The sequence below is a fragment of the Parabacteroides sp. CAG:2 genome (assembly GCF_000436315.1).
GTDB classification, from domain to species: domain Bacteria; phylum Bacteroidota; class Bacteroidia; order Bacteroidales; family Tannerellaceae; genus Parabacteroides; species Parabacteroides distasonis.
This window is the reverse complement of sequence record NZ_FR885321.1, coordinates 242,724-283,505: the sequence shown is the minus strand read 5'-3', so window position 1 is coordinate 283,505 and position 40,782 is coordinate 242,724. Positions and strand designations below refer to the sequence as shown.

The window sequence follows — 40,782 nt, the reverse complement described above, 5'->3', positions numbered from 1 at the left end:
GAACTCTTTTGTCGCTTTCGTTTTGCGAACGTGGATGCAAAGATAAGTGTTTTTCTTTTAAACTTCCAAATTATTTCAGAACTTTTTTCAAGAAAAATTTGTTTCATTATTTCGGTATCGCCGTTCTCTCTCGAATGCGGGTGCAAAAGTAACGCTATAAAACATAACCTCCAAACATTTTCGGCATTATTTTTCAAGTTTTTTCTCATGGCTCAACAATCCTTACGTTTAATGTACGCACACGATAAAGGCACATATATTTATCTGTACTGATGTTGACAATATCTGGATGGGCATGGAAATAGGTTTCAAGTTTCAAGGTTTCACGAACCCCTTTTCCTCACACACGCACAAGTACATATAATACAGTTCCTCATGATCGCTCCGTCCGCCTCGGGTAAAAACATCATGTCGTGGCTACGCAAGTTCTTCGAGGCTATCCATCCCGCATAACAAACATAAAGGGATTTATTTGAAACCTATATAATGTACGTATCGTGTGTGTGAAGAAAAAGGTTTCATGAAACCTTGAAACTTGAAACCTGCCTATAGTCATTTTTTAATTCGATACACGCATAAGCAAAGAAGAGCCATACGATAGACTTAATTCCTTCAAGCCAATGACTTAAATCAAAGAACGCAAAGAGCTAAGTCATCAAGCGCAAAGACTCAACTTCTCATCCCCCAAGTTCCAAGTCCTTTATGCACCTTAATCCACAACTAATTAAAAAATCTGATAACAGAACACGAATGTCCGCTCTCATCAGTCCGACACATTGAAGCGTATTCCCACAGGATCATCATATTGTTTTTGCAGCTTATAAAGCTCGTCTCGCATGCGTTTCATCACTGCCTCGTAACTGGGCTTACCGTAAAGGTTATTCATCTCGTGGGGATCTTCTTGGAGGTCGTAAAGCTCCCATACGTCGATGTCGTTGTAGAAATGGATCAATTTATAACGATCGTCACGTACGCCGTAATGACGCTTCACGGAATGCTCGGCGGGATACTCGTAGTAATGATAGTAAAGGGAGTTACGCCAGTTCTCCGGCCGCTCGCCTTTCAGCAAGGGAAGCAAGGACTCGCCTTGGATGTCGGCTGGGATGGGGGCTCCGGCCAGTTCCAAAAAAGTGGGGGCGTAATCAATATTCTGCACGAGCTGCGGGATATCACCCTTCTTGCCACCCGGCAGACGCATCAGCAACGGGGTGCGGAAGGATTCCTCATACATGAAGCGCTTGTCGAACCAGCCATGCTCGCCCATGTAGAAGCCTTGGTCGGAGGTGTAGACGATCAACGTGTTATCCAGCAAATCGTTCTTCTCCAGATAATCGAGCACGATACCGATGTTCCGATCCACGGAATGGATCACCCGAAGGTAATCGTGCATATAACGCTGGTATTTCCACTCGGCCAGCTCCTTACCCGTGCGTTTCTTCGCCTTGAAGTCTTGGATGATCGGATCGTAATAGGCGTCCCAAGCGGCTTTCTGGTCCGGATTCATGCGGTTATAAAGCTCACGGCCGTACTTCTCCAGATCGGCGTTGGAGGAATGGATCTCGTTCTCCTTATCGGCCATTTTCAAGTCGTATACGATATCCATATCCTTGATGATGCTCATCTCCTGCTCCGAGGCGGCGATGCGGCCGGCGTAATCGTCGTAGAAGTTCTCGGGCAGCGGGAAGGTCACATCATCGTAAAGACGCAGGTCGCAGGTATCGGGCATCCAAGTACGGTGCGGGGCCTTATGGTGCAGCAGGAGGCAGAAAGGCTTGCTCTTGTCTCGTTTATTGTCCAGCCAATCAAGAGCCAGATCGGTCGTGATGTTCGTGGCGTACCCTTCGATCTGACGCTTCTCGCCGTTATCGATGAAGATGGGGTTATAGTAATCGCCTTGGCCTACGAGGATGTTCCAGTAATCGAAACCGGTGGGATCGGAGGTGAGGTGCCATTTACCGATCATGGCGGTTTGGTAGCCAGCTTTACGCAATAGCTTCGGGAAGGTCTGCTGCGAGCCGTCGAAGGTATGGGCGTTATCGATGAAGCCGTTCTTGTGGCTGTGCTTGCCGGTCAGCATGCAGGCACGGCTGGGGCCACTGATGGAGTTGGCTACGAAGCTATTGGTGAAACGTACGCCCTCGTTTGCGATGCGGTCGATGTTGGGGGTTTGGATGTATCGCTTGTCGTAGGCACTGATGGTTTGGAAGGAGTGATCGTCCGTCATGATATAAAGGATATTCATGGGCTTGGCGGGCTGCCCGGACGTATTCTCTTTTTGGCTACAGGAGGTGGAGGCTATCGCCGCCAGACCTGTCAGAATGAATAGTTTATTTGTTTTCATGTATTCCGCTTAGATTTATGTTGTTTTGATTGATTTTGCCTAAATACACTCAGCTACAGACTTGTAGAGACAGGGCATGTCCCGTCTCTACAATTGGTGATATTAACCTTGGTGGTATTAGCCGAGGAGGTCTTTCAGCTTGCCTTCGGATTGCAGCTTCACGATCAACTCGCCAAACAGAGTATTCGTCCAAGCGAACCACGAGCGGGTGTAATCGGAAGGATTGTCCTTATGGAAAGACTCGTGCATGAAGCCCGTGCCTCCGTCCGTATCACGAAGCGTCTCTATGCAATACCGGATCTCCTTCTCGTCGTTGGAAGTCGTAGCACGCATGATCAAGCTCATCGGCCAGATATAGTTGAAACCGATATGCGGACCGCCGATGCCCTCGCCGGCCTTTCCCTTGAAGAAGTAAGGATTGGAAGGACTCAGCACCAAGCGGCGGGTATTCTGGTAAACCGGGTCGTTCACGTCCACGCAACCCAAGAACGGCAAAGCCAGCAAACTCGGTACGTTAGCGTCGTCCATGAATACCTGTCCACCATAACCATCCACCTCGAAGGCGTATACCTTACCGAATTCCGGATGCTCCACGATAGCGTATTTCTTCACGGCCTCCTCTACCTCACCCGCCAACGCCTCGCAACGGCCGGCCAAGTCCGTGTTATTTCTTACGACACGAAGAATCTCAGCCACCTGACGAAGCGAGGTGATAGCGAACAAGTTCGATGGTACCAAGAAGCCGAACAGCGTAGCGTCGTCGGAAGGACGGAAAGAAGAGACGATTAGGCCCACCGGGTTCACTGGGCTACCCCAACCATCGTTCAAGAGGGTATCGCCTTGGCGGTCCGTCACACGGGAGAAACGGTACGGCCCGAGGCTATCCTTGCGCTGTTGCTCACGGAAGGTACGGTAAACGGCCTCCATTGCCTGCTCCCATTTGCTGTCGAATACGGAGGTATCGCCAATCTCTTTCCAATAATGATACGCCAAGCGGATCGGGTAGCAAAGCGAGTCGATCTCCCATTTACGCTCGTGAAGCTCTTTCTTCATCTCCGTGCGGTCGCTCTCCCACTCGCTCCCGGTAGGGCCTTCGTTGAAGCCGTTAGCGTAGGGATCGATCAGGATGCAGGCGGTCTGGCGATTGATAGCTCCGACCAGCATTTGCCGCAAGTCCTTATCCTTCTTCGCCAAGGTGACGAAGGGGTAAACCTGCGCCGAGGAGTCACGCAACCACATGGCGTGAATATCTCCGGTGATCACGAACGTATCCGGCTTGCCGTCTACCATCTTGAACTCACAGGTCGTGTCCAAGGTATTCGGGTAGCAGTTCTCGAACATCCAAGCCAGCTTCGGGTCCTTGATACGGGCCTTGGAAGCCTTCAGTTGCTCCTCTACCGCCTTGGAGGTAAACTTACGGGCCTCGGGAGCCGGGCGCTTGCTGGCGTAATCGCCGGTCACCTTAGAGGCGATCGTGCTAAAACTCTTTTTATTGTCGGGCGTACTCACGGCGGAGTATACCTTCTCGCCAACCAACAGGCCGGCCAAGGAAATAGATCCTGTTTTCAGGAAATTACGTCTTGTAGTCATTTATATAGTTTTTATGGTATTATATTCCAGTGGCAAAGTTAAGAAAAAAAATAAAGGCTCCCAATCCTTTTCGGACCGGAGCCTTCGCCAACTCAATAATTCCTTAAATTAGCCTAAATACGATTTTAGAAGCTTGCTACGAGTTCCTTGTCTTAATCTTCTGATTGCTTTTTCCTTGATCTGGCGGACACGCTCTCTAGTGAGGCCAAATTTGTCGCCAATCTCTTCCAATGTCATTTCCTGACAGCCAATACCGAAAAACATCTTGATTATCTCACATTCTCTTTCGGTCAGTGTAGCAAGCGCTCTATCAATTTCCTTAGCCAATGACTCGTTCATTAACGACCGGTCCGCAATAGGAGCGTCATCGTTCACAAGCACATCCAAAAGGCTGTTGTCTTCGCCTTCCACGAACGGGGCATCCACGGAAATATGACGTCCGGACACCTTCAAGGTATCGGAAATCTTATCCACCGGGATATCCAACTCATCAGCAAGTTCCTCTGGAGACGGTCTGCGCTCGTTTTCCTGCTCGAACTTGGAGAAGGCCTTGCTGATCTTGTTCAGCGAGCCTACTTGGTTCAACGGAAGACGCACGATTCTTGACTGCTCTGCCAAAGCTTGCAGAATAGATTGGCGAATCCACCATACAGCATAGGAAATAAACTTGAAACCTCTCGTCTCATCGAATTTCTCGGCAGCCTTGATCAAGCCTAAGTTACCCTCATTAATAAGGTCGGGCAAACTCAAACCTTGGTTCTGATATTGCTTAGCCACAGAAACGACGAAACGGAGATTCGCACGGGTCAATTTCTCTAACGCCCTACGGTCTCCTCTTTTGATAGCCTGTGCCAATTCCACTTCCTCTTCTACCGTGATAAGATCTTCTCGACCAATCTCTTGAAGATATTTATCCAGCGAAGCGCTTTCGCGGTTGGTAATGGACTTTGTGATCTTTAATTGTCTCATTCAATTTGTTTAATTGAGAATACGGGGTGCAAAGATAACCATTTTTGTTGAAAGAATTGGCTGGATGCACCCCACATCCAGCCAATTAAAAACCTTTAACAATCTTTTCACACCTATAAGACTACAGTCCTTGTTTATCTTATTCGGCAAGATCTATCGCATAGTACTTCGTACGTCCGTTCGGGTAGAAGCCTTTAATGAAGAGGCCTTGATCTTCCGTACGTCCTTGAAGTATGCTTTCCACAATCTTTTCCAAGTCTTCCGGAGCAGAGATCTTCTGGTTGTTTACAATCATGATAATGAAGCCTTTCTTTATACCGGCGTCTTTCAGTTTGCCGCTGGTCAGACCGGTGACCTCGATACCATAACTTACACCTAACTTACGTTTCTGCTCGTCGTTCAAAGCCTTGAACGCTGCGCCCATAACCTCTGCGCTGTCGCCACCCTTCACGACCTTGGTGCTACCTTGCGCATTACGGAGTTCTACCGTGAATTTCTTCGTGCTACCGTTGCGGTTGATCGTCAACTCTACCTTGTCGCCCGGACGGTATTTGCTGATCTGCTCTTGCAAAGCGCTAGACGATTTGATCTTCACGCCGTTCACAGCTACAATCACGTCACCCTTCTCGATTCCGGCTTCCTTAGCGGAGCTGCGCTCGGCGAAACCACCTACGTAAGCGCCCTCGAATACTTTCACTTTCTCTTTCTCAGCGTCGGGCACGTATTGCGGGTCTTGTATCAATACGCCTAATACAGCACGCTGCACGGTTCCAAATTGCTTCAAGTCGTTAGCCACCTTACCGGCGATGCTGATAGGCACGGCGAAAGAGTATCCGGCGAAGTTACCGGTCTCGGAGTAGATAGCGGTATTGATACCGACTAACTCGCCTTTCGTGTTCACTAGCGCCCCACCACTGTTACCCGGGTTCACGGCGGCGTCTGTCTGTATAAACGACTCGATCTTGCTACGATCCTTGCCACCGGCGCCGATGTTACCACGGCTCTTAGCGCTCACGATACCTGCCGTAACGGTAGAGGTCAAGTTAAACGGGTTACCTACCGCCAACACCCACTCACCTACTTTCAACTTCTCAGAATCACCAAAGGGGATCGTAGGTAAGTCGGTTGCCTCGATCTTGATCAAGGCGATATCTGTTGTCGGATCAGCCCCTATAATCTTTGCCGGGAATTTCCGGTTATCGTTCAAGGTAACCTCCAGCTCATCTGCTCCGTCGATCACGTGGTTGTTCGTGATGATATAACCATCCGTAGAGATAATGACACCCGAGCCGGCGCCCACACGAGGTTGCTGTTGCGGACGTTGGAACCCTCCACGGCCACCGAAGCCGAAGAAATACTCGAACGGGTCCATATACTGCTGACCGCCGTCCCCGTTAGAGGCTTGCGCATTAGCCGTGGCCTTGATATGGACAACCCCGTGGATGGCGCTCTCGGCGGCCGTAGTGAAATCGATATTCTCGGCGGCCACGGTTCCATAATTCGTCAATCGGTACGGTTGCTTGAAGGTATTCTCAACTCCGGAGGCCAACTCCGCCGGACGTTGATTCTTATTCATCAGGTAAGTACTCGTTCCGATCGCGGCACCAGAACTAATGGCTGCTATCAGAGCAACACCAAGCACATTCTTCCAGATATTTTTCATACTTTTCTTATTTAATTAAACACTTAAATTTAACAGTTTCTTTACGGCAAAGAAAACTCAAAAATTGTGCGGATATTCCATTTCCATCGTATTTTTTATCACTTTTAACGAGGCATCACAGAGGCTTAACCGCACTTAACAGTACTGTGTATTGCAAAGTACCTTTTTAACAATTAAACAGCAGACGAATTGACAGTTGACATGCGATAACTGACAGTCGACAATTGATAAATGACAGTCGGTTACTGGCAATCTAGAATCCCTGTTCGTATAAAAAAACACCTAGGAGACAGAATATGTTTACGGCTGAAAAAGAAAATGTTATCCTATCTCTCCGATGCGTCTCCAAAATAATTGTCAACCGCCGACCGTCAACTGTCAACTAAAATACCTATCTTTGTCCTATCGCAGTCTGCCGGTCTGTCGCTCACCTTCGGGTGTGAGGAAAGTCCGGGCAACACAGAGCACCATACTTCTTAACGGGAAGCTGTCCGTGAGGGTAGAGTAACGTAACAGAGAATAACCGCCGGACTCGTCCGGTAAGGGTGAAAAGGTGAGGTAAGAGCTCACCGGGTCCCGTAGCGATACGGGATGCCGTACGTCTTATGGGTTGTAAGGTCATGTATACCGGCGCATGTAGGATGGCTCGTCCGATGCCGGGGGGTAGACCGCTAAAGCTTACCGGCGACGGTAAGACAAGATAAATGGCAGGCGCCTCTTTCCAAAGAGGTACAGGACCCGGCTTATAGGCAGACTGCTTTTTTTATTTGCCAATTAAATCATGTGCCGATATGCCCAAAAACAAGCCACGGGAAGAAAAGAAACCTATTGGAGAACGGATCAGCGCATTATTAGCACGAACCATCCGTTTCGTTACCTACGACATTTGGCGGATTACCGAGAATGAAGTTAGTGGGCTGAAGGAGATTTATATCAATATCATCAAGACGGTCATACTCGCCGTGCGGGGTTTCCAGAGCGAGAACCTGCAAACCAAGGCGTCGGCGCTTACCTACAGCACCTTGTTATCTATCGTACCTTTGCTGGCCGTATTATTAGGTATAGCTAAGGGCTTCGGTTTCCAAGGGACGGTACGGCAGGAGTTGTTCGATTATTTCCCCGGGCACGAGATGGAGCTGAACAAGGCGTTCGAGTTCGTGGAGAGCTATCTGGCGCAGGCGCAGGGGGGAGTGATCATCGGGGTCGGTTTGATTTTATTGTTTTATACGGTGATCAACTTGATCTCGTCCGTGGAGGATACGTTCAACGACATCTGGCAGATCCAGAAATCCCGTCCGTGGTACCGGAAGATATCCGATTATCTGGCCTTATTCCTCGTGCTGCCGGTGCTGATGACGGCATCCAGCGGTTTGTCCATCTTCATGTCTACCTTGCAGAACTCGTTCTTGGGGCAATACTTGTTTTTTACGCCACTCGTAGAGCTGTTCTTGCATATAGCGCCTTATATTATCACGACATTGGCTTTCACGGGGCTGTACGTCTCCCTGCCGAATACGAAAGTAAGGTTCGTGAACGGGTTGGTGGCAGGCTTTATCGCTGGTTGCGCCTTCCAGTTGTTCCAATTTATTTATATCAGTGGGCAGATTTGGGTGAGCAAGTACAACGCTATTTACGGTAGTTTTGCCGCACTGCCTTTGTTGTTGCTTTGGTTGCAGCTTTCTTGGTTGATTTGCTTGTTTGGCGCAGAGCTGTCGTACGCCTCCCAGAACGTGAAGAAATTCAGCTTTGAGAGGGACAGCAAAAGTATCAGCCGCCGGTACAAGGATTTCTTGACCTTGCTGATCGCCTCGCTGATCGTCAAACGGTTCGTGAAAGGCGAGAAACCCTATACGGCCGACGAGCTATCCGACGCTTACCGCATCCCTATCCGCATAACGACACAGATCTTATACCTGCTCACGGAGTTGAACATCATCATCGAGGTGAACTACGGGAATGACGACCGTGTGGCATACTACCAGCCGGCGATCGATGTCAATAAGATCACGGTCAGCTACCTGCTGACCCGCATGGACGAGTATGGCTCCGAGAACTTTAAGATTGACACGAGCAAGCTTTTCAGCAAGGAATGGAAAGCCCTGCTGAAGACACGTGAGGATATGATAAAGGCAAACGACAATATCCTGCTGAAAGACCTATAGGGAATTGAAAATTGAGAATTGAGAATTGAGAATTAATACAGGAAATAGGGATTTGACGAGTGGGGCGGTATGGAAGGTGATCCTGCGTTTCGCTTTCCCTTTGCTGATCGGCAATCTGCTGCAACAACTCTATAACGTGACCGACAGCGTCATCGTCGGGCAGTTTCTGGGGAAAGAGTCGCTGGCGGCGGTATCGGCTTCCTTCTTCATCTATTACTTTATTATCTCGCTGGTGATCGGTATCGGGAGCGGTACGTCGGTGGTGATCTCACAGTTTTTCGGGGCGAAGGAGTTTGATAAGGTGCAGAAGGCCTTCTCCTCTTTCTTTATCTTCATGTTGGTCGCAGGGGTATTGCTGTCCATAGCGGGAATTATTTTTGCCGAGCCGATGTTCAGGCTGACGAACACACCGGAGGACGTGATCCCGCAGGCGGTCGCTTATTTTAGGATTTATGTAGGGGGTACGTTCTTGTTTGTCACTTTCAATAGCATTATCTCCATATTGCGGGGTGTCGGGGAGTCCGTGCGCCCCATGCTGTTTATCCTGCTTACCACGATTTTGAATATAGCCTTGGATTTACTCTTCATTGTCGTTTTCAAATGGGGGATCGAAGGGGCGGCACGGGCTACGGTGATCGCCCAAGGGATCGGCATGTGCGTGGCCCTAGGCTACGTGAACAACACCCATCCCCTGCTCTCTATCAAGAAACAGGATTTATTGTTCGATATGGGACTGTTCAAGGAAGGGCTCCGCATCGGGCTTCCCTCCAGCGTACAGCAATGTGCCATCTCGCTAGGATTGATTGCCTTACTGGGGATCGTGAACAGTTTCGGCACGGATACGCTCACCGCTTACGGGGCAGCGGGAAAGATCGACACGATCATCATCCAAGCGGTATTGACCCTCTCTGGGGCGCTAGCTGCTTTCTGCGGGCAAAACATCGGAGCTGGGCACTTGGACCGGGTACGTGACGGGGTACGATTCGCCATGCTTGTCAACCTATTGCTGGGTCTAGCAACCTTCACGGCCATCTATTTCTTCGGGGACAAGATGATGCTGGCTTTCACCAAGGACCCGGAGGTGATCCGGATTGGCAAGGAATATTTATTGATCATGGGAGGATTCTTTATCGTACACGGCGGCTTGAACGTCTTCAACGGGGCATTACGGGGAGCTGGCGATACCCTGTTCCCAATGGCAGTAAGCATCACTTGTCTTTGGCTGATACGCATTCCCCTCGCCTATTGGTTTAGCTCTATCTGGGGACGGAGCGGTATCTGGTGGGCCATCGGCGCCAGCCTTTGCATCGGGCTTACAATCACCTATATCTATTATAAATTGGGATTCTGGAAGAACAAAGGGCCTTTACGGAAGAAATAAGCATAGCTTATTATTCGTTTCCATCGGGGTCGCATCGCCCGATCGCTTGATTGAATAGAGAAAAAGTCCTCAAGTCAATGACTTGAGGACTTTTTAGTTGCGGAGGCAAGACTCGAACTTACGACCTTTGGGTTATGAGCCCAACGAGCTACCACTGCTCCACTCCGCGATATAGTCGCTATCATTTCTTGATTGCGAGTGCAAAGGTATATATTACATTCCAAACTTCCAAACATTTTCAAGAAATATTTTCAATTTGTTTGCGTACACCCTTCGCTATCGGGCAGTGAAGCCTTGTTAAGCAGCAATTTGACACTAGAAATTCTCGATCGTATCAAAACCGAATGGTTCATATAAATGCAGACGGTTTCTCAACGATTGTATCTCCGCCTGCAAATTCCGCATCCGGTCCAGCATATGATGAATGGCCTCGATTCCCTCGATGTTAATAGACAAGTCGTAATACATACGTGTGTATTGTTCCAGATCACGGAGCTGGGAAGAGAAGAGATACCTCTCTCCATCCGTGATATTAATGTCTATCAAACCTCCCTCTTCCAGCAAAATGATGAACGAAGGGTCTATATGGCATTTCTGGCAGTATTCACTGACAATAACTAAATCTGTTTGCATAATACACCTGTTTTTAATTTAGACTTTGTATTTCCCGGAACAAATCCTTCTGTTTCTCCGTCAAGTTGGTCGGCACCTCGATCGAGTACGTGACAATCAAGTCACCAAACTGCCCCTCCTTCTTGTAAACAGGGAATCCCTTACCTTTCAACCGGACTTTCGTATTGTTTTGCGTGCCCGGTTTTACTTTCAGTTTCACCTTGCTATCCAAGGTATCGATAATCTGCTCGCCACCCAAGACCGCCGTATAGAGGTTCAAGGGGACGGTCAGGTACAGATCGTCTCCCACCCGTTTGAAACGGCTGTCGTCCGGAATAATGAACGTGATGTACAAATCACCGGCAGGTCCTCCATTCATGCCCGGCCCGCCTTGGCCTTTCAGCTTAATGGTTTGCCCGTTGGCTACGCCGGCGGGAACCGTGATACGCAGGTTCTTGCCGTTCACGGTGATCACCTGCTTATGTGTCTTGGCCGCATCCATCAAGGATAAGTGCAATTCGGCCGTGTAATCCTGTCCACGGAATCCATGATTAGAACGGCCACCGCCACCCCGGCGGGAACCAAACATAGACTCAAAGAAATCCGAGAACTCTCCATCATCGCCGGAGGAGGACCAATACGTACCTCCGCCGTTCGAGAAGCCACCGCCAAAGCCGCCACCTTGCTGGCCATACTGCTTCCGTTGAGCCTCGAACTCATCCGCATGTTTCCAATTCTCCCCGTACTGGTCGTATTTCTTACGCTTTTCCGGATCGCTAAGCACCTCGTTCGCCTCATTGATCTCCTGAAACTTACGATGGGCGTCGGGATCGTTCGGATTCAAGTCAGGGTGATATTGCCGAGCCAACTTCTTATAGGCTTTCTTGATATCATCCTGAGAAGCGTCCTTGTTCACCCCCAAAATCTTGTAATAATCGATATAGGCCATAATCTGATATGTTTAGTCTATTTTTCTCATATAATTATATAACAATAAACATACCAAGGATAGTTTTGGTTAGTGAAAATTTACTTAAAACGTTTTTAATCGTACACGCACGGAATTAAGATTGTCCGTAGATAGAAAAGGCTCTAGCCGGGATCATCAGATACCGCTAAAGCCTTTTATGGATAGGAAATTCTTCGAACCTTATTTAAACTGCATCATCTTGCTGATATACTTCCCGACAATATCGAACTCTAGGTTCACTACCGTACCTTTCTCGATCTGGCAAAAGTTCGTGTTATCGTGCGTATAAGGGATGATAGCGACTTGGAAACTGTTTTGCTGGGAGTTGCATACCGTCAGACTGACGCCGTTCACGCAAACGGAGCCTTTCTCCACGGTCATATACCCCTGCCGGGCCATCTCCTTATCAAAAGCGTACTCGAACGTATAGTACCAGCTGCCGTCCGCCTCCTTCACCTCCGCACAAACGGCAGTCTGGTCCACGTGCCCCTGTACGATATGCCCGTCCAGACGGCCGTTCATCAACATGCTACGCTCCAAGTTCACCTTATCGCCCACTTTCAGGTTCCCGAGGTTCGAACGTTCCAAGGTCTCCTTGATAGCGGTAACCGTATACGTATCTTCCGTCATGCTTACCACCGTAAGGCAAACGCCGTTGTGAGCCACGCTCTGATCTATTTTCAGCTCATTCACGAATGAGCACTTCATCGTCAGATGAAGGTTTCCTTTATCGGATTGGAGGGCTACTACCTGAGCCGCTTCTTCTACAATACCTGAGAACATAATCAAATCGTTTTTAGTTTGTACTCCCAAAACTGTTATTTATTCATGGGCAAAGATAACGCCTTTGAGGTAATAAGCCCGATAAAAAGGAAGTTATTAAATGTTTTTAATTTACGATATTATTTATCGTCCAAGGAGACCAAATCATACCGCTGGCTTCCCATACCCAACGCCTCCGCATGCTCGACGATATGGATGCCATGGCGGGATTCCATGCGCTCGATCAAGTGGACACGGCCAGGGTCCGGCGAGGCGTAAACCAGATCTACGCAAGCCTTATCCAAGGCCACGGGATCGAGTGAGGCTAGCATACCGATATCCGCCATTTTCGGCTCTTCCGGGTTCGAATCGCAATCGCAATCTACGGAGAGTCGATTCATTACGCTGATATAAAGTATATTTTCGCCACAATGGGTAGTCACGGCCTTAGCCGCCTCGGCCATTGATTCCAAGAAATGATCCTGTTCGGGAAGGTTGTTCCACAAGTCGGTTTTCGTCTTACCCGCCGTATGTATCCAAGCCTTTCCGGCGGATGAGGCTATACCGATAGAGATATTTTTCAGCGCTCCCCCGAAACCGCCCATGGCATGTCCCTTGAAATGGGAAAGGACGACCGTAAAATCATAATCCAGATAATGGGAGCCTACGAAATCCTCTTTCAGGTGTTTACCGCCTTGAACCGGAAGAGCCACCTCGCCGTCGGCATCCATGATATCCACCTTAGCGATGGCCGTGAAGCCATGATCGGCGGCGGCTTTCAAATGGCTGTCGGTATCCGCGCGTCCGCCTCCGTAAGCCGTGTTACATTCCACGATCGTACCGTTTACTTTCTTTACCAAGTCTTTGATAAGTGTAGGTTGCAGGAAGTTATGGCCTCCCGGCTCTCCGGTAGAGAGCTTCACCGCCACTTTCCCCTTGGCCTTCCGTCCCAAGGCGTCGTAGAGACGGATCATGTTCTGAGGAGTGATATCTTTCAACATATATACCTTCGAAACTCCGGCAGAGGATTCGCTTTTCGCAATCTCCGGCCTCACTTCGCCTGCGATACTCTCTACAGGTATAGAACCTGCCACCATCCATGCGCCACCCATAACGACCGAACTCCGTATGAAGTTACGGCGTGACATTTTTTGTTTTGCTGTCATGATATAGAATTTAAATTCATATGTTTCTTATTTAATCGATACGCGAAGTTCTTTAAAAACTTGAAAAATAAGACTCCTTTACGAACAAAACGAATTTTGAAAGCCTAAAAACGAAATGGGGGTTGTTCACACGGCTCCGTATCCCGTATATCATTCTAAAACATTCCTTAAAGCCACTTGTTTCATAAATAGATTATCCTAATAATATAGATCTTATGAAATCAAAGAATTTAACACTGGCCTCTCTTTTCGCCGGCTTGTTCATGTTCATGAACCCTATGGGAAGCGAGGCGTGTACAAGGGCCGTTTACCTCGGGCCGGACGATATGGTCGTAACCGGACGTACCATGGATTGGAAAGAGGACCCGCAATCCAACCTGTATCTCTTCCCCCGGGGCGTACAGAGAAGGGGAGCGATATCCGATAATACCATCCAATGGACCTCGAAATACGGAAGCGTGGTGACCGCCGGGTATGATATCGGTACGTGCGACGGCATGAACGAGAAGGGACTTGTAGCCAACCTATTGTTCCTCACCGAGTCATCTTATTTCCGACCGGACGATAACCGCCCGGTTATGGGGCTTAGCATCTGGACGCAGTATGTACTCGATAATTTCGCCACGGTAGATGAGGCGGTTGCCGAGTTAAGCAAGGAGGTCTTCCGCATCGACGATCCGGATCTTCCGAACGGGGCGAAATCAACCTTGCATCTCTCGATCTCGGACGCATCAGGGAATAGCGCTATCTTCGAGTACCTAAATGGGAACTTGGTTATCCATGAGGGACGGGAATGCCAAGTCATGACGAATTCCCCTACATACGATAAGCAACTAACCTTAAACGACTACTGGCAACAGATAGGTGGCTTGGTCATGTTGCCGGGTACGAACCGGGCTTCCGATCGTTTCGTGCGTGCCTCTTTCTATATCCACGCCATCCCGCAGACAAGTAATTTCCGGGAAGCGGTAGCCGGGGTATTCAGCGTAATGCGTAACGTATCGGTACCTCTGGGAATCACGACCCCGGATCAACCGAATATCTCCTCTACCCGCTGGCGTACGGTAGCCGACCAGAAGAATAAGGTATATTACTTCGAGTCTACTTTAAGCCCGGATATCTTTTGGGTCGATTTCAAGAGCTTGGACTTCAAGGCAGGTACACCTATCAAGAAACTAACGCTCACAAACGGCGAGATTTACGCCGGAAACACCGCCAAAGATTTCAAGGACAGCAAGCCGTTACCGTTCTTGTTCGGGATCTGAAGGGCTAGAAAAACAGACAAGAATAAATAAGGGGAGGTATCAAAAGTCGGTATTTACTCCCCCCTTATTTTTAAACAAGCGTTATTACCTTTTATGATATGCTTAACAATTAAAGCCTATGCCTAAAGCTATCCACCGGATTCGACGTGGCAGCCCGGTAGCTCTGGAAAAAGACAGAGACAAACGAGATCACGAGGCAGAATAAGCCGGCAGCGATAAATATCAGCGGACTTAAACTAATACGATATGAATAATCAGACAGCCAATCTTTCATAAAGTACATAATAATAGGTATGGCGATCACGAAAGCGATCAGCACATAATTCAAGAACGTGAATACGAGCTTAACCAATATCTCCCGATTGCTGGAACCAAATACCTTTCGTACGGATACCTCCTGCGAACGCTGTTGGATAAAATAAGTGGACATCGCCAATAAGCCTAGCAAAGAAATAAGGATGGCGATTATCGAGAATACGATTACGATCTTTGCCAAACGGATTTGCGAGTCGAATGAGTTTTGTAAACGCTCATCCATGAAGTAAGCCTCAAACTCAAGTCCGGTCACTTTCTCATATACTTTACCGATAGCCTCCTTTGCGGCGAAAGGATCACCTTGTGTCTCGATCAAGATCATCCAAGGATCTTCATTATCTTTCAAGAAACGGAACATGACAGGGTTCATCCCTGTCGTCACATTTCCAAAGCAATAGAAATCCCGGACGATACCCGCTATCGCTATCGGTCTTTCTTGCCTGTCCAGCATAAAAGAGGCCGCATCCTCCGATAAGTTCATCTCACGCATCGCTTGCTCGTTTAGGAACCAGCCCTCTGTCGTTAAATGGTTATCACGCAAAATCTCCAATCCCAGCATATCGTAACACTCCTTATCCATAACGAATTGCTGAAAAGATATATTTTGCCCCTGATAAGTAGCAGTCCAATTATTACTACCGAATAAAGGCAATCCTTGAGTCTTCCCGACCCTATCTACGCATGACAAACCTTTCAACTCACCGACAAAAGCGGATAACTGCCTTTCATCCACCGACCGCATAGCCAATAAATTCTTCGTTTTATATCCGACAGGAGCGTTGATCATATGAACGATCTGACAAACCATCGTGATAGAGGCGGCGATCATCGTGATCGTGATCACATTCTGGAATACGATAAAGAACTTACTGAATACCATTTTCGTCTTAGCCCGGAACGTACCCCTTACCACCTCGATCGGTTTAGAAGAAGAAATAATGATAGCAGGCAGTAAGCCGGATAAAACTCCCACGGCAACCGTTAATGAAACCAGAGCCAATAGCCAGACAGGTCTACCCAATACATTCATATCGACACGTGTCTGCAATAAATCATTGACAAACGGCACGACCGCCAGCGCAAGGAGAACCCCGATAATCAAAGAAATAAACGTAAGTAAAGTGGACTCCAGCATCAAACGCATGAATAACTCACCCCGTGAAGATCCCAAAAGGCGCCGGGTAGCCATCTCCTTCGCCCTGAAACCCGCTTGGGCAACCGTCAAGTTAATATAATTGATAACCGCAAAAATCAAGATAAGAAGACCTACGGACATCAGCACGATCACGAAACGCCAATCTCCCTTTCGCAAAGAAGAGTAAGAAGCGGCTTTCGCAAAATACTGCTCACTAAGCGGCAATATGCGTACCTCTTTTGCCGTCCCATATTGATACGGCCAATAAAATTCCTTGAACCAATGGGCCATATCCTCCGCACGAGAAGGGAAATCACTACCCTCACGCACCAAGACAAAAGCCGATGTACTTCCGGCATTCCCCAATTGATCCGGAGCCAACGACCAGTTCAAATACCGAACCTGCTCCCAACGCACGATCACATCGGCTTCGGGAATAGAGGAATGAAGTAAATCCTCCACCACCCCGTTTATAGTAGCCGATATGGTATCGCCCACCACCAACTTCCGTCCCATCGGATCATCCGTTCCGAACATCTTACGGGCGAACGAAGAGGAGACCACCGCATAGTTCCCGGCGGCCAACGCTTGCTCACGAGTGCCTTGTAGCAACCGGAAATCAAAGAAATCGAAGAACGTAGAGTCTGCGAACATCACGTTTGCCTTCAGTTTCCGATCACCGGAAACTACAACTATATCACTCGAATTACCCGCCACTACCGGACAAACTTTTTCTACCTCCGGATAGCGTTCCTTTATCTTATAAGGAATGGCGGCTCCGGTGGCCATCCAATTTTCATTCCCGACCAGATAGATACGATCCGCCTTGGTATGGAATTTATCTGTAGACATCTCCTGTACCGTATAGACCGCTATCAATAACACAAACATCAACGATAGAGACAGACCAAACACGTCTATCAGCGTATAAGCCTTATTCCTTCCGAGGAACTTGAAAAAGGACTTAAAGTTCAATAAATTATTCATGAATTATAAATTTTCAATTACTCAGATTTCAAGCAGTTCACCGGATTATCATTAGCCGTCTTGCGGGCATCCAGACAAACCACGGAATATATAATCAATAAGACACATACGCCGCAACCCAAGAATATGTACCATGACAAAGGTACTTTCTCCGTGAATTGCTCTTGCCACTTTTGCAAGACAAAGTATGCTATGCCACCGCCTAATATGACCGCATAGATACAGATATATCCGATATCCTTTATGAACAACCTCAATATATCCCATAAGGTAGCCCCATTCACCCGGCGGACGGCGATCTCCTTACGACGACGGCTCACCTCATCATTCGTATAGCCTATAAGTCCTATCAACGTAACAAGAAGCGTGACCAGACCTCCGATCATCACGGAATCACGGAATTGGCGGGAGTCCTTATATAGATCCATGATCTCGGAACGGAAAGAGATAGCGCTCAGTTCACGATCCGGAAATGTCTCGGATATCTTCTGCTGTAAACGAGCCATATTATCGTTGGTCAGCTCATGGAACTTCACCTGCAAGGTGTACATGGGCTTATGCGCATAGAATAATACGGAGGGCCGCATATCTTGGTTCGAGATTCCTCCCAGACGGATATTCTCATACACGCCGCAAATCGTGAATGGCTCCTCATTCCATTTGCTATGCTCGGTGACGCAAATATCCTTCCCAACAACATCATCCGTCCAGCCCGCTACCAATTTCATCTTCTCCACGAAACGGCGGTCTACCATCACCTCTCTCGAGTTGGTCACATTCTCCGTGAACGAGCGGCCTTGGATCACGGGAATCTCCATCATGTCCAGATATCCGTTGCCTACCCAATAGAGATCGGCGATATTAAAAAGCTCTTGAGTCCCGCCCGGTAAAAGAATATTATTACCGGAAGCATGCTCGAAAGGCAATTGATAAACGGTGGTAGCCGCAGCGACTCCCGGAAGCCGCATCACCTCATCCAGAATCTTGGCACGAGAGGTAGAGTCCACGCCAGCTAACCCGCAGTAGGCAAGGTTCTCATAGGCATATCCCGGACGATCATTCACCATAAACGTATATTGACGGGCAACGAAAACAAGCATCGTCACCAAAAAGCCCGTAGCAACAAACTGGACAAGCAACAAGGCTTTCTTCCAGATACGCTTATTCTCCCGGTAATTACGGAAAGCGGAGGCCACCGGAATCCGGGCGTATAATGATCCCGGCATAAAACCAGATACGAAAAACACCAAGATACATATCCCTAGCAAGACCAAGCTACCATTAGACAAGAGCAAGGAATCTAACGAAGTCGCCAACAACTCCTCTACCGTACCTCTAAACGCAAGGATCAACAATAAGGCCAAGATCAGTGAAAGCACTATATGTACCAACGCCTCACCAAACATCATACCATGAATATTATTCTCGCTTGCCCCATAACATTTATGGACAGCCACCTCCTTCGAGCGATTTACGATAGAGGATATCACGATCAAGATATAGTTCATCACCGCCGTAAAGATCAAAGCGAAGGCCAGTAAGGAAAGTATCCACGTCATTCGCTTGACTTGCGGCAACTCCTTGTGTAGATTATCTAGCTTATGAAATGAGAAATCAATGCTTAACCCGACCTTTTGCTGTTCCTCCGGAGGGAAATAAGAATTCACAAACGTACGCACCTGTTCCTCCAAAGCTAAAGGATTCACCCCCTTGTGCAACTTCACATAGCTTATGTAACGATCGTTTCCCAACATATTAGTAGGCGAACCCTCCCACATGAACCGACCCGCCGAAGCCATGGAAACAATTACATCGTAACGGGAATGAGAATTTTCCGGAACTTCCTCAAAAACGCCACCAATAGTCATAGTACGTCCCGGCGAATTGTCTACCGTGAAGTTTTTCCCGATAACATCGCCTCCGATATTTTTCGCTATACGACTTGATATCAACACGTACATCGGGGTGGAAAGAACCTCTTTCGCATTTCCGATCAACATAGGACGAGGAAGAATATCAAAGAAACAACTATCCGCTATGATACAACGACCGGAGTATTTCATCTTGGTGTCGGTCATCGTAAAGGTCCAGTCTCCAAAACTCGTGTATCGGGTGACGGTCTCGATCTCGGGTATCTGTTGTTGCATAGTTGGAGCGATGCCACCGCTTGTTTGCGGATAATCCTTCAACTCCCCTCCATTTTGCTGGTATTTCGCCCAGACTTGATAGACCCGGTCTCTATCCGGATAAAAATCATCATACGATTGTTCGAAATAGACTTTAGCGATCAATACCAAGCCTACCGCTAAGCCGATTCCCAACGATACGATTTTCATCACGTTATGCCGCCCTTTCTTAAAAATGGAACGAATGGCGATTAGTATGTTTTTCATATTATATCGATTTTATTCCAGCACCAGCACTTCATTATCCTTATAACTCTCATAACTGGACACAATCACCTTCTCACCGGCTTCCAGACCTTCAAGAACCTCATAATATTGCGGGTTCTGACGGCCGATCTTGATAGAACGCCTGTAAGCTTTCTTTCCATCCGGATCAAGAACAAATATCCAGCTTCCGCCCGTGCTCTGGAAGAAAGTTCCCTTCGGGATAATGATACTCTCGGTAGGTTGCCCCAGCTCCAAGTTGATATAGTAGGTCTGTCCACTACGGATATTATCCGGACGCTCACCCGTGAAAACGAAATCCGTACGGAACTTACCATCACGAACCTCGGGATAAACTTTGCGCACCGTTAAGTCGAAAGACGAGCCTTGACGCTCGAAAGCGGCGCTTAAGCCCGGTTTCACGCGGTCTATATAATGCTCGTCGATCATGGCCTCTATCTTATAATCGGAAAGGTCGTTAATCTGGCCGATCTTTTGTCCGGGATTGATGCTTTGCCCCAATACGACATCCAACAGTCCCAACTCACCGTCGATCTGGGAACGGACATTCAAGTTTTCCTTACGTTCGCGGATCAACAGGATATTCTTCCGCATGTTCGCCAAGCTGGCCTCCATCTCATCCATCTGGATCGTGCGGGAGATAGAGTCTTGGCGCAAGCGCTCGGTAATCAAGGCGTGCTTTTGAGAGGCTAACTCGAAGTCCTCCTTCGCTTTCAGATAATCCTCCTTGGCGATCAAGTTCTCTTTATACAACTGCTCTTGTTGGTTGAACGAGCGGCGGGCCCGGTTCATGTCCATATCGTATTGAAGTTTCTCCATCTGATTGGTCAGCTTATCCTGCTCCATGGTAACCTGCGTATTACGAAGGAAGTTCTGCTTCTCCGCCAACTCGGCCTCAGCGTTCAAGATCTGCAAATCTAGATTTGAGTTGCTCAGACGAACAATGATATCGCCTTTCTTCACTTGGGCACCCTCTTCCACGACTTTCTCCTGTACGATACCGCCCTCCTCGGGGCTAAGCTGCACGACCGTGATAGGTTGCACCTGACCATCCATACGAAAGAAGTCATTGAATTGCTCACGGGTCACATTACCGATGCTAATCCCTCTCGCATCCACTTTCAACGTAGAAGCATGATCACCAAAGATAATCCATCCCAACAAGATAACGAACAACACGCCACCCGCTACATAAGGAATATGCTTCTTCTGAAGACCTTTCTTTTTCTCTAATTGTATATCCATCGTATTCTATATTTTTTATTATCATCTAAATTCTATGTTCTCAATTCTTATTCATTGATAAGAGGCTTGCCCTTATAATAATCCACCAGCTTGCTTTTCAATAAGTACATCAATCGCTTTTGAAGCAGATTGGCCTTGGACTCCAACAGCGTATTCGCACTTGTCTGTACATCCAGCGTGCTCATCAGGCCTTCCTCGTACTTCCGTAGGGTAACACGATAAGCCAACTCATCCGATTTCACCTTCTTATCCATCTGTATGGCCTCTTTAGCGTATCCCTCACGATCCAGGACCGATTGCTCTACCGCTGTCTGCAACTGGCGAAAGACCTCTGTCCTTGTCTCCCGTGCGATCCGCATATTGTTACGGTAACGACGAGCGTTCGTTAATCTGCTCAAACCATCGAATAAGGGGAAGCTAAGGCTAAAAGAGACATATTCACCACGGTTATTTTTAAACTGATCCTTGAAACCTTCCGGGGCATTATCAGACTTCAGGTTCTCGAAATAACTCGTAGAGATTCCGGCATTCAAATAAATGCTCGGTAGCAACTTTCCTTTATAAATACGATATTGGTATTTACTTTGCGTTAATTGATACTCGGCTTGCAAGGCGGTAGGGTTATTCCCGGACGCATAGGCGAAAATCTCCGCCACATTCTCTACTTCCGGGACATAATTGATATCCGGTAATAAAGTATCCACCTCCAGTTCTAAATCAGATGGATAATTCATACATTCCCTCAAAGTAAGCAAGGCCGTATTGAAAAGATTCTGCTGGTGGGTCAATGTATAATCATCGGCCGCTACTTGAGCCTCGAATTGAGCTACATCCGCTTTCCCTTTCAAACCCAGCTCTTCTTGCCGGCGAGTCTTATATAAGGTACGGTTACTCTCCTCCAATTTCTCGGCCGCCATACGAATCGTTCCTTTATAATACACCACATCCATATAAGCCTGCATGGTTTTCATCGCTAAATCATCTTTCGCTTTCTGTATGTCATTAACTCCCATACGGCGATTGGATTTTGCCATCAACCATTGATTGATCAGCTGTCCGCCCGTAAAAATAGGAATAGAAGCGTCGAGGCCATAGTTATTATTAAACGTAGAAGTATTCTCATAGGTATTGGTCGCAGGGTCGATCGAACGGCCAAAACTATATTGCGCTCCGACCTTAGCCGATGCCGCCGGGAAAAAAGAAGCTACGGCGGCATTCCGTTCCGCCTTATACGTATCTGATGTATAAACTTGCTTTTTAACCGATGGGCTGTTTTCCACGGCATAGCGCATACATTCATCCAAAGTCCAAAGTTTCTCTTGGGCCACCGTCGCGGTAGCGAAACTGAGAGAAAGAACTGTTGTAAGTAATATTTGTTTCATTGCTCTATTATTTTCTACCTAAATAATAGCAAAGAATGTGCCAAAACACATAAACAACTAAACAACAATCAGATAACAAAAAGCTATTCTTTTAGAACTGTCCAATATTTTGACAACGCTGTCTAATTGTTTGACACTATTCCCACTTTGACACGTAAGAGCGTCTCCTCTTCTCCCTAAGCAAAAAGCACTCTACTCCTATATGAATTCTTTCCCGATAACCTATGAATTCTTATACGCATACTGTATAATTCTACAAACCACGACGTGGTCTGTACAGATCAAGGCGTGGAATATACAGATCACGCCGTGGTCTATACATTCCACAGCGATAATCAGGAAATAGATGAGATAGTAATTATATTTGTATATAGTAAGAAGAATTTTTTTTACTTGAAGATACGAACAATTGTTTTGATTACAATCGTTGACTATCCTTTAGATTTAAGGGTAGGACACAAAAAAAGAGAAACAGTTGAATACCAACCATTTCCCTTTTTCTAAGTCGGGGTACCAAGATTCGAACTTGGGACCCCCTGCTCCCAAAGCAGGTGCGCTAACCGGACTGCGCTACACCCCGTTTTGCAATTCATAGTGTTTATCTCTGATTGCGGTGCAAAGGTACGCCTTTATTTTAAACTACAAAACTTTTCGGTAACTTTTTTCATGAAAAATATCATTTTCTTGTTGAGTGGATAGAATGGAACTTTGCGTCAGATAGTTCTTATCGTTGGCGTAAATAAATAAAAGGGTTCCATTCTTTATCGTATTAATAATTGGCTTACTGACAGATACAGGCAACGCAGGGCAACCAAAGCTACGTCCTAACCGACCCGAGGAAGCTGCCACAGAAGGATCGGAATAAGAGGCGCCATGAATTACAATCGCCCTTTGCTTAGCCAAATCATTTATTCCTTTTTCCAATCCATTTAGGATAAGCGAATAGCCATTCCGACCTTGGTACGTATTTTCCGTCAGATAAAATCCTAAAGAGCTTTTATGAGAACCGTTCTCGTTCGAGAAAGAGGTCGCATAATTCCCTCCGCTATTCTTACCGTGAGAAACCAAAGAGGTGTAAAGTATTCTCTTTTGCCGTATATCCAATACAACCATACGCTCCGCCGTAGAAGGTTTAGAGAAATCGATCAATGTAAGGATATCCTTATTTTTCCGATCAATCTTCTCGGAACCTCTAAGCCCCTGCATAAACGCATCGAAACAAACCCATTGATCCAATCGCATCTCCTCATATAATTGGCGCCCCATAACCGCCACAGACGTTGATCCCGTTTCCGGAGATAGGGCACGCAAAACGCCACCGGTTGAAATTGAACCTACAGACAAGACAATAAAAAACAAATACAAGAAAATCCTTCGCATACTAAAAAACAATAACGCCGCAAAGTTATGATTTTTATTCTAATACAAAAACAATCGTCTCATTAACAGGCGCCCAATCGTAAACAAATTGCGCATGCGAAGTCGCGTTTCTCACACACATATGAGACCGGGGTGTCGTTCCCAACGAAGGACTATATTCGATCAACGATTTACGAGGAGCGTTGACCGGTACGCCATGGATATACGCCCCATTCGTAAAACGGTTGGCATAAGGAGCGAATCCGCCAGTCTCCTTGGAACCGTCTACCAAATAGATCATGCGAGACTTTTTTTCTTGGAGAACATACATTCCCAACGGGGTTTCCTGCGCATAAGGAGGACGATGCTGTCCGGTAGTCGCAGGGTTCATGCTACGAACCAACCATTTCGAGCCGACGTGCTCCAAGGTCGCGATATTCTGGTTATGACGATCCACGAAGATCGCCTTATCGAAGACTACCGTATCCCCTATTTGCTTGATATATTTCTTCGGAGCATACCACTCCTCCTCCCCATCGTACACGGTTTGTATACGAGCGAATTTAGAATCCTCATCCATCGCCTTGATACGAACCAAGCTACCGTCACGTCCATAGATCTCGGGAGTCACGGTATCAGTCAGCAAATAAAGCGGGACGGATTGATAGCGTTCTACACCAAGCGTATCGGAAACCCTCTTATAGGCATCTCTCTTGAAGACTTTTACAAGAGGAGCCTCTCCATTCCTGTTTTTATAGTTCTGCAAGATCGCCCATTGAGACGGCTCCCTTTGGATCGACTCCAATAAGGATAATCTTTCTTTCATTTTCTCCCACTGGAACTCCCGTGTCGTATCTTTATAGGGGTAAGTATCTTCTAAAGTATGCTTATCGTAAAGCAGCTCTTTCTCTATTTCGATACGGGGAGGCAAAGTCTCCACGATCACAGCGGAATCCTTCGATATAGAATCCACAGGAGTTAAGACCTCGGTTTGAGCAGGCTCGGTCCTCGGCGTACAATAACTTAGCGTACAAAGGCTCGATATCAAAAGTATAAAAACTGTTCTCGTCATCATTATTACCCGGGATTTATTTGAATATCGTAAATATACGATTTTTTCCAAATAACAGGTAATCTTATCATCTTGTTTACAAAGTAACCGCGCCAAATGACAGAGCTATCCTATACTCATCCTATAATCCATTTACTGCCCGGTATTAATGAGATAATCTTTGTCGTCACATAACAGCAGATAAATGTACTTACCGCAATGCATGGTATGGCGGCGACAGTAGGCAAGGCTAAGTTGTGCTTAAACACCGTTACCCACAATCCGAGCCAAAATATATGCATAAGGTACATACCGTAGCTGAGTTTAGACATCTCTGTTATGAGTCGTGGAGATTTCGAATTGCCTATGCAAGTAAAAGCGAGGAACGTACCCGCCGTAAGAAGCACACAGTTAATCGTACAGAAAGCCCATCCGATCTCTATCTCAGGTGTGACAAGAGTTACTCCGGGTATCGCTTGGACATAGAAGGAATAAATCGTCAGCAAGGCACCGACGACCATCGAGGCGATTCCGATAACCAAACGTTTAGAACGGTTCCATGTAAGATGGACATGTATATAATGTGCCAGTACGAGGTATCCTAAATAACCGGAGAAGTACCACAGTATATGGTATTCGTTCCAAAAACATTGTCCCCACACCTCGCCGAAGCAACGATTGAGATAGGGCATACAGGTCGACAACAGAAACAAGCCGATGAAAAAACGCTCTTCTTTCGCCGTGGCTTTATTCAACCATGGCGATATTACGGGTATAAATAAATAGAGGCTGATCAAAGGGTACATGAACCACAAATGTCCGGCCTGTGAAGGAAAGTTCAAGAATATTCTCGATATATCTTTCAATGATGTCTCGGCATCTATCTGCCCCCACAGCAAGGGTAAAGTGCTGTATAGTATCATAAATATGAAAAACGGCGGTAAGATGCGAATACAACGCTGACGGTAGAATTGCCAAGAGGTCAGCCCTGCCTTCATCGGCGCAAGAAGAAAGGCGGAGACAATTATAAACAATGGCACCGCCATGCGTGAGAAACCATCGTATACGGCTACCCACAACCGATCAGCCTCATTGGCCAGATAAGATTGCGGTCCCACCATATCCGTGGAGCCCTCAGCTCCATAAAAGTTTTCACTGGCGTGGACAACCATGACAAGGAAGCACGCAAACACACGCACGTAATCCAAAAAAACTATACGCTTCATTTTTTGTTTTAGTATTATTATTCGTTAGATGATTTCAAGTTTGTCTTTTTACGCGAAGCATGCATTCAAGAGGGATATATTTCGATGTTTTTCCTGATACTGCTTTATGGCGCACAAAGGTAAAAAAAGTCGGAAAGAATATATACCTTTGTCATATTATAAGTGAAATCTAAAATAAAAACATATGAGATCTATTAATGGCGCGGTTTTACGTAGCGCATTCGCGATGGTATTAGGGTTTGTTTTGGTATTATGGCCGGAAGCAGCCATAACCTATCTGGTTATCACGATCGGTATACTATTCATTTTACCGGGATTATTCGCTATCCTCAGCTATTTCACCCGACCGAAGAACGAGAACGGGGAGAAACCGATGTTTCCTATCGAGGCAGCGGGAAGCGTACTGTTCGGAGCGTGGTTGGTGATCATGCCCGAGTTCTTCGTGAATATATTAATGTACTTACTCGGAGCCTTATTGGTAATTGCCGGTGTACAGCAATTGGTTTCATTGATATCCGCAAGGAAATGGAGCAATGTACCGTTGGGGTTCTACCTGATGCCGGCTTTGATCTTGATAACCGGAGTAATGATTCTTGCCTACCCGTTCGGGGCGGCGGCAAATACATTCGTAATCTTCGGTGTAGCCAGCATTTTCTACGGGGCTTGTGAGTTGATCAACTGGTATAAGTTCCGCAAGCGTATAGAAAATACCGGATTATGATTTCCGGTATTCCATGGGTGATATACCCATATGCTTCTTGAAAAACTTACCGAAAGTGGATTGATCGGAGAAGTGGAGTATATCCGCTACTTGCTGAACCGTGGCTTGCGGGGCCTTCAACAGCATCTTGGCCTCGACGATCAAGGCGTCGTCAATCCATTTATTCGCTGATTTACCCGTTAGCTCTTTCAAGATAAGCGAAAGATACTGTGGGGTAATAAATAATTTCTCGGCATAGAAAGTAACGACGTGCTGCTCCTTGCAATGCTCGAAAAGCAATTGCAGGAACTGCTCGAAAAGCTCCTCCTTCCGGGAGAGTGTAGGTGCCGTCATCAGCTCCTTCTTACCCATAAAGATATTAGCCAACTCGATAAAGAAACCGACTAAGGCGTTTTGGAGAGCCTCCTTCTGGAAAAAATGGGTACGCAGCTTCATCTTTTCCCGTAAGATGGAGAATTGGCCGGATATATGCTCAGTCTCCTCGGCACTCATCGCAGCACATGGATTCTTACGGATCTGCATATAATGCACCATAGAGTTCTTTTTCCCTGCCGGGGTAGTATATCCATCCAGAAAAGATCTGGACACGATCAACAAACGCCCTCTCAAATCTTTGCTCACTTTCGATACCTGTATGATATGAGTCGGCATCAAGGTTATAAACGTATTCTTCTCTATCTTATATGGAATATAGTCTACCGAAATATCAGCAGTACCTTCCTGTACCAAGATCATCAACAAGGCATTTAAACGCATCGGGGTGGAATGCTCCAGCCTTTTTTCCTCGTAATTAATCAAATCTCCGTTCAGATCCGCTATCGATAAATCATCTTGAAAGTTGTCGCTGGACTCAATTCCCTTGATTAACTCAGTGACTTCAATTAAAGGTAAATTTTTCATATCTATCTGTAGATTTTTATTATCACCTCGGACAAAGATAGAAATAAAAAGCCAAAGACCACCCACTATTTCGTTTTTAACCAATTTTCATCCAAAATTGAACGAATAACAAGAATTTTTGACAATATCCTGTTTCATTCCATACCAATACCGTAACAGTATAAACCTTTCTGGTTTTCTAAATATATCAGACCTTTGCGAATAGATTCGACGGGAATATCCGGTCATTGGTCGATTCCAACGGACGAGTCAGCGCTTTTTACTTGTATACAGGGATTGCCCCGGCTACTTTTGACGTAACAAAAAAGAATATGATAAAAGAACAGATTATTAATACGGCGTTCGATCTTTTTTCTCAATATGGCATCAAGAGTGTGAGTATGGATGATGTAGCGAAAGCGGCTGGCATCTCCAAGCGTACACTTTACGAGTCGTTCGAGGACAAGGAAACCTTGCTGATCGAGGGGATCGATCACAATACCGAATCGCTCGGACAATATCTGACAGGATTGGAAAAAGAACCTTTCAATGCCTTGGAAGTAATCCTGCTCTTCTATGAGGAGATGATGAAAAACCCGAGATGGTTCAACGAGAAGTTTTACGAGGACTTGAAGAAATATCCGAAAGCCCAACAAAAAATAGAGATGAATAAAGCGAGAATGGGTAAGAGGTGTATGGACTTGTTCACACGGGGCGTTAAAGAGGGCGTGTTCCAAGAGGGGATCAACTTCGAGATCATGGCCTTACTGGTGAAAGAGCAGACGAAGATGTTGCGGCCTTCCAATGTCTTCTGCAAGCATTCCATCACCGAGGTATACAACACGATCCTCCTCACATTCCTGAAAGGGATCAGTACCGAGAAGGGAAGAGCGATCCTAGACCGATTCGATCTCAAACAATCCTATGATTTATAGCGAACACTTAATGAGTTTAATCACAGACAAAATCTATCCTAAATGAAACGATTATTGATGAGTAGAAAAATGATGTTGGTCACATTTATGGTATTGCCTTTTCTGGCGGCGAGACCGGTTCTGGCTCAAGACACCCTGAAACTGGATCTTGGAAAAGCGCTAGAGATCGCCCTTAGCGAGAACCCGACCGTAAAAGTTGCCGATAAAGAAATACAGAAGAAAAAGTACGCACGTAAAGGCTCGTACGCTTCTCTATTTCCGCAGATCAGTTTTGCGGGGGACTACAACCGTACCTTGAAGAAACAGGTGATGTATATGGATTTCGACATGGGTGACATGGGAGGCGGCAGCTTGCCCGAAGGCACGGACATGTCGAGTATGGACGAGGGCTTCGAGGTAGGACGTAGCAACAACTGGAGCTTGGGCTTCAACGCTTCCATGCCACTGGTGAACGCCTCCTTATGGAAAAGCTTGAGTATCTCGGCCTTAGACGTGGAATTGGCGGTGGAGCAAGCTCGCTCTTCTAAAATAGCGATGGTGAACCAAGTGAAAAAGAGCTTTTACGCCGTCCTTCTGGCAAGCGACTCTTACCGGGTATTCAAGCAAAGTTACGACAATGCCATGGAGAATTATCTGGATATCAAACGGAAGTATGAACAGGGAACCGTAGCTGAATACGACTTGATACGTGCCGATGTGACGGTAAAGAATACAGAGCCTAATCTGTTGCAGGCAGAGAACTCCCTTACCTTGGCTAAATGGCAGTTAAAAGCGTTATTGGGCATGGATCTGGATTTAAATATCGATTGCGACGGACAACTGACGGATTTCAAGTCCAGCCTCTTCGCCGACTATCTATCCACGGATACAACCTTATCCGAGAATACGGACTTGAAACAATTAGACCTTCAGGCGGAACAGCTGAAAAAGACGCTGGTCATGCAGAAATTCGATTATCTGCCGACCTTGTCGCTGACCGGTCTATATCAATGGAGCGCCATGAACAATGACTTCAAGTTCAAGAATTACAGATGGAACCCCTATTCGATGATCGGTATCACGTTATCGGTTCCTATCTTCTCCGGAGGTAGTAAATTTTATAAGGTAAAGCAGACGAAAGTCTCCATCGACCAATTAAACCTGCAACGGGACGATACCAAGCGCAATTTACAGTTGGCCGTTAAACAGTACATAGATAATATGAATACCTGTATCAAGAAGTTCGACGCCGCCCAAAAGGGAGTCGAGCAAGCGGAACGGGGATATATGATCTCGCAAAAACGGTATGACACCGGAGCCGGTACATGGCTGGAGATGAACGATGCCGAACTTGCCTTGACGCAGGCTCGGTTGAACTTCAACCAATCTATCTACGACTATATGGTAGCGAAGGCGGATCTGGAGAAAGTATTGGGTAACGAACAGATGAATTGAAAATTGAAAATTAAAAATTGAAAGTTTAATAGATAATAATTAGGAACAATTATATGAAGACAAGTCAAATGCTGAAAGTAATACCGATAGCTACATTGGCCCTGCTGATGTCTTGCTCGGGTAATAAGAGTGAGGAAGCCACGGAAACACAGAATGAGAAAGTAAAGGTGAAAGTGGAGACGGTCTCTGTTCAAGACGTGGAGCAACTCAGTGAATTTACCGCTACGGTGGAAGCGAATATCAAAAATAATATCGCTCCCCAAACCCCATTCCGTATCGAGAAAATCTTCGCCGAGGTAGGCGACCATGTAAAAGCCGGGCAGTTATTAGCCAAGATGGACGCTACCAGCCTAAAGCAAGCGAAGATACAATTGGATAACCAAGAGATCGAGTTCAAACGTATCGACGAGTTGTATAAGGTAGGCGGTGCTTCCAAATCCGCTTGGGATGCCCAAAAGACTTCCTTGGAAGTGGCTCGAGAGACGTATAAAAACTTGGTGGAGAACACCCAATTGCTAAGCCCGATCAGCGGAATCGTAACTGCCCGCAACTACGATAGCGGCGATATGTACAGCGGCGGAAACCCAATCTACACAGTGGAGGAAATCCGTCCGGTCAAATTAATGGTGAATGTCTCCGAGAGTCTTTTTACGAAAGTGAAGAAAGGCCATGAGGTAGATATCCGGCTGGATGTGTACGGAGACGAGGTTTTCAAGGGTAAAGTCAACTTGGTTTATCCGACGATCGATCCCGCTACCCGCACGTTCCCTGTGGAGATCAAGATCGCCAACTCGGATGAGCGAGTGCGACCGGGTATGTTCGCCCGGGTGACGATGAGTTTCGGCCATATGGATCACGTGGTGGCCCCGGATCGCTCTATCGTAAAACAATCAGGCGCCGGCGACCGGTATATCTATGTATGCAAAGACGGCAAGGTATCCTACCAGAAGGTGGAGCTAGGACGCCGTATGGGTGATAAATATGAGATCATATCCGGAGTGGAGGATGGCGACCAAGTGGTTATCACCGGGCAAAGCCGCCTGACGAACGGTATGGAAGTTGAAATCGAAAACGAATAACAGACTATGAGTTTATATGGAACAGCGGTAAGAAAGCCCGTATCGACCGCCCTTGTATTTGTGGCGATCGTGATCTTCGGACTTTTTTCCTTAAGCAGGTTATCAGTGGACTTGCTTCCGGAGATAGAGACGAACACCATCATGGTGATGACGGCCTATCCCGGCGCCAGCGCTTCGGATATCGAGATGAATGTTTCGAAGCCCTTGGAAAACGTGTTGAATAGCGTAAGCGACTTGAAGCATATCACGTCGCAATCCCGTGAGAATATATCGATCGTAACGTTGGAATTTAATTATGGCATCGATATCGATGTCGCCACAAACGATGTCCGCGACAAACTGGACATGGTAGAGTCTTCCCTACCCGATGACGTAGAGAATCCGATCATCTTCAAGTTCGGTACGGACGATATCCCTATCTTGATCCTTTCCGTGACCGCGGAGGAGAGCACGAACGCTCTTTACAAGATCTTGGACGATAAGGTATCCAACCCATTGGCCCGTATCAGTGGCGTGGGTGCCGTGTCTATCTCCGGTACGCCGATCCGTGAGTTGCAAGTGTATTGCGACCCGTACAAGTTGGAGGCTTACGGCCAGACCATCGAAGGTATCTCTACCATCATCGCGCAAGAGAACCGGAATACACCGGGAGGTAGCGTAGATATCGGTTCTAATACCTACTCCTTGCGTGTTCAAGGAGAATTCACGGACGCTAAGCAGATGCTAGACCTAGTGATCGGTAGCCAGAACGGAAAGAACGTATATCTGCGTGACGTGGCCCGTGTAGAGGACAGTATCGAGGAACGTGCGCAAGAAACGTTCAACAACGGCACGAAAGGTGGTATGATCGTCATACAGAAACAGTCCGGAGCGAACTCGGTGAACATCGCCAAGAAGGTACACCAGAAACTTCCGGAGATACAGGCTAGCTTACCCTCAGACGTGAAGCTGGACGTAATCATGGATACTTCCACGAATATCTTGAATACGATCGATAGCTTGAAAGAGACGATCATGATTACCTTTATCATCGTTATGTTGGTGGTATTCGTGTTCTTGGGACGCTGGAGGGCTACGTTTATCATTATCTTAACCATCCCGATCTCCTTGATCGCTTCTTTCGCTTATTTGCTGGCCTCGGGCAATACGTTAAACATTATCTCATTGAGCTCACTTTCTATCGCTATCGGTATGGTGGTGGACGACGCTATCGTGGTATTGGAGAACGTAACGACCCATATCGAGCGGGGTAGCCAGCCGAAACAGGCCGCTGTACACGCCACGAACGAGGTGGCTATCTCGGTTATCGCCTCCACCCTTACGATGTTAGCGGTGTTCTTGCCGTTGACGATGGTTACGGGTATGGCGGGTATCTTATTTAAGCAGTTGGGATGGATCGTTAGTATCATCATGATCGTTTCTACGGTAGGCGCCTTGACATTGACCCCGATGCTTTGCTCACAGTTATTACGCCAGCAACCGGAGAAGGGTAAATTGTACCGGATGTTCTTCACGCCTATCGAAAAGGGATTGAACGCTTTGGATCGCGGTTACGGACGCTTCTTGAACTGGGCCGTACGCCACCGGAAAACGGTGATCGTAGGCGCTACGCTGATCTTCATCGGCAGTATGATGCTGATCCCGGTTATCAAGACGGAATTTTTCCCGACACAAGATAACGCACGCATCGGCATAACGATTGAGTTGCCGATCGGTACACGGCAGGATATTACCCGTGAGTTAGCTCTCGACATCGACAAGAAGTTCCGTGAGAAATATCCGGAGATCCTAATCAGTAACTTCACGGAAGGTACGGCGGATACGGATAATACCTTCGCCCAGCTAAGCAATAACGGTACGCATATTATCGAGTTCAATATAAACCTAACTAGCGTGGGCGACCGTGAGAGAGGTCTTACCGAGATTTGCGAGTTGATGCGGCAGGACTTAGCCCAATACAGCGAGATCAAGAAATTCGAGGTACTCGCCGGAGGGCAGGAAGGTTCTATGGGTGGAGAGACCTCGGTTAACATCGAGATCTATGGTTTTGATTTCGCCCAGACGGATGCCGTGGCGAATGAGATCGCCCGTCGTATGAGAAATGTAAAAGGATGCTCGCAAGTAAATATCAGCCGTGAGGATTATATCCCGGAATACCAGATCGACTTCGACCGGGAGAAACTGGCCATCAACGGGCTGAACGTAACAACCGCCTCTATGTATCTCCGAAACCGTGTAAATGGTTCCACCGCTTCAAAATATCGTGAGGATGGAGATGAGTATGATATCAAGGTACGTTACGCCCCAGAGTTCCGTGAGTCCGTAGAGGATCTTGAGAATATTTTGATCTATAACAATGAGGGCAAAGGCATCCGCATCCGTGATTTAGGCAAGGTAGTGGAACGTATGACTCCCCCGACCATCGAGCGTAAAGACCGTGAGCGTGTGATCACCGTATCTGCCGTAGCGGGTAAGGGAGCGGCATTGAGCGACTTGGTTGCCGCCGCCCGGAACGAGTTGAAACAAATGGATATCCCATCCGACGTAAGTTGGCAGTTGGGTGGAACATTCGAAGATCAGCAGGATACATTTACCGATTTGGGTATCTTGATGGTATTGATCATCATCTTGGTATTCATCGTGATGGCTGCCCAGTTCGAGTCGTTGGTAGACCCGTTCGTGATCATGTTCTCTATCCCGTTCGCCTTTACAGGTATCGTATTGGGATTGGCGGTCACGCAGACACCATTGGGCGTTATGGCTTTGATCGGCGTGATCATGTTGATGGGTATCGTGGTTAAAAACGGTATCGTGCTGATCGACTATACGATCTTATGTCGGGAACGTGGCATGGGTATTATCACATCGGTAGTGACTGCCGGAAAATCCCGTCTTCGCCCGGTATTGATGACAACATTGACGACCGTTTTGGGTATGATCCCGATGGCGGTGGGAACCGGCGAGGGTTCCGAGATGTGGCGCTCGATGGGTATGACCGTGGCTTGGGGTCTTTCCGTATCCACCTTGATTACCTTGATTATTGTTCCGACGGTCTATGCCGTATTCGCCGCCAACGGCGTAAAACGAAGACGCCGCAAAATAAGAAAGGCATTACGAAATAATTAATTATCTTTGCGTACCATAGGGAAGCCGAGGCCAAGCAAACCTCGATGGGCATTGTTAGGTCGTGACAATGCCCATTGTAAGGTGCTTACGATGCCCATTATAAACAGGCTTGAATGCCCATCGCAAGAAAAGCCTCCCTACGGGTATGCGATCTCATAAAAAAGCAACTATATGAAAGCGATATTTATATCTTTCAATCAAGCGTATTACGAGACCATCGTCAATATCATGGACCGTAATAACCTTAAAGGTTTTACCTATTGGGATGTCGTGCAAGGACGGGGAAGTAAAACAGGCGAGCCACATTACGGCAATCACGCTTGGCCTACCTTGAACTCAGCTATCCTTACGATGGTAGAAGACGAGAAGGTCGATCATTTTCTGGAAATCCTACACAACTTAGACAAGGAAACGGAAGCGCAAGGGCTTCGGGCCTTCGTCTGGAATATAGAGAAAACTATCTAACTTAATTTTTCGGAACAACTATATTAATCTATTGATATGGACAAATCAATCCTGTTTACACCCGGTAAGATCGGTCCGCTAACACTTAGGAACCGCACGATCCGGGCCGCCGCATTCGAGAGTATGTGCCCGGGAAACGCTCCCTCGGAGCAGTTATTCAACTATCATACATCCATAGCCGCCGGAGGGATCGGCATGACGAACATAGCTTATGCCGCCGTGACGCAAAGCGGCTTGTCGTTCGAGCGTCAGCTGTGGATGCGTCCGGATATTATTCCCGGCCTCCGCAAGCTCACCGACGCTATCCATAAAGAGGGAGCCGCCGCTTCCATCCAGTTAGGCCATTGCGGTAATATGTCGCATAAGCGGATTTGCGGATGCACGCCTATCTCAGCGTCCAGCGGGTTCAACCTCTACTCTCCCACGATCGTACGAGGTATGAGACAATCCGAGATCGCTTCCATGGCTCGTGCCTACGGTGAGGCCGTACGATTGGCACGTGAGGCAGGTATGGACGCTGTCGAGATCCATGCCGGGCATGGTTATCTGATCAGCCAATTCCTTTCCCCGTACACCAACCACCGGAAAGACGAATATGGAGGAAGCCTTGAGAACCGTATGCGCTTCATGAGAATGTGTATGGAAGAGGTGATGAAAGCAGCAGGTTCCGACATGGCCGTAACCGTAAAGACCAATATGCGGGACGGGTTCAAGGGAGGACTTGAAATAGACGAATGCCTAGAAGTAGCCCGTACACTCCAAGACCAATGCGGAGCGCATGCCTTAGTACTAAGCGGCGGATTCGTGAGCCGTGCCCCCATGTATGTAATGCGGGGAGAAATGCCGATCCGTACGATGGCGTATTATATGCCTAGGGGCTATCTACCGATTGGAATCCGCATGGTGGGTAAATATATGATTCCCTCGGAACCGTTTAAGGAGGCTTACTTCCTTGAAGATGCGTTGAAATTCCGCAAAGCCTTACATTTACCTCTTATTTACGTAGGAGGATTGGTCTCCAGAGACAAGATCGAGGAGGTACTGAACGACGGGTTCGAGTTTGTGGCCATGGCACGTGCCTTGGTGAACGAGCCGGGCTTCGTCAACCGTATGAAAGAAGACGAGCACGCCCGTTGCGATTGTGGGCATAGTAACTATTGTATCGCCCGTATGTATAGCGAGGATATGGTCTGTCATAAGAACGTGAAAGGTCTTCCGGAATGTATCGTACGTGAAATCAAAAGGCTTGAATATAAATAATGGAAAAGAAATGGGCTTTAGTCACGGGGGCCAGTTCCGGAATAGGTCTCGCCTATGCCGAGGAACTAGCCTCACGAGGCTATCAGTTAGTGATCGTCAGCAATGAGGAACAGGCGATCCGGGAGAAAGGTGAGTTTCTCTCCGAGAAATATGGTATAGAAGTTTTGCCGCTTTATCGTGATTTGGCGATCCCCGGGGCGGCCAAGGAGCTATATGATACTTGCCAAGAGAAAAACATCCCAATAGAGGTATTGGTCAATAACGCCGGTATGTTTTTTTTCTGCGAGACCTTACAAGCTAAGGCCAACATCGTCGAGAAAATGCTCTACCTCCACGTGACTACTCCTACCCAGCTCTGTTATTATTTTGGGCAAGAGATGAAGAAACGGCGTCATGGATATATCCTCAATATGTCATCCCTATCTTGTTGGCTACCTTATCCGGGAATTACGCTGTACGCTTCCACCAAGCGATACTTGAAAAGTTTCTCCCGGGGCTTGCGTTCAGAGTTACTGGATTATGGAGTAAGCGTAACCGTACTTTGTCCCGGCGCCGTCGCCACGAATTTATATAACCTAAGCGACAACTTAAAGACCTTAGCGATCCGCCTAGGTATCATGATGCGTCCGGAAAAACTGGCTAAAAAAGGGATTAATGCCTTGTTTCACCACCGGGCTTCCCTATTACCGGGTCTCTTCAACAAAATATGCACACCCCTCGTAATGCTCCTCCCCCACGGCCTTGTCCGTTGGATCATGCGAACCACGAAATTAGTGAAGCTAGATCGATAATCCGACAAATAACATGCGAAATATTTGTCACATCAAACAAAAATCGTATCTTTGCACCGCTTTTTAGCCCCGTACCGTGTGATGGGAAATTAGGAAGCAAAATAACTAATTTTGAGTAACACAAAAATTAAAGAAAATGAAGACATTTGAGTTAGAAGGAAAAGGAAGAGAGATCGTCGCTCGTTCCGCTGATCAGAAAAGAGCCTTGAAAGCAATGCGTAAGAACAATGAAATTCCTGCTGTATTATACGGTGGCGAAAAAGTAACTCACTTCACGGTTACAAAAGAAGCCGTTCGTAAGTTGGTTTACACTCCGGAGATTTTCGTTGTTGAGTTAAGCATTGACGGTAACAAGACGATGGCAATCGTTAAGGACATGCAGTTTCAACCTGTAACTGACGAAATCCTTCACATGGACTTCTTGGAAGTATCTAAGGACAAAGCCGTAGTAATGGAAGTTCCGGTTGTTTTGGAAGGTCACGCAGAAGGTGTTAAAGCCGGTGGTAAGTTGTCTCTTCAAATGAGAAAACTGAAAGTGAAAGCTATATACGATCAAATCCCTGAAAAGTTGACGATTAATGTAGATCACCTTGGCTTAGGTAAGACTATGCAGGTAGGTGCTTTGCACTTCGAAGGTCTTGAATTGATGAACGCTAAAAACGCTGTTGTTTGCGCCGTTCAATTGACTCGTGCCGCTCGTGGTGCTCAGGCTAAAGGATAATCTGAGGTAAAAACATTATTACAATACATGAAGGGGAGGATATTCATAGAATGTTCTTCCCCTTTCTTTTATAGATTCGAGGATAATGAAATATTTGATAACAGGACTTGGTAATATCGGTTCCGAATATTGGGGAACCCGTCATAATATAGGTTTCCGGGTTGTCAACCATCTGGTAGAGAGCGTAGGAGGCAATTTCACTGAGGAGCGATACGGGGCAATCGCACGCATACGGGTGAAAAACTGTGACTTGATCGTGCTAAAGCCGAATACTTTTATGAACCTCAGCGGCAACGCCGTTCGGTACTGGTTACAAAAAGAGAACATTCCCGTGGAAAATCTATTGATTGTCGTAGATGATCTGGCATTGCCATTCGGAACCTTACGTCTGAAACCAAAGGGTAGCGACGCCGGGCATAACGGATTGAAGAATATCGCCCAGTTATTGAATACGCAGGAATATTCCCGCCTTCGTTTCGGCATAGGCAGCGATTTTCCACGGGGCGGACAGATCGATTACGTGCTAGGGAAATTTCCCCCGGAGGAATTGCAATTGATGCCAGAGATATTGGATCGTGCGACAGAGATCATCAAGAGCTTCTGCCTCGCCGGCATCCAGATTACGATGAATCAATTTAATAATAAATAAAAAGAGACTGAGAATACAGATATGAACGAGGTACGTATCGATAAATGGATGTGGGCGACCCGTATCTTTAAGACCCGCACGATAGCCGCGGAAGCTTGCAAGAAAGGGCGTATCATGATAGGTGGAGTAACGATCAAACCTTCCCGCATGATCAAGGTTGGCGATGTGATCCAAGTGCGTAAACCGCCGATCACCTTCTCTTTTAAGGTAATCGGATTGATCGAGAATCGTGTGGGCGCGAAGCTCGTCCCGAATTACTTGGAGAACGTGACAACCCCGGATCAGTATGAGATTCTGGAGATGAACCGTATCTCCGGTTTCGTGAACCGTGCGAAAGGTCTCGGACGTCCTACCAAGAAAGACCGTCGTGAACTGGAGCAATTCACTGAGCCGGAATTCATGGATGACGGATTCGATTTCGAGTTCGACTTTGGAGAAGAGGATGAGGAGTAAGCATGCTGATTTCCACCCAATTACATTTACCAATATTTTCATCAAGAAGTAAAAGTATTTTCACCTAGAGGTAAAACTGTTTACATACTGATGTAACGACATTTACCTCTAGAGGAAAAAACATTTACCATTAGAGGTAAATGTCGTTACAACGGTATGTAAACGGCAATTATTCCTATTGATTCTCCTCGGAAAGCAGATTCCCCTCCTCATCCCAGCTACGCCAGACACCAGATTTCTTCCCTGCCGTATAGAACATCTCATACAACAAATTTCCCTTATCGCTCCAGATACGCCAAGGGCCGTCCTTTTGCCCTTCCTTATAAGAAGCCAGGCCGATCAGCTGGCCGTTATCGCTATACGTGCGCCATTCACCATGGAAGATCCCGTGATAGTAGGAACGCACCTCGGCGATCTTGCCATCCGGATAATAGATCACATAGGTTCCCTCGGGACGGCCATCCTTCAGGTACAGCTCCATCTTGAGCATGCCATCCTCATAGAATTCCGTATAGCGGCCCGTATACGGGGTGGTTTGTGTCTCATCGGTATAATACTGTCCCTCGCTCAATACCAAGTCTTGCGCCAGCACGGTCCAAGAGGCTCCCGCCAAAAAAGCGGAAAGTAACAATAGCTTTTTATTCATGATACATTCTTATCTAAATTATACATAAAAAGACACCGAGGGATCTTTCCGGATACCTCAGTGCCTTTAACAAATTCACAACCTATTCAATGCCAAGCTTGATTAATATTCGGTATTTTGAGGATCCCAATTAGTCCAACCGGCAGTCCAGTCATTCTTTCCGTCGAAAGCACCTTTGTAAGTTACTTTTTCGAAGAAGCTGTTGTTCAATACCTCATCGACAAATTCAGCGCCTTGCACAGCTGAAGCTACGACAGAAGAGTAATCACCATCTTTAGAGATAATCTCGTTGGTCGTTGCCAGAGTCGTGTTGCTACCGGCAAGATTGAAGAAGTTCTCACTTACCTTATCATCCTCATAGAAGTTCTTCCACATACCAGCAAAGATCACATTCTTGATGGCGATGCCATCGTTTGCCGTACCTTTCTTATCAGTAGCACGAAGTCCGTAAGGCCAGCCGGTGAATACGGAGTTGTAAACATTCAAGCTGGTATTACGACGCAGGTGCATGGCTGCCTGGAATTTACCACCCTTGGCACCGTTAGCAGCGTCGGCTGTCTTGGCTTCCACCTCAGCCTGTGTCTTATCGGATACCTTGCCATAGAAAGGACCTATCAAGGTTACGTTGGAGAAGACCGGCTTGGTAAGCGGAGTGTTGGAAGAACCGTCACCGTCGTTATCAGATTCAAAACCGTTAGAGTCTGAAGTATCAGCGATATTCTTATCACGTACGCTCAACAAGAATTGCAGTTTACCCGTATAACCGAAGTCTGTATCGAAATCATCATCCCAGCCTTTGTAAGCGATCAAGTGTTTGGCATTTACCGTTCCACCGAACCATTCGTAAGAATCATCGTTCGAAAATGAAACCTGAACGAACTCCACTTCTGTGCCGCTACCAACGCCGCCGAAGGTTAAGCCATTGATTTCCTTGTCTGGCTCCAAAGGATAACCGGCGAACTCGATACGAACGTATTTCAATTTACCGGAACTTTCCGCATTAAACTCATCGGAGGTCGTATTTCCATATAATGTACCAGGTCCTCCTTCGATAGTTGGTTGATTGGTACGATTCACACGAGCGTTACCACAAATAATCAGACCGCCCCAGTCACCTGTCAAACGTTTACCCGGCTCTTTATCGGACGTAAAGACGATCGGTTTGTCAACAGTACCTTCGGCGATGATCTTAGCGCCCGGCTCGATAATCAAGGAAGCGGCTTTCTCGCCCGGACTAACGGACACACCTTTGATAACAGAACCAGCCTCAATAGTCAATGTAGCGCCTGATTTCACGTATACGAAGCCTTTCATGAAGTTCTTGTCGGCAGCGTTGATCGTTAGATCAGCCGTGATATTTCCTTCCAATATCACCTCTTTGGAAGACGGAGCATCATTAGAGACAGTCACGGTACAAGTAGCCGTTTTACCGCCATCCTTCGTAGTTACAGTAATCGTAGCGGAACCTTCGGCCACGGCTGTTACCTTACCGGCATCAACAGTCGCTACCTTTTCATCGGAAGTACTCCATGTAACCGTTTTATCCGTAGCGTCACTTGGAGTAATAGTCGCGGACAAGGTAGTGGATTCACCCACCTTGATAGTAGCGGTAGTAGGACTGACTGCCACAG

At 47.0% G+C, this 40,782-nt stretch carries 32 protein-coding genes, 2 tRNA genes, 1 other RNA gene and 1 pseudogene; 15 read left to right on the top strand and 21 right to left on the bottom strand.

What is annotated here, in order from left to right; translation table 11 throughout:
• The 5 genes and pseudogenes from QVP94_RS15425 to QVP94_RS15405 all read right to left on the bottom strand — a co-directional run.
• Window positions 1–209: pseudogene (locus QVP94_RS15425) on the bottom strand (hypothetical protein); the annotation flags it as partial.
• Between the two features lie 554 nt (window positions 210–763).
• Entirely contained in the window at window positions 764–2,341 is a 1,578-nt protein-coding gene (locus QVP94_RS15420; RefSeq protein ID WP_005862019.1) for a sulfatase family protein, read from the bottom strand.
• 117 nt (window positions 2,342–2,458) lie between these two features.
• Complete coding sequence (locus QVP94_RS15415; RefSeq protein ID WP_005862017.1) at window positions 2,459–3,931, bottom strand: glycoside hydrolase family 125 protein; 1,473 nt, start codon at window positions 3,929–3,931, stop codon at window positions 2,459–2,461.
• 108 nt (window positions 3,932–4,039) lie between these two features.
• Window positions 4,040–4,900: a sigma-70 family RNA polymerase sigma factor gene (locus QVP94_RS15410; protein WP_005641668.1), complete on the bottom strand. Its 861-nt coding sequence runs from the start codon at window positions 4,898–4,900 to the stop codon at window positions 4,040–4,042.
• Window positions 4,901–5,039: 139 nt separating this feature from the next.
• Window positions 5,040–6,563: a Do family serine endopeptidase gene (locus tag QVP94_RS15405; RefSeq protein WP_005862015.1), complete on the bottom strand. Its 1,524-nt coding sequence runs from the start codon at window positions 6,561–6,563 to the stop codon at window positions 5,040–5,042.
• Between the two features lie 407 nt (window positions 6,564–6,970).
• On the opposite strand from QVP94_RS15405, the gene rnpB reads away from it, so the two are divergent.
• The 3 genes from rnpB (at window position 6,971) to QVP94_RS15390 (ending at window position 10,106) form a co-directional block, all read left to right on the top strand.
• An RNA gene (gene rnpB, locus QVP94_RS15400) (RNase P RNA component class A) lies at window positions 6,971–7,325 on the top strand.
• Window positions 7,326–7,354: 29 nt separating this feature from the next.
• The gene (locus QVP94_RS15395) at window positions 7,355–8,725 is read left to right on the top strand and encodes a YihY/virulence factor BrkB family protein (RefSeq protein WP_005862013.1); all 1,371 of its coding nucleotides are present in this window, start codon (window positions 7,355–7,357) and stop codon (window positions 8,723–8,725) included.
• Between the two features lie 25 nt (window positions 8,726–8,750).
• On the top strand, window positions 8,751–10,106 hold the full coding sequence (locus QVP94_RS15390) for an MATE family efflux transporter (protein ID WP_008780858.1): 1,356 nt from the start codon (window positions 8,751–8,753) through the stop codon (window positions 10,104–10,106).
• Between the two features lie 97 nt (window positions 10,107–10,203).
• On the opposite strand, the gene QVP94_RS15385 is transcribed toward QVP94_RS15390, so the two are convergent.
• From QVP94_RS15385 to QVP94_RS15365, 5 genes are all read right to left on the bottom strand, one after another.
• Window positions 10,204–10,275: transfer RNA gene (locus tag QVP94_RS15385), tRNA-Met, on the bottom strand.
• 146 nt (window positions 10,276–10,421) lie between these two features.
• Window positions 10,422–10,739 carry a chaperone modulator CbpM gene (locus tag QVP94_RS15380; protein ID WP_005862009.1) on the bottom strand — a complete coding sequence of 106 codons (318 nt, stop codon included), beginning with the start codon at window positions 10,737–10,739 and terminating at the stop codon, window positions 10,422–10,424.
• A gap of 13 nt (window positions 10,740–10,752) precedes the next feature.
• Window positions 10,753–11,667 carry a DnaJ C-terminal domain-containing protein gene (locus QVP94_RS15375; RefSeq protein WP_005862007.1) on the bottom strand — a complete coding sequence of 305 codons (915 nt, stop codon included), beginning with the start codon at window positions 11,665–11,667 and terminating at the stop codon, window positions 10,753–10,755.
• 201 nt (window positions 11,668–11,868) lie between these two features.
• Entirely contained in the window at window positions 11,869–12,471 is a 603-nt protein-coding gene (locus QVP94_RS15370) for a riboflavin synthase (protein ID WP_005862004.1), read from the bottom strand.
• A gap of 119 nt (window positions 12,472–12,590) precedes the next feature.
• The gene (locus tag QVP94_RS15365) at window positions 12,591–13,616 is read right to left on the bottom strand and encodes a DUF362 domain-containing protein (RefSeq protein ID WP_005862002.1); all 1,026 of its coding nucleotides are present in this window, start codon (window positions 13,614–13,616) and stop codon (window positions 12,591–12,593) included.
• 215 nt (window positions 13,617–13,831) lie between these two features.
• On the opposite strand from QVP94_RS15365, the gene QVP94_RS15360 reads away from it, so the two are divergent.
• Window positions 13,832–14,881, top strand: a complete 1,050-nt coding sequence (locus QVP94_RS15360; RefSeq protein WP_005862000.1) for a linear amide C-N hydrolase — start codon at window positions 13,832–13,834, stop codon at window positions 14,879–14,881.
• Between the two features lie 109 nt (window positions 14,882–14,990).
• Here QVP94_RS15360 and QVP94_RS15355 read toward each other — a convergent pair whose 3' ends face one another.
• The 8 genes from QVP94_RS15355 to QVP94_RS15320 form a co-directional block, all read right to left on the bottom strand.
• Window positions 14,991–17,318, bottom strand: a complete 2,328-nt coding sequence (locus tag QVP94_RS15355) for an ABC transporter permease (RefSeq protein ID WP_022192939.1) — start codon at window positions 17,316–17,318, stop codon at window positions 14,991–14,993.
• 17 nt (window positions 17,319–17,335) lie between these two features.
• On the bottom strand, window positions 17,336–19,711 hold the full coding sequence (locus QVP94_RS15350; protein WP_008780854.1) for an ABC transporter permease: 2,376 nt from the start codon (window positions 19,709–19,711) through the stop codon (window positions 17,336–17,338).
• A 12-nt stretch (window positions 19,712–19,723) separates the two neighbouring features.
• Window positions 19,724–20,974: an efflux RND transporter periplasmic adaptor subunit gene (locus tag QVP94_RS15345; RefSeq protein WP_005861993.1), complete on the bottom strand. Its 1,251-nt coding sequence runs from the start codon at window positions 20,972–20,974 to the stop codon at window positions 19,724–19,726.
• 47 nt (window positions 20,975–21,021) lie between these two features.
• Window positions 21,022–22,356, bottom strand: coding sequence for a TolC family protein (locus QVP94_RS15340; RefSeq protein ID WP_005861991.1), 1,335 nt, complete (start codon window positions 22,354–22,356; stop codon window positions 21,022–21,024).
• Between the two features lie 505 nt (window positions 22,357–22,861).
• Window positions 22,862–22,936, bottom strand: a tRNA-Pro gene (locus QVP94_RS15335).
• A gap of 59 nt (window positions 22,937–22,995) precedes the next feature.
• Complete coding sequence (locus QVP94_RS15330) at window positions 22,996–23,736, bottom strand: murein L,D-transpeptidase catalytic domain family protein (RefSeq protein ID WP_005861989.1); 741 nt, start codon at window positions 23,734–23,736, stop codon at window positions 22,996–22,998.
• A gap of 34 nt (window positions 23,737–23,770) precedes the next feature.
• Window positions 23,771–24,790 carry a L,D-transpeptidase gene (locus QVP94_RS15325; RefSeq protein WP_009018509.1) on the bottom strand — a complete coding sequence of 340 codons (1,020 nt, stop codon included), beginning with the start codon at window positions 24,788–24,790 and terminating at the stop codon, window positions 23,771–23,773.
• Between the two features lie 113 nt (window positions 24,791–24,903).
• A complete protein-coding gene (locus QVP94_RS15320; protein ID WP_009018510.1) occupies window positions 24,904–25,992 on the bottom strand; it encodes an acyltransferase in 1,089 nt (362 codons plus the stop codon).
• A gap of 184 nt (window positions 25,993–26,176) precedes the next feature.
• On the opposite strand from QVP94_RS15320, the gene QVP94_RS15315 reads away from it, so the two are divergent.
• A complete protein-coding gene (locus tag QVP94_RS15315; RefSeq protein WP_008774007.1) occupies window positions 26,177–26,713 on the top strand; it encodes an HdeD family acid-resistance protein in 537 nt (178 codons plus the stop codon).
• Here QVP94_RS15315 and QVP94_RS15310 read toward each other — a convergent pair.
• Entirely contained in the window at window positions 26,708–27,613 is a 906-nt protein-coding gene (locus tag QVP94_RS15310; RefSeq protein WP_005861981.1) for a helix-turn-helix domain-containing protein, read from the bottom strand. The two genes, QVP94_RS15315 and QVP94_RS15310, sit on opposite strands and share 6 nt — an antisense overlap.
• Before the next feature lie 311 nt (window positions 27,614–27,924).
• On the opposite strand from QVP94_RS15310, the gene QVP94_RS15305 reads away from it, so the two are divergent.
• The 10 genes from QVP94_RS15305 to QVP94_RS15260 all read left to right on the top strand — a co-directional run bounded on the left by QVP94_RS15305 (window position 27,925) and on the right by QVP94_RS15260 (window position 38,505).
• Entirely contained in the window at window positions 27,925–28,527 is a 603-nt protein-coding gene (locus QVP94_RS15305; RefSeq protein WP_005861978.1) for a TetR/AcrR family transcriptional regulator, read from the top strand.
• Between the two features lie 42 nt (window positions 28,528–28,569).
• Window positions 28,570–29,961, top strand: coding sequence for a TolC family protein (locus tag QVP94_RS15300; RefSeq protein WP_008780850.1), 1,392 nt, complete (start codon window positions 28,570–28,572; stop codon window positions 29,959–29,961).
• Between the two features lie 53 nt (window positions 29,962–30,014).
• Window positions 30,015–31,040, top strand: coding sequence for an efflux RND transporter periplasmic adaptor subunit (locus QVP94_RS15295; RefSeq protein WP_009276611.1), 1,026 nt, complete (start codon window positions 30,015–30,017; stop codon window positions 31,038–31,040).
• 6 nt (window positions 31,041–31,046) lie between these two features.
• The gene (locus tag QVP94_RS15290; RefSeq protein WP_005861971.1) at window positions 31,047–34,166 is read left to right on the top strand and encodes an efflux RND transporter permease subunit; all 3,120 of its coding nucleotides are present in this window, start codon (window positions 31,047–31,049) and stop codon (window positions 34,164–34,166) included.
• 171 nt (window positions 34,167–34,337) lie between these two features.
• Complete coding sequence (locus QVP94_RS15285; protein WP_005861968.1) at window positions 34,338–34,631, top strand: PG0541 family transporter-associated protein; 294 nt, start codon at window positions 34,338–34,340, stop codon at window positions 34,629–34,631.
• A gap of 36 nt (window positions 34,632–34,667) precedes the next feature.
• Complete coding sequence (locus tag QVP94_RS15280; protein ID WP_022192938.1) at window positions 34,668–35,891, top strand: NADH:flavin oxidoreductase; 1,224 nt, start codon at window positions 34,668–34,670, stop codon at window positions 35,889–35,891.
• Window positions 35,891–36,682, top strand: a complete 792-nt coding sequence (locus QVP94_RS15275) for an SDR family NAD(P)-dependent oxidoreductase (RefSeq protein ID WP_005861964.1) — start codon at window positions 35,891–35,893, stop codon at window positions 36,680–36,682. Before QVP94_RS15280 ends, QVP94_RS15275 begins: the two co-directional genes overlap by 1 nt.
• A gap of 136 nt (window positions 36,683–36,818) precedes the next feature.
• Window positions 36,819–37,403, top strand: a complete 585-nt coding sequence (locus tag QVP94_RS15270) for a 50S ribosomal protein L25/general stress protein Ctc (protein WP_005861962.1) — start codon at window positions 36,819–36,821, stop codon at window positions 37,401–37,403.
• A gap of 85 nt (window positions 37,404–37,488) precedes the next feature.
• On the top strand, window positions 37,489–38,052 hold the full coding sequence (gene pth, locus QVP94_RS15265) for an aminoacyl-tRNA hydrolase (RefSeq protein WP_005861960.1): 564 nt from the start codon (window positions 37,489–37,491) through the stop codon (window positions 38,050–38,052).
• A 21-nt stretch (window positions 38,053–38,073) separates the two neighbouring features.
• On the top strand, window positions 38,074–38,505 hold the full coding sequence (locus QVP94_RS15260) for an RNA-binding S4 domain-containing protein (RefSeq protein WP_005861957.1): 432 nt from the start codon (window positions 38,074–38,076) through the stop codon (window positions 38,503–38,505).
• Between the two features lie 175 nt (window positions 38,506–38,680).
• Here QVP94_RS15260 and QVP94_RS15255 read toward each other — a convergent pair whose 3' ends face one another.
• Both QVP94_RS15255 and QVP94_RS15250 read right to left on the bottom strand, forming a co-directional pair.
• Window positions 38,681–39,151, bottom strand: a complete 471-nt coding sequence (locus tag QVP94_RS15255; RefSeq protein ID WP_005861956.1) for a toxin-antitoxin system YwqK family antitoxin — start codon at window positions 39,149–39,151, stop codon at window positions 38,681–38,683.
• 102 nt (window positions 39,152–39,253) lie between these two features.
• On the bottom strand, window positions 39,254–40,782 hold a 1,529-nt coding region (locus QVP94_RS15250; protein ID WP_288213294.1), incomplete at its 5' end, for a beta-helix domain-containing protein.

What these genes read in the sequence shown, in the direction of transcription:
- QVP94_RS15420 (WP_005862019.1), bottom strand. Translation starts at nt 2,341, where the DNA reads ATGAAAACAAATAAACTATTCATTCTGACAGGTCTGGCGGCGATAGCC.
- QVP94_RS15415 (WP_005862017.1), bottom strand. Translation starts at nt 3,931, where the DNA reads ATGACTACAAGACGTAATTTCCTGAAAACAGGATCTATTTCCTTGGCC.
- QVP94_RS15410 (WP_005641668.1), bottom strand. Translation starts at nt 4,900, where the DNA reads ATGAGACAATTAAAGATCACAAAGTCCATTACCAACCGCGAAAGCGCT.
- QVP94_RS15405 (WP_005862015.1), bottom strand. Translation starts at nt 6,563, where the DNA reads ATGAAAAATATCTGGAAGAATGTGCTTGGTGTTGCTCTGATAGCAGCC.
- QVP94_RS15395 (WP_005862013.1), top strand. Translation starts at nt 7,355, where the DNA reads ATGCCCAAAAACAAGCCACGGGAAGAAAAGAAACCTATTGGAGAACGG.
- QVP94_RS15380 (WP_005862009.1), bottom strand. Translation starts at nt 10,739, where the DNA reads ATGCAAACAGATTTAGTTATTGTCAGTGAATACTGCCAGAAATGCCAT.
- QVP94_RS15375 (WP_005862007.1), bottom strand. Translation starts at nt 11,667, where the DNA reads ATGGCCTATATCGATTATTACAAGATTTTGGGGGTGAACAAGGACGCT.
- QVP94_RS15370 (WP_005862004.1), bottom strand. Translation starts at nt 12,471, where the DNA reads ATGTTCTCAGGTATTGTAGAAGAAGCGGCTCAGGTAGTAGCCCTCCAA.
- QVP94_RS15365 (WP_005862002.1), bottom strand. Translation starts at nt 13,616, where the DNA reads ATGACAGCAAAACAAAAAATGTCACGCCGTAACTTCATACGGAGTTCG.
- QVP94_RS15360 (WP_005862000.1), top strand. Translation starts at nt 13,832, where the DNA reads ATGAAATCAAAGAATTTAACACTGGCCTCTCTTTTCGCCGGCTTGTTC.
- QVP94_RS15355 (WP_022192939.1), bottom strand. Translation starts at nt 17,318, where the DNA reads ATGAATAATTTATTGAACTTTAAGTCCTTTTTCAAGTTCCTCGGAAGG.
- QVP94_RS15350 (WP_008780854.1), bottom strand. Translation starts at nt 19,711, where the DNA reads ATGAAAAACATACTAATCGCCATTCGTTCCATTTTTAAGAAAGGGCGG.
- QVP94_RS15345 (WP_005861993.1), bottom strand. Translation starts at nt 20,974, where the DNA reads ATGGATATACAATTAGAGAAAAAGAAAGGTCTTCAGAAGAAGCATATT.
- QVP94_RS15340 (WP_005861991.1), bottom strand. Translation starts at nt 22,356, where the DNA reads ATGAAACAAATATTACTTACAACAGTTCTTTCTCTCAGTTTCGCTACC.
- QVP94_RS15330 (WP_005861989.1), bottom strand. Translation starts at nt 23,736, where the DNA reads ATGCGAAGGATTTTCTTGTATTTGTTTTTTATTGTCTTGTCTGTAGGT.
- QVP94_RS15325 (WP_009018509.1), bottom strand. Translation starts at nt 24,790, where the DNA reads ATGATGACGAGAACAGTTTTTATACTTTTGATATCGAGCCTTTGTACG.
- QVP94_RS15320 (WP_009018510.1), bottom strand. Translation starts at nt 25,992, where the DNA reads ATGAAGCGTATAGTTTTTTTGGATTACGTGCGTGTGTTTGCGTGCTTC.
- QVP94_RS15315 (WP_008774007.1), top strand. Translation starts at nt 26,177, where the DNA reads ATGAGATCTATTAATGGCGCGGTTTTACGTAGCGCATTCGCGATGGTA.
- QVP94_RS15310 (WP_005861981.1), bottom strand. Translation starts at nt 27,613, where the DNA reads ATGAAAAATTTACCTTTAATTGAAGTCACTGAGTTAATCAAGGGAATT.
- QVP94_RS15305 (WP_005861978.1), top strand. Translation starts at nt 27,925, where the DNA reads ATGATAAAAGAACAGATTATTAATACGGCGTTCGATCTTTTTTCTCAA.
- QVP94_RS15300 (WP_008780850.1), top strand. Translation starts at nt 28,570, where the DNA reads ATGAAACGATTATTGATGAGTAGAAAAATGATGTTGGTCACATTTATG.
- QVP94_RS15295 (WP_009276611.1), top strand. Translation starts at nt 30,015, where the DNA reads ATGAAGACAAGTCAAATGCTGAAAGTAATACCGATAGCTACATTGGCC.
- QVP94_RS15290 (WP_005861971.1), top strand. Translation starts at nt 31,047, where the DNA reads ATGAGTTTATATGGAACAGCGGTAAGAAAGCCCGTATCGACCGCCCTT.
- QVP94_RS15285 (WP_005861968.1), top strand. Translation starts at nt 34,338, where the DNA reads ATGAAAGCGATATTTATATCTTTCAATCAAGCGTATTACGAGACCATC.
- QVP94_RS15280 (WP_022192938.1), top strand. Translation starts at nt 34,668, where the DNA reads ATGGACAAATCAATCCTGTTTACACCCGGTAAGATCGGTCCGCTAACA.
- QVP94_RS15275 (WP_005861964.1), top strand. Translation starts at nt 35,891, where the DNA reads ATGGAAAAGAAATGGGCTTTAGTCACGGGGGCCAGTTCCGGAATAGGT.
- QVP94_RS15270 (WP_005861962.1), top strand. Translation starts at nt 36,819, where the DNA reads ATGAAGACATTTGAGTTAGAAGGAAAAGGAAGAGAGATCGTCGCTCGT.
- pth (WP_005861960.1), top strand. Translation starts at nt 37,489, where the DNA reads ATGAAATATTTGATAACAGGACTTGGTAATATCGGTTCCGAATATTGG.
- QVP94_RS15260 (WP_005861957.1), top strand. Translation starts at nt 38,074, where the DNA reads ATGAACGAGGTACGTATCGATAAATGGATGTGGGCGACCCGTATCTTT.
- QVP94_RS15255 (WP_005861956.1), bottom strand. Translation starts at nt 39,151, where the DNA reads ATGAATAAAAAGCTATTGTTACTTTCCGCTTTTTTGGCGGGAGCCTCT.